This is a genomic window from Acinetobacter sp. YH12100, assembly GCF_013419135.1.
Lineage (GTDB): Bacteria > Pseudomonadota > Gammaproteobacteria > Pseudomonadales > Moraxellaceae > Acinetobacter > Acinetobacter pseudolwoffii.
Genome location: NZ_VPAQ01000001.1, coordinates 284,846 through 342,516 on the forward strand (window position 1 = coordinate 284,846; position 57,671 = coordinate 342,516).

Here is a 57,671-nt window from a genome sequence, read left to right on the forward strand (position 1 = left end):
GCAATGGCAACTACGCCCGATCCCGCCCCAAAATCCAAAACTACTTTGTCTTTGACATGATGCGGCTCTGCCAATAGCCACTGCGCCATCGCCAAGCCTGAGGCCCAGCAAAAGATCCAGTACGGTGTATCGTTCCAGATGCGACGGATGACTTCATCATCGAGTTTGTCAGTTGGGAATACTGGTGGAATGAGCCATAAAGAAATAGGCGTATCGGGAAGCTGCTGCGCCTGTAATTCACAATGTGGAATCACATCATGTAAGGCTTTTAGCAGATGCTGAGGAGCTTTAGGCAATTGAAAGGTACAGCTCATTGGGTTTTATTTTTGAATATTCAGAATTTTAGTTTCAAACACGAAACCCGAATTAATAAAGAAAGTTCCCTCTCCTTTATTAAAGGAGAGGGCTAGGGAGAGGATTATTTATAAAAAATCTCCCTCATCCTAGCCTTCTCCCTGAGGGAGAAGGAACACTGTAGGAATTAACCCAAAGCCTTCTCAGCAGCTTCAACAGTTTGACGAATCAATGTTGTGATTGTCATTGGACCTACGCCGCCCGGAACTGGTGTGTAAGCAGAAGCAATTTCTTCGATGCCAACCAATTGAATATCACCTACACCACCGCCATCACGTGGATGGAAACCAGCATCAACAACCACCGCGCCTGATTTGATCCAGTCTTTTTGAATCAGTTCAGCTTTACCTACTGCACCGACAATAATGTCAGCTTGCTTAACAAAGCTTGCAAGATCTTGAGTACGTGAATGGCAAATGGTTACGGTTGCATTCGCTTCTAGCAGCATCGCAGCCATTGGTTTACCCAAAATTGCAGAACGACCTACAACCACCGCATGTTTACCAGCGATTTCGATGTTGTTTTCTTTCAAAATGGTCATAATCCCAGCAGGCGTCGCTGAACCATAGGCTGCTTCGCCCATTGCCATACGACCGTAGCCCAGACAAGTCACACCATCTACGTCTTTTTCAAGCGAAATTGCATCAAAACAGGCACGTTCATCAATTTGAGCCGGAACCGGATGTTGAAGCAAAATACCGTGCACATCAGGATTTGCATTTAATTTTTCAATTTCAGCCAATAATTCTTCAGTGGTGGTTTCTTTAGGAAGTTCCAATTTGAGTGAATCCATACCAACACGGCGGCAGGCATTGCCTTTCATGCGAACATAAGTTGCAGATGCGCCATCGTCACCTACCAAAATCGTCGCAAGAATTGGAGTACGACCTGATTTTGCTTTCAGCGCTTCTACGCGAGTAAACAAGTCAGCTTCAATTTGCTTCGCCAATGCACGACCGTCTAGAACTAATGCCACGGCACTTCTCCCAAGTGTTGATATGAATCAATTTTGCACATTCTACATGAATAATTTAAATATTTTCCGCCAGATGATGTTTTTATGCGCATACAGATGAATACACTATTGTTTTTTTTTCTGAGCTTGATAATATACGCATCAACAAGACACGGCGGGGTGGCAGAGTGGTCATGCAGCGGACTGCAACTCCGTGGACGCCGGTTCGATTCCGACCTCCGCCTCCATCTTGTTAAAGCCCGAGTGGTGAAATCGGTAGACACAGGGGATTTAAAATCCCCCGCCCACAAAGCGTGCCAGTTCGAGTCTGGCCTCGGGCACCATTCTTCTACTATAGAAAGATGGTGCAAATAAAGAACCCAGTGAAAGCTGGTTTTTTTATGCCTGTAATTTAGTAAATCAAAAAAATAAGTAAATTAAATTTCCATTTAAAGCATGATCATTAATTAAGCAGCTACCCTGCTCCACTTTCTCAATATCATCCAGCAGAACGTAAATAACGTTCTAAATCTTGCTCCAGTTTCTGCTGAAAATGTACAGGCTCAGTAATCTTGATGTGGGGCATCCAGTAACGCACCAAAGGTAAAAGCTGCATTTCATGGCGAATCTGACAACTGATTAACAACTCTCCCGATGCTGACTCTTGCTCAATCTGTTGTTCCGGAAATAAACGACGCTCTTTAAAAAACATGGCGACTTCTGGCTGAATTTTTACCCAGACTTGTTGTTTCTGCTGCCCAAACCAGATCCCTTCTTCATCCTCCAGAATTTTTAATATTTCAGCCTCATGTTCAAAGGGCTTCAGATCAAGCAACAATTCAACTTGCTGAATCTGACTGAGACGGTAGGTGCCTAGTTTTCCCTGATCTATACCCGCCAGATACCAAATGCCATGATGATGGATTAAACGATAAGGCTGGATATTTCTGGATTCTTCACGATAACGTAAATGAATATAATAACGCTTATGAATAGCAGCGGCTAAAGTTTTAAAATGCTCAGCAAACTGTTTGGTGTCTTCAAAATGATAGCCTTTTGCAGAAAACACCAGATTGGCGCGATCATCCAGCAATTCACGTAAAAAGGACATATCTAGTGCGGGATACAGCTCACTGATCCCGGAAAGCTGGGCAAAGGTCTGAATATCCTGCAACTTGAACCGCCCCAAATAAGAGGGATCCAGATAATATCGTTTCTGTTGATCTTGGCGTAAAGGCAGATAAGAGTTTAATCGGTCAAAATCACGTTCAATGGTGCGGCTACTGACCTGAAATTCTGCAGCTAGCTCTGCAGCCCGGAGTTGATATCCGACATTTAATTTGGTCAAAATTCTGGCTAAACGCTCTGCAAGACGCTCATGTGTTGAAGCTGGGCGCTTCATAAATCCCCACTTAATACATTCACATGTACTTATTTATCGCTAGATACTTAATGATTATACTAAATACCAATAAGTGAATCATATTAGGATAAAGTCTAAGATATTCTTTTACCTCAGATCTTGACCCTTTATTCATCCCAAAAATACAAGACCTTATTTGGATTTTCTGGATGCTTTCTTGCTTAAAGGACGATTCTGGAGCGTTAATCTTTCCATATAACGCTCCAGATGCAGCATCGCTCGATACATTTTATGTAACTCTGCCCAACTCATGCTTCCGCGAATAATCATTTTATGAATACGATGCAATGCTTTTAAACTATGTTTTGAACTATATACTATTGGAATAATTTTCATCTTATTTTCCCTCTCACATTCATGTGAATGTTGAACCAATTAGTCGGAATTATCGATAGATGCAATTTACGTGGCATTCTTGACAGGTTGTGTCGAACAGTTAACATTTTTTAATTTTTATTCAAAATTTTATATATTTATTTGTAATAAGATTTTACTCAAAATTAAAAAAGCCAGTAAAATTACTGGCTTTTTTAAATCATTTATCTCGTATTAAATAATTTCAACCACAACTTTACCCACATGTTCTCCCGTATCCATTGCGGCATGGGCATCTTGAATTTGATCAAACTTAAACGTTTTATAGATCATCGGCAAACATTCGCCTTTTGCCCATAATGGTGCAATCTGCTCTTTCAGACCTTGTGCAATTTCCGCTTTTTCAGCGGTGCTTCGTGCTCGCATGGTCGAACCGGTAATGGTCAGACGTTTCATCATGATTTGTCCGAGTTTGACATCTTTAGCCTTGGCACCACCCAAGAAAGCGATATAGACCAGACGTCCATCACGGCGCAACAAATTTAAATTACGCTCTAAATAAGGCGCACCGACCATATCTAAAATGACATCGACGCCGCCATTGTCAGTTGCTTCATTAATCACTTGCTCAAAGTCCTGAGTTTTATAGTTAATAGCTGTGGTTAAATCAGAAATTGCTGCAACTTTTTCATCCGAACCGACAGTCGCAAAAGTTTTGATTCCGAGTGCTTTACATAACATTAAAGCAGTAGTGCCAATGCCGCTGCTCCCGCCATGAATCAGCACGGTTTCGCCTGCTTTGGCCTGCCCCATCTGGAACACATTGGCCCACACGGTAAAAAAGGTTTCAGGAATGGCTGCCGCCTGTGTAAAGCTTACACCTTCCGGAATATTCAAGGTCTGGCTTTCTGGTACGACACAATATTCTGCATAACCACCACCATTGGTTAGACCGCAGACTTGATCACCCACTTTAAATTTGGTGACATCGCCACCTACAGCTTCAACAATACCGGCAACTTCCAGACCAGGAACTGGGGTTACCCCTTTAGGCATTGGATACAAACCTTGACGTTGCAAAATATCTGGACGGTTAATTCCGAAAGCATGGACTTTCACCAGAACTTCATCTGCTTTGGCTTCGGGGATCGCAACCGTTTCATAAGCCAATTTATCGATATCGCCCGGTTCTGTAATAATGACCTGTTGCATGCTTGCTTGTGACATATATTTCCCTGCTTATTGAATATTCAAGATACTTGGCTTTATTTGAACATAGTTAAGCTGAGGAATGAAGCCAAGTCGGACTTATGTATAATCAAGTCACTATTCAAAAAATTGATAGGAGATGGATATGAGCGAGATCATTGAGTATAACGAGAATAATTACAGTAATTTTGAATGGTTCGAAGGTTTTGCAGTCATTCGCTTTTATGCCGAATGGTGTAAGCCTTGTATTCAGAATTTTCCGGTCTTTAATGAACTGGCAGCGCAATATGCTGAAAGCAAGCCCGAAATCAAATTTGGCAAAGTAAATATCGACCAATCTCCAGTATTAACCTTGCGCTATCATGTTTATGGTCTACCTTCTACGCTTATTTTTAAAAATGGCACAATCATTAAAAGGATTGCTGGCGCAAAAAGTCTAACGGAGATAAAGACGATTCTATCTCAATCCCTAACTGATTTTTCTGAATAATTGAAGCATACATATCTGAAGATAAACTGTAGAGAAAATTTCGTTTTTACCCCTCGGTAAAATCCGGACTTGGTAATTAACCACGGCTTTTATACTCTTTGACCATCCGATCACTGACATCTTCCGGATAACACAAAGGTGCATGCCCACCCGCCCGATTATATGCACTACGTTTACCACAGCAACTGCCATTACTGGCCGTATTGTAAGGACATGGACAATTCCCCGGATAACGATCAATCGACTGCTGGATAATTTTTTGCTTAATTGCATCTGTACTGGTCGCCTGTTTAGCGTCCACCCCAAAAGCCAAACACAACCCGATTAAAATAAATATTTTTTTCATAAACACCCCTCAATATTTGTATTATATCGAGAAGAAATTTAAGTGAAAGTTCAACATTCACACGGCTGCACATTATTTACATACTTAAAAGCATCCAAATAAAAAACCCGCTTTACAGCGGGTTTTTTAAATCGACTCAGTCTTATAATCGAACCAATTCTACAATTTTATCAGCAAGCTCTTCGACTGCTTCCATAATTAAAGTGGTGTCCGTACCTTCAGCAGTATCGGTAATCACCACCACACCTGTTTCACGAAGCAATGCAACTTGTGCAGCATCAAGACCCGCTCTGGCAATTGCCACGATGCCTTGCTGAATCAGTAAACTTTCAAGTGCCTGAGCATTTTCCAAAGCTTTTGCCGAGACAGTCAGCGCAGCAGGTTTTTGACCCAAACGCGCAGCACGCACTTCAGCAGTCACAGGCTCATCATGTGCAGACCATTCAACTGATTCTTCCACCATACCTGCACCAATCGTCACGTTATTTAAACGATCAATAAAGATAAATGAACCGGTATAACGGCTGTCTTGATAACGATCAAAGACCACGGGCGCATCAAATTCAACAGTCACATTGGCAATCGCATTCAGCTCAAGATTTTCGACCTGAACTTTCTCCAGTGTGTTGACGTTGGTACGGTAATGAATCGCTGTCACTTTTGCAGGAACAGTCTGTGTACCAATCTTAATGTTGTACAGCTTGCCAATCACCAGCGCTTGATCCGCCATCCACACCACAGTCGCTTGAACTGAACGAGAAATATTTGGAACCGCTTGATCGGCACGAATTAATACGTTACCACGTGAAATATCAATTTCATCGTTGAGCGTTAAAGTCACAGCTTGACCTGCAACAGCACGTTCAAGGTTGCCATCAAAAGTAACGATTTCTTTTACTGTTGATGATTTACCTGATGGTAAAGCCGTTACGGTATCGCCAACGTTGATATCACCAAGTGCGATCGTGCCGCAGAAACCACGGAAATCGAGGTTTGGACGGTTGACATATTGCACTGGGAAACGAAAATCTGCTTTTGCCGAAGTACGGTTAATTTCTACCGACTCAAGCGTACCCATTAACGTTTCACCGGTGTACCACGGCGTATTGGCGGACTTGTTCACCACGTTATCGCCATTCAATGCAGAAATTGGCGTAAAGATGATGTTCGATGGTTTGCGATCGCCCAACTGCGCAACGAATGCTGCATATTCTGCCCGAATTTCATTGAAGCGGGCTTCAGAGAAGTCCACCAGGTCCATCTTGTTGATCGCAACAACAATATTTTTAATACCAAGTAAGCTTGCAATAAAGGTATGACGACGGGTTTGAGTTTGCACACCATAACGCGCATCAATCAAGATAATCGCAAGGTCGCAGGTCGATGCACCTGTTGCCATGTTACGGGTGTACTGCTCATGTCCCGGAGTATCGGCAATGATGAACTTACGCTTTTCAGTCGAGAAATAACGATAGGCGACATCAATGGTAATGCCCTGCTCACGTTCTGCCTGCAGACCATCTACCAGAAGTGCCAAGTCAGGTGCATCGCCTGTGGTACCGACTTTTTTCGAGTCACGGGTGACGGCTTGCAATTGATCTTCATAAATCAATTTTGAATCGTAAAGCAGTCGACCAATTAGAGTCGATTTACCATCATCTACGTTACCGCAAGTCAGGAAACGCAACAGGTCTTTATTTTCATGTTGTTTCAAATAGCCCAAAATATCTTGGCTAATCAGTTCTGATTGATGAGACATTGCCCAAAGCTCCACATATTTTTAGAAATCGGTTTTGAATCCCTCTAAATCTCCCTTTATAAAAGGGAGACTTCCTCCACTTTTAAGCCCCTCTTTCTCAAAGAGGGGTTTGGGGAGATTTTTAGGGGGAGATTAAATTAGAAGTAGCCTTCCTGCTTCTTCTTCTCCATCGAGCCTGCTTCATCATGGTCAATCATACGACCCTGACGCTCAGAGCTGGTTGCCAAGAGCATTTCTTGGATAATTTCCGGCAAGGTATCTGCAGTTGATTCAACTGCACCTGTTAATGGATAACAACCTAAAGTACGGAAACGTACCGATTTCATTTGTGGAACTTCACCTTCTTTTAAAGGCATACGTTCGTCATCAACCATAATAAGTGTACCGCTACGCTCAACCACAGGACGTTCTGCAGCCAGGTAAAGTGGCACAAGTGGAATACTTTCCAAATAGATGTATTGCCAGATATCCAACTCGGTCCAGTTTGATAACGGGAATACACGAATACTTTCACCTTGATTCACTTTACCGTTGTAAAGGTTCCAAAGTTCAGGGCGTTGGTTTTTGGGATCCCAACGATGTTTATCATCACGGAATGAATAGACACGCTCTTTGGCACGAGATTTTTCTTCATCACGGCGCGCACCACCAAAAGCAGCATCAAACTTGTATTTATTTAAGGCTTGTTTTAAACCTTGGGTCTTCATGATGTCAGTATATTTTGAACTACCATGATCGAAAGGATTGATGCCTGCCTCGACTCCTTCTTTGTTTTGATGCACGATCAAATCAAAACCATGTTTTTTTGCCATGTTGTCACGGAAAGCAATCATGTCTTTAAATTTCCAACCCGTGTCTACATGCAGTAGCGGGAATGGAAGTTTGGCTGGATAAAACGCTTTCAGTGCAAGATGCAGCATAACTGCTGAATCTTTACCAATGGAATAAAGCATGACTGGATTTTCAAATTCAGCTGCTACTTCACGGATAATATGAATACTCTCAGCTTCAAGCTGTTTGAGATGAGTAAGTCTTTCCTCATTTAACGACATGGACAACACCAGCTTAGAAAAACGTGTACTTATGACACTTTTGAAAATTTATATTCATTATAGTGATTTACTTATCTTAGCCATTGCTTGTTTTATGATATTGATATATCAAAAGCTCATATAAAAATTCACTAATAACAAATATCAGTTTTTATGAATCAATAATGAACGTCACCACATCTGACTATTTTTGCTGTATTAATTTTTAAAATCACCCATAAAAGTATAGATAAATAATCTAAAGTAGTGGTTTCCAAGATGCTGAAAAATTAATAGAGTAGGCTAAATTCTCCCTTTGATATATTTTGCTTATGGCTTATAGCGCTTTTGATCTCTCCACTCTAAAAACTCGCCTGGAACAAGCAGAGCTTGCAGGTTACATTTATCAGCATCAACAACACATTTTAGTCTTACAAGAACCTTTCAGTGAAGATGGCAAGCCTTTAAATATCTATTTGCAACATGAACTGACTGCCGACCAGATCGGATTACAGTTTGGTCTGCGTTTGAAAGAAGGTCATTGGGAATTCTTATTGGGTGTGACGTATAGCAACCAAAATGCAGCTTATGAAATCGGTGCGGGTAATCTTAAAGGTGATCAAAAAGCCTTTAACTTACTCTATGCATTTTACAATTACCCTAAAGCATTCTATCTGGTGGCATTGCCTTTAACCAGCAATAGCCAGATGCTGGAGCAGACTTTGGAACAGCAACTTTTCAGTCAGCCGGATCTGCATTTTCTGGATACTGCGATCAAGGTGAACCCGATGGGTGAACAGATCACATGGATAAAAAACTATATTCTGCAACAGACTCTGGATATGAAAGTCCGGATTCAGACTGCCTTACTATAAGTCTTTAAGAAAGAAATATAGAGATACTAAGGCACAGTATTTCTATATTTCTCAGAAAAACCAATCCACACAACCTTAAAATCCACACAACATATTGAAAATAATTAATTTTTTAGCAGATCCTAAATAAACTTATAGTTTACTATTAACTTTAATAGTTCAATAATTATTAAATACATAATATATTCAATCCTTGTTTATAAGGTTTTTTGTTATTTTTTTGCATACAAAATTAATAATTACTGCTATCGTTATAGCATCAGAGGCTTCCTTACACTTTTCCTAAAACATAATTATAGAGATAAAAAATGTGGGAACTGTTTACTCATCCGTCAAATATCGTATTTAGTATCAGCCTGAGTCTGATGCTGATGTTTGCTGCACTGGAATGCATATTACTGCTGCTCGGTGGCGGCTCGCAGAATATGTTAGAACAGTTTTTGCCTGAAGACCCCCTGCAACCAGAAATTAATCCAGATCAACATCCCGGCTTTTTCACCAAAGTATTTGACTGGTTATATCTGGGACGTCTGCCTTTATTTATCTGGCTCATCATTTTTCTGACCAGTTATGGCCTGAGTGGCTTATTGATTCAGGGAATATTTGAACGCCTGACCAGCCAGCTCTTCAATGTATGGCTAATTTCCCCAGCCTGTCTGTTTCTGTGTATGCCGATAGTGCGCTGGCTTGCCATGGCTGCCAGCAAGCTTATGCCTCAAGATGAAACTTCTGCCATTTATAGTGACGAGCTTATTGGGCGTACCGCAATCATTATTCTGGGTGATGCCAAAGTCAACTCTCCTGCACAAGCCAAAGTCCGGGATCAGCATGGCCAGACCCATTATGTTTTAGTCGAACCAGAAACCAATCAAATTTTAAATCAAGGTCAGAATGTCGTACTGACCCATAAAACCAAAAATGGCTTTCAAGCCACTGCACTCTAATTTTATTCAGCCAGAACCAAACTGAGACTTTATAACAATGTTAACTTTTGATTTATATAATATTTTAATTATTTCTGGAATTATTTTTGCAGCACTGGTGACCTTCGGTCTCATCATTGCGCGCCTATACCGCCGCTCCAGTAAAGAAATCTCCTTTGTGCGTACCGGTTGGGGTGGTGAAAAAGTGATTTTGGGTGGAGGAGCAATCGTGCTCCCAGTCTTGCATGAAATAATTCAAGTCAATATGAACACCCTGCGTCTTGAAGTGCGCCGTGCAGATGATCAGGCACTGATTACCCGTGACCGTATGCGCGTGGATGTCATGGCCGAATTCTATGTGCGGGTCAAACCTACTGCTGATTCAATTGCAACAGCCGCACAAACGCTCGGGCAAAAGACCATGTCACCGAATGAATTAAAAAATCTGGTCGAAGGCAAATTTGTCGATTCACTGCGTGCAGTAGCAGCAGAAATGGCCATGGAAGAACTGCATGAAAAACGGGTCGACTTTGTACAAAAAGTACAGCAAGTGGTTTCAGAAGATTTGCATAAAAATGGTCTGGAATTGGAAACCGTTTCCCTGACTGGCCTGGATCAAACTGGATTTAAATATTTCAATCCACAAAATGCCTTTGATGCTGAAGGCCTGACCAAGCTCACTGAAACCATTGAAGATCGTCGTCGCAAGCGCAATCATATCGAGCAGGATACTGACCTGGCGATCAAAACTAAAAATCTGGAAGCAGAACAGGCGCGCCTGCAAATCATTCGTGAAGAAGAATATGCCAAGCTGCAACAGGAACGCGAAATTGCCATTCGCCGTGCCGAGCAACTGGCTGAAATTTCTGCTCAGGAAGCCGGTAAAAAACGTGAAGCAGAAGAAGCACAAATTGCTGCTGAACGAGAAGTCGACCTCAAGCGTATTTTAGCGGCCCGTGATGTAGAAAATGAGAATATCCAAAAAGCGCAGCTGATTCAAAAAGCCCAAGTCGAACAAAAGAAAACTATTGAGCTGGCCGAACAGGATCGTGCCATTGCCATTGCAGAAAAATCTCGCGCCGAATCTGAAGCCAAAGCGCAAGCCGATCAGGCACGTGCTCAAGCGGTAAAAGCGGAAGAAGAAGTCATCACTGTACGCCAAATCCAGCAGGCAGAGCGTCAAAAAGCGGTTGAGCTGGTCGCAGCCAAAGAACACGCGGAAAAAGATGCAATTGCGATTACGGTTGCCGCTGAAGCCGGAAAACAAGCCGCAGCAGATGATGCCGAAGCAGTACGTATTGCTGCTGAAGCTGAAGCCGAAAAGGTTCGTCTTAAGGCCAAAGGTGAAGCGGACGCAAAAATTCTACTGGCTCAGGCGATGGAAAAACAATATCAGGTCGATGCAGAAGGTACCCGTGCAGTCAACGAAGCCAATAATGTGCTGTCACCTGAACAGGTCGAAATGCAGATTCGCCTAGCCATGTTGAAATACTTGCCTGAAATTATCCGGGAAAGTGTTAAACCGATGGAAAATATTGATGACATCAAGATTCTTCAGGTCAATGGCCTGCATGGCAGTCATGCCGGTTCCTGTCAGACAGATGCACATCATGAAAATGGCAATGTTGCCCTGTCAGATCAGGTGGTAAATAGCGCCCTGCGTTATCGCAGCCAAGCACCCTTAATTGACAGCCTAATGAATGAACTTGGTATTCAGGGTGGTGATATTAATGGCATGACCCAGAGTCTGAAAGCTAAAACTTAAAAATAGAATGAGATATAAAAAAGCTCCCAACTGGGAGCTTTTTAGTGCATGTTTAATCTATAAATCAAACCAAACCTTTATCTTTCAATACTTGCAACATGGTTGAACCAAGTTCCGCAGGACTGCGGGTATATGCCATACCCGCACGCTCAAAGGCAGCAAATTTTTCTTCAGCAGTTCCTTTACCACCTGAAATAATTGCACCCGCATGCCCCATACGCTTGCCTTTAGGTGCGGTAACACCTGCAATATAACCGACCACAGGCTTGGTGACATGAGCCTGAATATATTCCGCTGCCTCTTCTTCTGCGGTACCACCAATTTCACCAATCATAATAATGGCTTCAGTCTGAGGATCGTCTTGGAACAGTTTCAAGCAGTCAATCTGGTTCATGCCCGGAATCGGATCTCCCCCGATCCCGATACAGGTCGACTGACCCAGTCCAAGCTTGGTGGTCTGCGCTACGGCTTCATAGGTCAAAGTCCCTGAGCGCGAGATAATTCCAATTTTACCCGGCTGATGAATATGACCCGGCATGATCCCGATCTTACATTCACCCGGCGTAATAATGCCCGGACAGTTTGGCCCGATTAAACGCGTGCCATTACCATTGGTTTCCAGATAACGCTTGGCTTTAAGCATGTCGATGGTCGGTACACCTTCAGTGATCACCACAATTAACTCAATGCCCGAATCAACCGCTTCAACAATAGAATCCAGCACAAATGGTGCAGGAACATAAATCACCGAAGCATCTGCGCCAGTTTCTTTCACCGCTTCGCGCATGGTATTGAATACTGGTAATTCCAGATGGGTTTGACCACCCTTACCCGGTGTTACACCACCGACAACTTTGGTGCCGTAAGCCAAAGCCTGCTCAGAATGAAATGTACCGTTTTTTCCTGTAAAGCCCTGTACCAATACTTTGGTGTCTTTATTCACTAATACGCTCATGATTGATACTCCTTAAGCTTTTACAGCAGCAACGATTTTTTCTGCAGCGTCAGCAAGACCATTTGCAGAAATCAATTTCAAACCTGATTCATCCAGTAATTTTGCACCCAGTTCCGCATTGTTGCCTTCGAGGCGAACAACCACAGGAACGGTCACATTTACTTCCTGAACCGCCGCAATAATTGCTTCTGCAATCATGTCACAACGTACAATTCCACCAAAAATATTAATCAACACACCCTGCACAGAATGATCTGCCAGAATAATTTTAAAAGCTTCAATCACGCGCTCTTTGGTCGCACCACCACCGACATCAAGGAAGTTAGCAGGTTGACCACCATAAAGCTTGATAATATCCATGGTTGCCATCGCAAGACCGGCACCATTCACCATACAGCCAATGTTCCCTTCCAATGCCACATAGTTCAGATCGAATTCAGATGCTTTGAGTTCACGTTCATTTTCCTGAGACTTATCACGTAGCGCAGCCACTTCAGGCAAACGGTACAGTGCATTCGAATCAATCCCGATTTTGGCATCCACACACAGAATATCGCCATTTTCACGTACCGACAGCGGATTGATTTCAAAAAGTGCAAAATCATTGTCTACAAATGCCTGATAAGCAGCAGTCATGACTTTAACAAATTGATTAATTTGGCCATCTTTGAGTTTTAGGGCAAAAGCCACTTCGCGAGCCTGAAATGGCATGAGCCCCACTAAAGGATCAACTTCAACTTTAATAATTTTTTCAGGGGTTTCTTCGGCCACTTTCTCAATTTCAACACCGCCTTCAGTCGATGCCATAAAAGTAATGCGGCGGGTTGAACGATCGACCACCGCACCCAAATAAAGTTCGCGCTCAACAGGATAAACATCCTCAGAGACTAAAATGCTATTTACCGGCTGACCATTGGCATCGGTCTGATAAGTTACCAGGTTTGAACCGATGATCTGGTTGGCATATTCAGCAGCCTCGGTAGCCGATTTAACGACTTTTACACCACCGGCCTTCCCACGACCACCCGCATGCACCTGAGCTTTCAGTACTGCGAACTTTCCACCTAACTGCTCGAAAGCATGTACCGTTTCATCGGCATTGGTGGCAAGTATCCCTTCCTGTACCGGCATACCATATTTTTTTAATAGCGCTTTTGCTTGATACTCATGTAAATTCATTCAATAACCTTTTATTACTTCTTTGCCTTGTTATAAACCCACCAGTACCCAGACGTCCGTCAAAGCAGTACCAGCATTTCTTAAAATCGTTATCTTTATTTTTAGATGATTGTTCCCATAAAAACAACCATGAAATGTAAAAAGAGCGACCTAAGCCGCTCTTTTTTTAATTTTATTTACGTTTGCGTTGAATCGCATGAATCGCACGACCATCGACCGCAAGTGCAGCTTCGTGTACCACTTCAGAGAAAGTTGGATGACCAAAAGTCATCAACTGTAGATCTTCAACTGAAGATACAAACTCAAGTGCAATCATACCTTGGTGTACGATGTCAGACGCAGCAGGTCCAATCACGTGCATACCCAATAGACGATCTGTTTTCGCATCAGCAACAAACTTCACAAAACCAGCATTTTCGCCAGCAGCCATTGCACGGCCGTTTGCAGCAAAACCGAATTGACCGGTTTTCACTTCGTGACCTTTGTCTTTGGCTTGCTGTTCTGTTAAACCAACCCACGCCGCTTCCGGATGGGTATAGATGACAGAAATAATCGTGTCGTAGTTGACTTGAGCGGCATGACCGTGAATACGTTCAACGGCCATTACGCCTTCTTCCATGGCTTTATGCGCAAGCATAGGACCACGAACCAAGTCACCAATTGCGTATACGCCGTCCACAGACGTTGCACACCAATCGTTCACTTCAACCAGACCACGCTCAGTCAGTTTAATGCCGCAATCATCCGCCAATAAACCTTCAGCATAAGCACGACGGCCTACACATACGATTAACTTGTCGAAAGTTTGAGTCTTGTCTTCACCGCCCTGAGTGTACTTCACAGTCACTTCAGAACCGTTCACTTCAGTACCAGAAACTTTCGCACCAACGCGAATATCAAGACCTTGCTTAGTCAACAGTTTTTGGTAGTCTTTTGCCAAGGCTTTATCAGCCATTGGTAAGAATGCATCCATTGCTTCAAATACAACAACTTCAGCACCCAGACGACGCCAAACTGAACCTAATTCAAGACCGATAACGCCCGCACCAATTACGCCTAATCGTTTAGGTACTTCTTGGAATTCAAGTGCGCCAGTTGAGTCAACAATAATGTTTTGATCAACAGGTGCAGATGGGATATTGATTGGCACAGAACCAGTCGCAAGAATCACGTATTTTGGTTCTAAAATTTGAGTTTCGCCTTCATGAGAAACGAACTCAACTTTTTTACCGGCAAGTAATTTACCTGTACCTTTTAACCATTCGATGCCGTTGCCTTTCAGCAAGCCATCAATACCCATGGTCAATTGGTCAACGATTTTGTCTTTACGCGCTAAAAGTTTAGCAAGATCAAATTTCACTTCACCCGTGGTAATACCGTGATCATCTAGATGCTGCACTGTATCTTCGTAACGGTGAGAAGAATCAAGCAAAGCTTTAGACGGGATACAACCCACGTTTAAGCAGGTGCCACCTAAAGATGGCTTGCCTTTATGAATACGTTTTTCGATACACGCAACTTTGAAACCAAGTTGAGCTGCACGAATTGCTGCTTCGTAGCCGCCCGGGCCACCACCAATTACGACTAAATCGAATTGAGACATGTTTATCTCCAAATAATCCCCCTTTAATCTCCCTTCAAAAGGGAGACCTAAGCCCTCTTTTTAAAAAGGGATTAGGGAAGATTCTTAATAAATAAATTACAGATCAAGGATAAGACGCGCTGGCTCTTCTAACAATTCTTTGATTGTTACAAGGAAACCGACTGCTTCTTTACCATCGATTAGACGGTGGTCATAAGACAATGCAAGGTACATCATAGGCAAGATTTCTACTTGACCATTCACTGCCATCGGACGTTCCTGGATTTTATGCATACCCAGAATCGCAGTTTGTGGCGTGTTCAAGATCGGAGTAGATAACAATGAACCGAAAGTACCACCATTGGTAATCGTGAATGTACCGCCAGTCATGTCTTCGATGCCTAATTTGCCATCACGCGCTTTCGCAGCGTATGCACGAATACCGTTTTCAACTTCGGCATAGTTCATGCGGTCTGTATCACGAAGTACAGGAACCACCAGACCACGCTCAGATGAAACTGCAACACCAATGTCATAGTAACCGTGATAAACAATGTCATCGCCATCGATTGATGCGTTCACTGCCGGATAGCGTTTTAGCGCTTCAGTTGCTGCTTTAACAAAGAATGACATGAAGCCAAGACGTGCACCATGACGTTTTTCAAACGCATCTTTGTATTGAGCACGCATTTCCATGATTGGTTTCATGTTCACTTCGTTGAACGTGGTCAACATTGCAGTTTCTTGAGTCGCTGCAAGTAAACGTTCAGCAACACGCTTACGAAGACGTGTCATTGGAACACGTTTTTCGATACGTTCGCCCACAGCAACGCTTAATGGCGCAGCAGCAGGAGCAGCTGGTTTCGCTTGGTGGTTTGCCACATCTTCTTTGGTGATGCGACCGCCACGACCTGTACCCGCAACATCAGCTGCTGCAACACCAGATTCAGTCAATGCTTTACGCACTGCTGGCGCTTGGTCTTGTACTTGCTGACGTTCAACGATTGGTGAATTACCTGCTTCAGTATTCGCCGCAGCTTGTTCAACTTTCTCTTCAGACTGAACTGCTTGAGTTTGAGCAGCGCCAGAAACAGCACCTTCTTCAAACTGTGCAATGACTTCAGCTGAAAGTACAGTGTCGCCTTCATTTTTAATGATAGAGGCAATTGTACCGTCTGCAGGAGCAACAACTTCTAAAACAACTTTATCAGTCTCAATATCACAGATCACTTCATCACGTGATACTGCTTCACCTGGTTGTTTGTGCCAAGTTGCGATCGTACCGTCCGCAACTGACTCTGGGAATACCGGTGCTTTAATTTCGGTTGCCATTACTTAGAATCTCCTGGATTATTCAGCGTCGATCGCAAGCGCGTCGTTGATGAGCTGAGCTTGTTGTTTTGCATGCAAATATGGTGAACCACAAGCCGGTGCAGCAGATGCTTCACGGCCAGCGTAGCTAATACGGACTTGTTTACCCGCTTTCATCACATCGTCATATAGACGCGGAGCGATGAACAACCAAGCACCTTGGTTTTTAGGCTCTTCTTGTGCCCAAACCAGTTCTTTCACATTTGGATATTGTGCAAGGACTTCTGTCAGGCGTTTTTCTGGGTATGGATATAATTGTTCAATACGCACAATCGCAGTATTGTTCAATTCTTTTTCACGACGTTTTTCAATCAGGTCGTAATACACCTTACCACCACACAGAACCAGACGGGTTACATCTGACTTGTTGATGTTGTCCACTTCATCAATCACGGTCTGGAAGCTACCGTTTGCAAGTTCTTCTAGCGTAGACGTTGCAAGTTTGTGACGAAGAAGAGACTTCGGTGAAGTCACGATCAATGGCTTACGGATTGGACGAATCGCTTGACGACGTAAAGCATGATAAATCTGTGCAGGTGTGGTCGGTGTGATCACTTGCATGTTGTCTTCAGCACATAGCTGTAAGAAACGCTCTAAACGTGCAGATGAATGTTCCGGACCCTGACCTTCAAAACCGTGTGGAAGAAGCATGGTCAAACCACAGACACGTTCCCATTTGGTTTCACCAGACGAGATGAACTGGTCAATCACAACCTGTGCACAGTTCGCGAAGTCACCGAATTGCGCTTCCCAAATGATCAAGCTCTTAGGAAGAGTCGTCGCATAACCATATTCAAATGCCAATACCGCCATTTCTGACAACAATGAGTCATAGATTGCAGTACGCGGCTGGTTTTCTTTCAGGTTACACAGCGGAAGATAAGTTGAACCATCGACCTGGTTATGCAGTTTTGCATGACGGTGCGAGAAGGTACCACGACCTACGTCTTCACCGGTTAAACGAAGCAAGTAACCATCATCTAGTACAGTTGCATACGCCAGAGTTTCAGCAGCACCCCAGTTCAGTGGCATTTCACCCGTTTGCATTTTCAGACGGTCATCGATCACTTTCGCAACCTGACGCTGCATCACGAAGCCTTCAGGAAGTTCGCGCATTTTCGCGCCAAGTTCTTTTAGACGCTCGATCGGGAAAGTCGTATCCCATTCGTCTGTGTAGTCATGACCCAAGTAAGGCGTCCAGTCCACAAACATTTTCTTGTTCGGTTCAAGTACCAGCGCATTGGCAACGTGATTACCCGCTTCCAGATCTGCACGGTAATTTTCAACCATTTGATCTGCATTTGCACGATCAAGAACACCCTGTTGTACCAGTTGATCCGCATAAAGCGTACGCGTGGTCGCTTTCTTGCTAATCACTTGATACATCATTGGTTGAGTTGCAGCTGGCTCATCCGCTTCGTTATGACCACGACGACGGTAGCAGAACATGTCAATCACAACGTCTTTACGGAAAGTATGACGGAAGTCATGTGCCAATTGTGAAATGAACACCACAGCTTCAGGATCATCCCCATTGACATGGAAGATCGGCGCCTGAATCATTTTCGCGATATCAGTACAGTATTCTGTAGAACGCGCATCACGTGGATCAGAAGTGGTGAAACCCACCTGGTTATTAATCACAATGTGCACTGTACCACCCACGGTATAACCGCGAGTTTGTGACATCTGGAAAGTTTCCTGGTTGACGCCCTGACCTGCAAATGCAGCATCACCATGTACGATTAATGGCAATACGTCATCGCCGCCAATGTCTTTACGACGTACTTGACGTGCACGTACCGAACCCTCAACCACAGGGCCAACGATTTCCAAATGTGACGGGTTAAACGCCAATGCCAAGTGAACTTCGCCACCTTGGGTCATCACGTTTGAAGAGAAGCCTTGATGGTACTTAACGTCACCAGAACCTTTCTTGTGAATCGATTTACCTTCAAACTCACCAAACAGGTCAGCCGGGTTTTTACCCATGATGTTAACCAGAAGGTTTAAACGGCCACGGTGAGGCATACCGATTACAACTTCTTTACAGCCAACAGAACCTGCACGCTGAATAATTTCGTTAACCATCGGGATGAATGATTCACCCCCTTCAACGCCAAAACGTTTTGCACCAACAAACTTATTACCTAGATATTTTTCCAGGCCTTCAGCTGCGGTTAAACGTTCAAGGACATGTTTCTTTTGTTCAGCATTAAAACCATATTGACCGCGTGCACTTTCCAGACGTTGTTGAATCCAACGTTTCTCTTTGGTGTCCACGATGTGCATGTATTCAGCACCGATTGAACCACAGTAAGTGGCTTCCATTGCCTGAACCATCTCAGCCAAAGTCGCTTCTTCTTTACCGATCGCCAGGTTGCCAGTATTGAATACCGTATCTAGGTCCGACTGAGTTAAACCATGCGCAGCAAGATCTAGATCAGGCACAACTTCACGTTTCGCCAAACCTAATGGATCCAGTTTTGCTTTCTGGTGACCACGATTACGGTATGCAGCAATCAGCTGTAACACGCCAATTTGGCGACGTTCATGCTCTGAGCTGACAGTTGATTGAACAACAGGCTGAATACGGCTTGAATTACGACCTAAAAGTAGGAATTGCTCACGTACATTACTGTGTGGTTGATCACCTTTTGGGAATTTACCGAAGTATTCTTGCCAGTCAGCACCTACTGAATCCGGAGCCGTCAAATACTGCTCATAAAGTTCTTCAATATACGCTGCACTATCAGCGCTAAGTTCAGTGTCAAGACGCAGAGCGTCAGCAACTTCTTGCATTTGTGGACCCATTTCCTATTGCAAAAACATTTTCAGGATGCTTTTTAAGCAAAACCCAGGATTATTAGCGTCAGATTGGTAATATGACACTAGTCCCCCATAAGGCATAAGCCATGAGGCGTTATCACCACACCAAGAAAATCTTGATATGTTTAATGAACAATAACACCCCTCAGCGGTATCATTACTCATTGAATACCCGATCGAAACCGGGCAATTTTTTGCAAATCGACTTAGAAAAAAACAAGTAGGAACAAAGATTTTTTCTAAAGCGACTCAAGCCTACCTTTATATACCAGTCCCTGGTTATGCAATGTTTAAAAAATGTACCTGAAATGGCATTTTCTAAAGATAGTCATAGGCTAAATGCTAACATGTTCTCAAGTTTTCAATTGATTTTTTTGACACATACCTTTCATAAATTGGCTAAATACAGTTCAGATATTTTACTCTAACCTATGGTGCTTTATCTCAAAAATAGATTCAATGTAGACTTAAGTCCTAAGCATTTCCGATAAATAAAAAGAGAGCAAACCTTTCAATCCACTCCCTCCTTAAATTTCCGTTATATAATAACATCGTTCTTGTTATTTTTCAGGTCAGTTTTACAGCTAAAAATCATAAATACCCCAAATAATTACATGTTCTTCTTCTATGGCACTTAACATCACCCGTCATTTCCTGACTACCTGACTCAACTTTATACATTTTAAGTATAGTATCTTTATTTTTATCTGATGATTTTTTATTTTGCTTCAATGGTTTGCACAAAAAAAAGCACACCTTGTGGTGTGCTTTTTTCCAAACTGCTATCAGCAGCCTATTAACCTGCCATATCTAAAAGCATATTACGGATGTGACCGATTGCTTTAGTTGGGTTCAAACCTTTAGGACACACAGATACACAGTTCATGATGCCTTTACAACGGAACAATGAGAATGGATCGTCAAGACGAGCCAAACGCTCTTGTGTTCCAGTATCACGCGAGTCAATGATGAAGCGGTAAGCGTTCAACAATGCTGAAGGACCTAGGAACTTGTCCGGATTCCACCAGAATGACGGGCATGAGGTTGAACAACATGCACATAGAATACATTCATACAGACCATCAAGATGCTCACGCTCTTCAGGAGACTGTAAACGTTCCTTTGGAGGCGCAGGCTGGTTGTTGATCAAGAATGGATGGATCTTGTTGTACTGATCGTAGAACTGGTTCATGTCAACCACCAGATCTTTCACTACAGGAAGACCAGGTAATGGACGAACAGTAATTTCATTGGGTAAATCGTTCAGGTTCCAAAGACACGCCAAACCATTTTTACCATTGATGTTTACACCATCAGAACCACAAATACCTTCACGACATGAACGACGGAACGTTAAAGATTCGTCTTGTACTTTTAATGCTAGAAGTGCATCAAGCAACATACGGTGCTTGTCAGTCAATTCCAGTTTAAAAGTCTGCATGTACGGTGCTTTATCCTTGTCAGGATCATAGCGGTAGATATGAAATGTACGAGTACCTCTACTCATCTGAATTCTCCTGATTAGAATGTACGTGGTTTAGGTGGAATCGCGTCAACCGACAATGGACGGTAACGAACTGGCTTGTACTCAAGACGGTTGTCCACAGAGAACCATAATGTGTGCTTCATCCACTCATCATCACGACGACCATATGGATAATCCGCATGATCCGGTGACAATTCGAAATCTACCACAGTATGCGCACCACGACATTCTTTACGCGCAGCAGCTGAAATTAAGGTCGCTTTTGCAACTTCATACAAGTTTTCAACTTCTAATGCTTCAACACGTGCAGTGTTAAATACTTTAGATTTGTCTTTCAAATGAATATTACGAACACGTGGCTCAATTGCAAGAATCTGTTTTACACCTTCTTCAAGTAGTGCTGATGTACGGAATACACCTGCATGATCTTGAACAATGTCACGAATCGCATCTGCAACTTCCTGAGCATTCTCACCTGTTGTGGATTCGTCAAGTTTACGAATACGCGCAACCGTTTGCTCAAGTACAGTTGTTGGTAGTGGCTCGTACTCATCACCGTGATGTTTAGTCACATAATCGATGATGTGTTTACCCGCAGCCTTACCAAATACCACCAAGTCAAGCAGTGAGTTGGTACCTAAACGGTTGGCACCATGTACAGATACACATGAACATTCACCAATTGCATAGAAACCTTTCACTGGCTTAGTGAAATCACGTTCGGCTGCATTGGTCGAATAAACATCGGTATCTTTGTTGTAATGTGCCGCCAGCGCTTCAGTTTCGCGTGACTCAGGCACAACAACCTGACCATGAATATTGGTTGGAATACCACCCATTTGGTAATGGATTGTTGGTACTACTGGAATTGGTTCTTTGGTGATATCCACGTTCGCGAATTTCTTGCCAATTTCGAATACCGATGGCAGACGCTTCATGATTGTATCCGCACCTAAATGCGTCATATCAAGCAGGATATAGTCACCTTTAGGACCACAACCACGACCCTCTTTGATTTCCTGGTCCATAGAACGTGATACGAAGTCACGTGGCGCCAAGTCTTTCAAAGTTGGAGCATAACGCTCCATGAACGGTTCGCCATCTTTGTTACGAAGGATTGCACCTTCACCACGACAGCCTTCAGTCAACAATACACCTGCACCCGCAACACCCGTAGGGTGGAACTGCCAGAATTCCATATCTTGCAATGGAATACCTGCACGCGCCGCCATGCCAAGACCGTCACCAGTATTGATATAGGCATTGGTAGATGCACGGTAAACACGACCCGCACCACCGGTAGCAAACAATGTGGCTTTACCTTGGAATACAGCAATTTTACCAGTTTCCTGGTCAATTGCAGTGACACCAAGTACGTCGCCTGCTTCGTTACGGATCAAATCAAGTGCGATCCATTCTACGAAGAATTGTGTACCCATTTTCACGTTGCTTTGATAAAGCGTGTGAAGAAGTGCGTGACCTGTACGGTCGGCAGCAGCACATGCACGTGGCACCGCTTTTTCACCGTAGTTCGCAGAGTGGCCACCGAATGGACGCTGGTAAATTGTACCATCAGCGTTACGGTCAAATGGCATACCCAAGTGTTCTAATTCGTATACCACTTGAGGTGCTTCACGCGTCATAAATTCGATTGCGTCTTGGTCACCTAACCAGTCCGAACCTTTTACTGTGTCGTAGAAATGGTAGTGCCAGTTATCTTCTTGCATATTACCAAGAGATGCACCAATACCACCCTGCGCTGCCACAGTGTGAGAACGGGTTGGGAAAACTTTGGTCAGTACCGCAACTTTCAAACCAGCTTGAGCAAGTTGGTAAGACGCACGCATACCTGAACCACCACCACCCACGATGACTGCATCGAAGGTTTCGTGTGGAATATTTGTGTAATCTTCTTTAGGGTTTATAGCGCCCATGATTGTTTCCTATCAATTCGCCCAAAAAATCTGGATCGCCCAGATTGCATATGCCAACACAGCAATAATCACTGCTGAAGTCAGTACAATACGCAAACCATTCGCCGAAGGACCCATTTGACGAGTCGTCACATAGTCTGTAAAAACTTGCCACATACCAATCCAAGCGTGTGCAACAAGAGATAAGACTGACAATAAAGATAGAATCTTCATTGGAGTTGTCATCATGAAGCCATACCATTGTTCATAGCTGAATCCACTGTTACACAGGATCCAACCCAAAATAACAACGGTATAAACAGCCAAAATAACAGCACTAACACGTTGGAGAAACCAATCGCGAGAACCTGAACCTGTTAAACCAGTAGCGCTTTTCATTAGAGTACGATCCATACAAATGCTGCAACGATACCGATTGCAGACAAGATTAATGCGATAGTAGATGCGACACGGCCACTTTCTAATTCTTCAGCAACGCCAATGTCAGCAAGTAAATGCTTAACACCCGCAATAAAGTGAAAAATCAAGCCGGCGACAAATACCCATACAATGAAGCGAACAATGAAACCATTCATGATTTCTTGAACTTGCGCAAAACCTTCAGGTGAAGACAGTGATTTGTCTAAAATCCAGAGAAGGACCGGTACGAGTAAGAATACGATAACACCTGAAAGACGGTGTAGAATTGATGCAATAGCCACGGGTGATTTTAAGTTTACTTCTAAAACTTGACCCATGGACAAATTGACAGGTCTGTTGCTTTTCACAGCGGGCATCCTGTAAGTAAAAACTCCATCCGGAGTTTGTTGGAATTAATTCGAAGGAAAGCTGGCATTCTTAGGCAAATACATGCCTAAAATCAAAACGACACTGAATTATAAAACGTCAACTATTAAAACACAAACAGATGGATTTGGCTTTTTCAAGAAAAACCCTTTAAATAAGAATCATTAACAACAAAATATGAGGTTCTTTAGTGACTAAGAATCCACTAACCTTCATCTATATAATTGTTTTTAAATAATTAACTTGATCAATTTACTCTGTTATTCTTTTTAAAGCCAATTACCGCTATTTAGACTAAAGATGCACAGTTGCAGCACAAATCTTATTTAAAATCTCGATTTAATTTAAATGGAAATCAAGCTCATACAGGTAGTGCAGCAGTTATTAAGATGGGTCTGCTTTCAGGTATAATTATAACCTGAGCTTAAAGAGTCACTTAGACTGCACTCGATGATGGATTTTTTGATCGCTTTAGAGGATTTGGATTCGAAAAATCACTCATTTATTTTTAGACTGGGGATCTTTGCTGCAAAGTTGGCCATTTATTAAGCTATTTTTTAATCAATTGAATCAAGTCAAAAATTTAATTAATTGCTTTTATTTATAATTCTGCATGTGCAAAGGAAATGAGTAAAAACTATGTAAGTTATGAGATTTATATAGTTTTAACAACTCCCAATAAGATCAGCGATACTTTTTCGCAGCATTTCTTAGTCTGAAAAAACGCTTACAAATAATTCAGGCCCTCTATTTTTTTCTGCACCTCTGTTTAAATTTGACTTATTATAGAGGTTTGATGCTGTGATTTTACTGAACTTTTTATACCAAGATGGTGTGACTAAGCCGCTGTGCAAGCGTCATTTTTTCATCCATAAGTATAATTGACAAAATTTCAGTACTCACTAATCTTATAGCAAATTTTTGATCCATCCGTTTTGTGCATTAAAAGATTGATAGACAACTCGGATATACATTCACCAGGACAGGAGATCTATTGAATGTCTGAAGCAACTGGCAAGAAAGCCGTTTTACAGCTTGATGGCAAAGAAATTGAACTACCAATTTACAGCGGCACATTGGGCCCAGATGTAATCGACGTTAAAGATGTGTTGGCTGCAGGTCACTTTACTTTTGATCCTGGTTTTATGGCAACAGCGGCGTGCGAGTCTAAAATCACCTTCATCGACGGTAACAAAGGTGTACTTTTACACCGTGGCTACCCAATTGATCAATTGGCGACTAAAGCTGATTACCTAGAAACTTGCTATTTACTTCTTAATGGCGAACTTCCGACTGCTGAGCAAAAAGAAGAATTCGACGCTAAAGTACGTAACCACACAATGGTTCACGACCAAGTTAGCCGCTTCTATAACGGTTTCCGTCGTGATGCGCATCCTATGGCGATTATGGTGGGTGTTGTTGGTGCGTTATCTGCGTTCTACCACAACAATCTGGACATCGAAAATGTTGATCACCGTGAAATCACAGCGATCCGTTTAATTGCGAAGATCCCTACTTTAGCGGCTTGGAGCTACAAGTACACAATCGGTCAACCGTTTGTTTACCCACGTAACGACTTGAACTACGCTGAAAACTTCCTTCACATGATGTTCGCGACTCCTGCTGATCGTGATTACAAAGTTGATCCGATTCTTGCAAAAGCAATGGATCGTATCTTCACGCTTCATGCTGACCATGAACAAAATGCCTCTACGTCTACAGTACGTTTAGCTGGTTCTACTGGTGCTAACCCGTATGCATGTATTGCTGCTGGTATCTCGGCACTTTGGGGCCCTGCTCATGGCGGCGCGAACGAAGCTGTTCTTAAGATGCTTGATGAAATCGGCTCTGTAGAAAACGTTGCTGGCTTCATGGAAAAAGTGAAGACTAAAGAAGTTAAACTGATGGGCTTCGGTCACCGAGTTTACAAAAACTTCGATCCACGCGCGAAAGTCATGAAAGAAACTTGTGACGAAGTTCTTGGTGCGCTTGGCATCAACGATCCACAACTTGCTTTGGCTATGGAACTTGAACGTATTGCGCTTTCTGACGAATACTTCATCAAACGTAACCTATACCCGAACGTAGACTTCTACTCAGGTATCATCCTTAAAGCGATTGGTATCCCGACAGAAATGTTTACTGTGATCTTCGCGCTTGCACGTACTGTTGGCTGGATCAGCCACTGGTTAGAAATGCACAGCGGTCCTTACAAGATCGGTCGTCCTCGTCAGCTTTATACTGGTGAAGTTCAACGCGATATCGCTCGTTAATTCGAACGGCGTTGCAAGACAGAAAAACCACCCTTTGGGGTGGTTTTTTTAGTGCTGACAAAATCCTACATATAGCCTCTTTAATCCATTTTAAAATGCATGAACCTCAACCATATTCATAGATTGAAAACTTGAACAGGATCTGTGCTTGATGTTGTTGTATGCCCTACCGTTTATTTTAAGATTCATCCGTTTTGAACAGTTTAAGTGCCGTAACTTAACGGCCGGTGAAATCAGAATCTGTCAGCAGGTATTTGGCAATCTGATTGACTATTCGGCAGTCAGAATCATGAATCACCCTTATTTACCCTGGCAATCCAGCCATGTGATTATGGCGCCCAGTGGTTATATCCATGCACGAAATTTAAATTATCGGGAAGACTATTCATGTGAAAGCTTGGCCTATCAAGCACTGTTTATTCATGAGATGACCCATATTTATCAATACCAACAGCAGATTAATGTGGTTTTAAAAGGCGCATTTCTACAAAGTGCTTATTTTTTAAGCTTAGGGAAATATAATCCTTACAAATATCAATTTAATCCCAACAAATCATTTTCACAGTATAATATTGAACAACAAGGTGATATTGCCCGAGATATTTTTCTTAAAAAAATACCCAATATTATTTTAGATAGCCAAACAATTGTTTGATATATAATCATTTTTATTCAAAATATCATCTTGATTTGGCATTTTGAAAATTAAGGCCATGAATAAATGATTTAAACCCTGAGATTTATTCATGTGCAGAAAACCTACATATTCTTTATTTTTGGATAATAACTTTTCATTTCAACATTCATTCTCGCAAAACAGCTCTAGCTTCTGGATTAAATTTCGATAAAATAACCCAAGTATGATATTTTAGCTCGCAGATCAAGATTTAACGATCATGTGATAAAGACGTTTTTTCTTTTGCCATTTGGCATTTTTTTAAGTATCAAAATGCACTCAGCTGGATAATTAGAATTATAAAAATCAGTGATTTAGTGTATTAACCTATAGGAATAGGATTTAATTGGAATGAAAAGTTTTAAAATTGCGATTGCTCAGCTCTCTCCACATGTGGGCAATTTGGATGCAAATACTCAAAAAATGATTGATCAGGCCAATCAGGCTAAAAAAGATAAGGCTGATCTGATTATCTTCCCTGAGCTTGCAATCTTGGGCTACCCTGCAGAAGATCTATTAATTCGTCCAAGTCTGGCCAAACGCACCAAAGCTGCTTTTGAAAAACTGACTGAAGTCAAAGATATTGTGATGGTCTTCGGTTTTGTAAATCAAACTGAAGATGGCCAGCGTTATAACTCAGCAGCCGTCATGAAAGATGGTGAGGTGCTGGGTATTTATAACAAACAGGTGTTGCCAAACTATGGTGTATTTGATGAAAAGCGTTATTTCAGTGAAGGTCATCAACATCTGGTATTTGAATATCTCGGACACAAATTTGGTGTGCTGATTTGTGAAGACGCATGGTCTTTAGCTACTGTACAGCAGCTGGCAAAACTCAATATCGAAACTGCTCTGGTACTGAATGCCTCTCCATATGAAGTGGGTAAACCACAACACCGTATCGAGACCATGGCAGCTCTGGTAAAACAATTGAATATCAATCTGGTCTATTGTAACCAGGTCGGTGGTCAGGATGATCTGATCTTTGACGGTACCAGCTTTGCGTTAAATAAATCTGGCGAAGTCGCGCTACAGGCCCCAAGTTTCCAGGAAAGCCTTTCTATCGCAGAATATGATGCTGAACAGCTTCAATTTAGCAAAGGTACAATTACACCTGCGCTGGACACCATGGCTGAGATCTATCAGAGCCTGGTGATGGCAACCCGTGATTATGTACAGCGTTCTGGCTTCCCCGGCGTGATTCTGGGCCTATCGGGTGGGATCGATTCTGCCCTGACCCTTGCGATTGCTGCAGATGCCATTGGTGCAGACAAAGTTCAGGCGGTCATGATGCCTTATACCTATACCGCACAAATCAGCGTAGAAGATGCGGCTGAACAAGCAAAAAATATGGGGGTAACCTTTGGTATTGCCGAAATCAATCCGGTAGTAAACGGCTTTATGCAGGTACTCTTCCCGTTCTTTGGAAGCGCCCCGGCAGATGCGACTGAGGAAAACCTGCAAGCACGTTCGCGTGGCACCTTATTAATGGCGCTTTCCAACAAGTTCGGCAATCTGGTGCTTGCGACCGGAAATAAATCTGAACTGGCTGTGGGTTATTGCACGCTGTATGGTGACATGGTCGGTGGCTATGCCGTCTTGAAAGATGTGTACAAAACCATTGTGTTTGAACTGGCGAAATATCGTAACAGTATTTCAGAAACACCCGTGATTCCAGAACGTGTCATTACTCGCCCACCATCAGCAGAATTGCGTCCAGATCAGGTCGATCAAGACTCTTTACCTTCGTATGACATTCTGGATGCCATCCTGTATTCATACATCGAAGAAGACATGAGTCAAGACGATATTATTGACAAAGGTTTTGATGCCGAGGTGGTGAAAAAAGTCATCCGTCTGGTCGACATGAATGAATACAAGCGCCGCCAAGGTGCAATTGGACCACGAATCAGTTCACGTTCTTATGGGCGCGAACGTCGTTATCCAATCGTCAATGGCTGGAAAGCAGGTAACTAAGCCCTTTTCTTAGTTATTTAAATCGAATCGCCCGAGTGAATACTGGGGCGATTTTTTTATATCGACGCTAAAAGTAGAAAATTAATCAACAATCACAGAAAAATAATTTTGGAAATATCTGAAAATTTACTGGATGCTTCAAATAATTTTTATCATGCGCCATACTTTTTAAAAGACAAAAAAAGAGACCAAGCTGAGAGCTTGGTCTTTTAAAATGGTGGCTATGACGAGACTTGAACTTGTGACCCCCGCATTATGAGTGCGGTGCTCTAACCAACTGAGCTACATAGCCGTAAACTGTGTGCGCATTATCGTAATTTCAGGTGCTATCGTCAAGCATTTTAAAACACAAATGTTCAGTCTTTATGCAAATGAAGAATAAACTCTTAAACTTTAAACAATATTAGATTTTTTATTTGGTATTTCACATATTCTTATGAAGAACTTTAATGCTTGGAGCTTTCACCGATGTACAAAATTAACATACTGATTCTTTTGCTCAGCACTTTAGCAATCACCGCCTGCCAAGTGATTTCTCCTATTTTTGTCAACTATAATGGAGTACGTCGCGATGTGGCACAGTGGATTAATCATCAACAATTCATGAGCATGCAACAGAAACGCACCTTGGCGCAATTAAGTCGGGCTCAACAGCAAATCAAGCGTTATCCGGAATATGATCAGACTCAACGACTGGCCATTGCCAAAGAAAATCAGATTGCATTCTATTGTGCACGTTTGCATGTGAACGAACATAAAATCCAGCAACTGCAACAACAAATTTTCGCACCTGAGACGCATTCGATTTTAAATCAATATGAACAACTGGCACCACAAATCAAATTGGACCCGGCATCCATTCAATGTGATTGACAATCAGCTTGAATATTCCTGTAAATTCATATAATTCAATTATTTAAAATCAATAAACCATGAAACTTAAAACTCAGAAACCTGCGCTTAACTGTTTAATCTATTAGACATTATACCTATGTATTTACTTGGTTTTATTTTTATACAATACAGGCTATGATCAAAGTATAAACAACTATTCGTACTCGGTTTAACGTGTCATCATTTTTATAACACTTAATTCCCAACAGGAGAATTCTAATGCCTTTTGAACATATTTTAGTCCCTATTGACGGTTCGGAAACATCTTATGCTGCCGTTGATAAAGCAGTCGAAGTTGCCAAAGCATTTAACAGTAAAGTGACAGTGGTACAGGTACTGACACTCGACCCTTATATTGCTGCGGAATATATCTCTGCAGCGCAAACCAACGACCTGATTGAACGTGCCCGCACCTCGATCTTAAAAACTCTGGATGAAGCCAGAGCAAAATTCTCTGGTGCAGGTGTTGAAGTAGATACCCAGCTACTTGAAGGCCAGGTGATTTATAGCGAGATTGTCAAAGCAGCGAAAGATTTAAATTCTGACCTGATCATAATTGGTTCACATGGCCGTACTGGCTTCAAGAAACTGTTCCTGGGCAGCGTAGCTCAAAGCATTCTAGGTCAGGCCGATATTCCAGTGATGGTTATTCGCAAGTAATCCGTGCATCAAACTTAAAATCCCCACTTTCTAAAAGCGGGGATTTTTTATATCTAGACCCAACCATCCCACTGATAGCGTTTTAAATCCACACGATCACCGTCAAGTACAATCCCTTCCTGTATCAGCTTTTGTTGCTGAATATTCTGGCCAGATGAATCAAGCTTGTTCAGACTGATTTTAGCTTGTGCATTGATCACCCGATACCAGGGAATGTCGGTATTTTCTTCCAGATGACTTAAAACCCGACCCACTAAACGTGCATGTTGAGGTAAACCGGCCAGTCTGGCAATCTGCCCATAGGTTGCAACTTTTGCATAAGGGATCTGACTGACCACAGTCAAAATCATCTCTGCCATTTCCTGACTGGCTGAACTTGTCTTGCTGCATTTCATCTGTTCAATAGTACCTGTAAATAAAAGATCACGCCCTGATCCCCCTATTAACAGCTATAAGAAAATGAGCAAGCCTGATTCAAACAATCTCATTTCACTATTAAACATAATCCAGTAGCGCTTTATCTTCTGGATTTTATCTTTAGAAATTATCTGGATTTTCCAGCCGTTTTACCTCTTGAACTTTGTCTGGATGATGTACGGTAGCAACACCATCGATATCTTTCTGATCAATCAGAATCTCTGGCTGAAAAATAGTGATGGTTTCATTTCCTTTGACATCTTCTCCGACAATATATTGAAAACCCTTACGGTTCAGCTTGTGGCACATACGCTGGTACCAGCCTTTAAAGCCCTGTGTGTCTTCCTCGGGATTATAGTAAAAAGCATTCATCACTGCAGGTAAGCCCAGACCACACACCAGACCCGACAAGAGCACCACAATAAAGGTATAGCCCACCAAGATACTGCTATAAGCCTCTAGCTGAGGAATATTGGCCACCGCCAGAATAAGCGCCAGGGAAATCCCGCCACGCACACCGCCCCAGGACAAAATCGTTAAACTGCCGTTATAGCTTTTTCGGCGTATTTTGGGGAACATGGCAAATGCCAAGTGATTGGCAGCAAAGCGCGCTAAATGTAAAATAATAAATGCCACAATCCCGCCCAAGACCAGACTGGTACTCAGGTCAAGAATAAACAACTCCAAGCCAATCAGAGTAAACAGGAAGGAGTTAATAATCCCTTCAACCGTATGCCAGAAATGGTTCACGTCACCAATATCGGCATCGGCCAGAATTTCTTTCCATTTATTACCGACAATTAAGCCACCAATGACACAGGCAATCGGTGCTGAAGCATGGGCCAATAAAGCAATAAGATAAGAGCCACATGCCAATAAAGCAGTGGTCAGAATCAGTGACTCCATTTCATGCTTGCCACGCAAAATTCTTAATATTGCAAAGCCAAATCCCAGACCAATCAGTACGGCCACCACAATCTCATACAATAAAGTTTGCATGACAGCCAGTACCGTAAAGTTTTCGCCTTGCAGAACATTGAGCAAGGTCATAAATAAGGCGATACACATGGCATCATTAAATAACGATTCGCCTTCCAGCTTGACAATCAGATGATGCGGTGCGCGAACTGAACTCAATACACCTTTAATGCCGATCGGATCAGTCGCCCCCAAAGCCGCACCAAGTAATAACAACACCAGTAAATCCACATGATTACCAATCAGGAACTGATAGCCATATAAAACTGCACCAAAGAACACCGCGCAAAAGACCAACGCTAAACTTGCCAAAATACCAATCGGTCGCCAATGATTACGTAAATCTGAAACCTTAAACTTCAGTGCAGATGAGGTCAGAATAAAGCAGATCACCCCATTGATCAGAAAGTCATAAAAATCGATATTACGAACAGCCTGCTCGATATTGTCAATATTAATACTAAAGAATGGATTACCTTGTAATAAACTGGCGCCCCATTGCAAAATAAAAACAAAGATGGCCGAAACAATCGGAACACCGATCGCTTGCGGAAAACCTAAAACACGCTTATTAAACATAGTGGTGGCAATGGAAAGTGCAAAGACCACCGTGAGTAGCTGAAGAAAAAAGAAATTTCCCATTCGGTTTCCTAAAGTCGGGCGAGATGGAGCAATATGCGCCGAGCGGCATGGTCAAAATAGAGATTTGAATAGCAGAGCATTAGTAAAAAGGCATTCTAGCAAAACAAGTTTAATCCTCTTTTTATCGAATTGAGTTAAGTTTCTTTTCAGTATTTCCGAATGATGATTTAACATACAGATCAGCACTCGGCTTTTGCTTTCCCATCTTTCTATTTTGAATTTTTCTCCCATGCACCAAACTGTCAAAACCATTTTTCGTCTTTGTTTTGCGAGCGTGATTTTTCTGATCACCTTATCCTTATGTTTTACCTGCTTCGCTAAAATTCAGGAGATTCTGCAGGCAGAACAGCATTATCAGCAGGCAACCCGTATTCCCTTGAAAAGTACAACTGGCGAACAGTATGTTTTGGTATCTAATAACCAGCGACCGGACAATGCCATTTTCATTCTGATTGCAGGAAATGGTTATGTAGCCAAAATCAATTGTGAGCATTACAGCGCTTTATGTAGTGATGAGGACAATCAGTCACATACCCGTCAAATCCAGAGCGTCCACCTAATTAAAGCGGGAAATCTGTTTTATATTGAAAAAATTCAATTTAGAGATAGCCGGACTGGCAAAGTCACGGCTCTCGAATATACCAACCATGATATGCAGCAGTTCTATCAAAATGACATCAACAATCTCAAATATACGGTCTTTGCCATTGCCCTGTTTGCTTTGGCCGCATTATTTGTCAGTATCAAGATATTAAGAAATTTCCGGCGCTTTCTGCATAAATAAAAAAGGATTGCCTGCTCCACAGCTGTCCCACAATTGAATTAAGTAGATTTTGGAGACGCGAGTGTGACAAGGAGGTCACACCTTAGCCATCACGACAAGCATGTTGTGTATGGCGAACAAAAGACTTTTGCCTGCTTTTGACCTGTCAAAAGCAGGATTTCATGACGTCATAGATTCAAACTATAACCAAAGTTAAAATGATGAGAAGCAGTGGCACCTGCTCCTTTTTTATCTGGAAACAAGCTAAATATTTTGGTTAAAGGTATCGCAATTCGAAACCTGACCCGATTTCAAGCCGGTATTAAACCACTGTACGCGCTGCGCACTGCTGCCATGGGTAAAGCTGTCCGGTACCACCTGCCCGCGAGCACGTTTCTGTAAATAGTCATCACCAATTTTATGTGCGGCATCCATAGCTTCCTGCACATCTCCCTGTTCCAGAAACTGGGTGCGCTGATGATTATGGTAGGCCCAGACTCCAGCCAGACAGTCTGCCTGCAATTCTTGGCGCACTGAAAGCTGGTTACTCTGTACCTCGCTTGCCTGCTGACGTGCCTGCTGTACTTGAGAGGAAATCCCCAAAATCGTCTGGATATGATGACCTACTTCATGGGCCACCACATAAGCCTGCGCAAAATCTCCGGCCTGATCATTACGGGAGAGTTCGGTGGCATTCTGTTCCCCACTAATCCCCATCTGAGTACGCATATCTTTAAAGAATGCGGTATCGATATAAACTTTCTGGTCTGCCGGACAGTAGAAAGGCCCCATCGCCGCCTGAGCCGTACCACAACCCGAATTCACAATGCCATTGAACAAAACCAGTTTTGGGGGAACATACTGCTGATTTAACTGCTGCTGAAACACCTGAGTCCAGGTATCTTCAGTATCTGCTAGTACGGTGCCGACAAAATCAATCGACTCCTGCTGTTCCGGCGTAGGATTTTCCAGACCCCGTGTTTCCGCCGCACCCGATACGCCTTGGGTGACCTGTTTGGTGGTTTGATAAGCTTGCTGTGGATCGACGCCGAAGAATTTCCAGGCCACAAAAGCCACAATCAACCCAATAATACTGATTCCGCCAGCTTTGGCACCACCACCGCGACGGTCTTCTACATTACTACTGACACGACGACCTTTCCAACGCATAGTTTTTTCCTTTTCTTCATCTGCTCAATTTGCAGATATTTTTGCATCTTAAGCTTTTGATGATTTGGGCCAGATTTTTTTAATCAGGCTGATGACCAGCATCACCAGCAGACCCGCTAAAATTCCCACGGCGAAATTAATCAAGGTCGGTGTCAGGGCACCTACAATATTTCCGATACTGGGAATATCCTGTACATAGCTAACACTATCTTCAGTAAAGTGGTGAATAACAGGAATAGCATGATTAATAATTCCCCCACCGACCAGGAACATCGCAGCAGTTCCAACAACTGATAAAATTTTCATCAGAATCGGGGCAAATGCCAACAAGCCGCGTCCTATTTGTTGTTTAAAATCGGACTGCTGCTCGGTCAGATGCAGACCGATATCATCCAGTTTGACAATCAGGGCAACAAAACCATAGACCCCGATGGTCATCACGATCGCGATCAGGCTTAAAACGGTAACTTTGGTCAGCATAGAGGCTGCTGCCACCGTCCCCAAGGTAATCACGATAATTTCAGCCGAAAGGATAAAGTCGGTGCGAATCGCGCCTTTGACTTTTTCATTTTCAAACTGGTGCAAATCTGTTTCAGTCTGGATCAGTTGCTCACGGGCCTGTTCAGCATCCTTGGCCTTCGGTGTATGCAAGGTGTGTACGATTTTTTCCACGCCTTCATAACACAGAAACAAACCACCCAGCACCAATAAGGGGTTAATCAGCCAGCCGGCAATAAAGCTGATTAACAAGGCCAGCGGCACTAAAATCAGCTTATTGACAAAAGAACCTTTGGCCACTTTCCAGACTACTGGTAATTCACGATCTGCCCGTACGCCTGACACTTGCTGTGCATTTAAAGCCAGATCATCACCGAGGACGCCTGCTGTTTTTTTGGCTGCCATTTTGCTCATCACAGCCACATCATCCAAGACCGTCGCAATATCATCTAATAATAGTAATAAACTGCTCGCCATACTTATTATCCTTATCATATTTCAGTTTATTTTAATCAAAATTCTTAAAAATATTGTATTCACTTGTTTAATTAATAAGATTTTTTTAATACAGCTTTTTTTCTGGCTGACAATCAAAAACAGAATACCGTACAATATTGCCATTCGTTAAAATACAGCTGTAGTACTGACTACCCTTTGGAATAAATAATGAGTAATCAAGATAATCGTCCAGTGATCTTGACGGGCGACCGTCCTACCGGACAACTTCACCTCGGCCACTTTGTCGGTTCATTACGCTCTCGTGTAGGCCTGCAAGATTCTCACCATCAACACTTGTTACTTGCTGATGCTCAAGCACTCACCGATAATGCCGATAATTTTGAAAAAGTACGTCGTAACATTATTGAAGTGGCAACGGATTATCTGGCTGTCGGTATTGATCCAACTAAAACTACAATTTGTGTTCAGTCATGTTTACCTGCCTTAAACGAACTGACGATGCTTTACCTCAATTTCGTGACGGTGTCACGTTTAGAGCGTAACCCGACCATTAAATCTGAAATCCAGATGCGTGGTTTTGAGCGCGATATTCCAGCAGGTTTCTTGTGTTACCCGGTGGCTCAGGCTGCCGACATTACAGCATTCAAGGCCACTGTTGTTCCTGTGGGTGAAGATCAGATTCCAATGATCGAACAGACCAATGAAATCGTGCGTCGTCTGAACCGTCAAATCGGTCATGACCTGTTACCAGAATGTAAAGCGCTACTGTCTAATGTCGGCCGCCTTCCTGGTTTTGATGGCAAGGCGAAAATGTCAAAATCTTTGGGCAATACCATTGTGCTGGATGCGACAGATAAAGATATTAAAAAAGCCGTCAACGCCATGTATACCGATCCGAATCATCTTCGTGTGGAAGACCCAGGTCAGGTTGAAGGCAATGTAGTATTCACTTATCTGGACGCCTTTGATCCAAATAAAGAAGAACTGGAAGAACTCAAAGCTCATTATCGTCGCGGTGGCTTGGGCGATGGTACGGTGAAAAAACGTCTGGAAGGCATTCTCAAAGAACTGATCGGTCCAATCCGTGAGCGCCGTATTGAACTGGCTAAAGACCCTGACTATATTATGGATATTTTAAAGACCGGAACAGATAAATGTCGTGATATTACCCAGGCGACTTTAGATGAAGTGAAAACCGGTTTAGGTGTATTCCGTTTCTAACATAAACTGATCACCTAAAGCTCTTCATATGAAGGGCTTTTTTATTGCGAGGTGTTTATGCACGATAAAGCAGCAAACTCGCCCATAGAATCTCCATAGTTTTAACCTTAATTAACATCTATTAACATGAATACTGCTGAGTCAAGCCTTATCGGGTCGTAATATAGCTACATACAGTAAGGAATCAGATTTAACTCTCTCCACAGTTAATCTTGATGTAGTTTGAAAAAAACATTCCTTTTTCTACGCAATGATCACCCCAATCATTGCGTTTTTTTTGTCTTTAATTTTTTAGTATAGCGATTTAAAGCATAAAAAAACCCGCCTAAGCGGGTTTTCTAAAATTCAGCACTTATGCATTTTTATGACGCATATGCGGGAACAAGATCACATCACGGATACTTGCTGCATTAGCAAAGATCATCACCAGACGGTCAATACCAATACCTTCACCGGCTGTTGGCGGTAGGCCATATTCCAGTGCTTCTACAAAGTCTGCATCATAATGCATCGCTTCATCATCACCCGCATCTTTTTCCGCAACCTGTGCCTGGAAACGTTCCGCCTGGTCGATTGGATCATTTAATTCCGAGAAGCCATTTGCCAGTTCACGACCACCAATAAAGAATTCAAAACGGTCGGTGATGTGCGGATTATCATCATTACGACGTGCCAATGGAGAAGTTTCCGCTGGATATTCCGTAATGAATGTTGGTTGACGCAGTTTGGTTTCAACTGTTTCTTCAAACACAATCGTTTGCAGTTTACCCAGACCAAAACCTGGCTTCACTTGCTCTTTCAATTCTTCTTGAAGGAATTTTGCCAGGAACTCACGGTCATTGACATTTTCCGGAGTAAATTGCGGGTTATTTTCCAGAATTGCATCAAACATTGAAATTTTCTTGAATGGCCCTTTGAAGCTATACACTTCATCACCATAAGGTACATCGGTCGAACCCAAGATATCCAGCGCCAGTTTTTCCAGCATCTGCTCGGTCAATTCCATCAGATCTTTATAATCTGCATAGGCTTGATAGAATTCAATCATGGTGAATTCTGGGTTGTGACGCGTAGATACCCCTTCGTTACGGAAGTTACGGTTAATTTCGAACACACGTTCAAAACCACCCACCACCAAACGTTTTAAATAAAGCTCTGGCGCAATACGCAAGAACAATGGCATATCTAGTGCATTATGATGCGTTTCAAACGGACGCGCAGAAGCACCGCCTGGGATCACATGCATCATTGGCGTTTCAACTTCCATATAACGTTTTTCAGTCAGGAAGGCACGAATACCTGCAACCACTTTGGCACGAATTTCAAACGTTTTACGGGTTTCTTCGTTCACGATCAGATCAAGATAACGTTTACGATACTTTACTTCAGTATCATTCAGACCGTGGAACTTGTCTGGCAGCGGACGCAATGATTTGGTTAATAATTCAAAATGTTCGATGTGTACATACAGATCGCCTTTGCCTGAACGACCGATATAACCTTCGATTGCAATAATGTCGCCAAGGTCTAAACCTTTGATGGTCGCAAGTACATCTGCAGCGAGTTCTTTACGGGCGACATAAAGCTGGATACGACCTGTCATGTCCTGGATCACAATAAATGAACCACGGTTTAACATCACACGACCGGCAACTTTGACGTAGACCTTTTCGCCTGCTTCAATTTCTTCTTTAGATTTATCAGCGAACTGGTCTTGTAAATCTTGGGCATAATGCTCACGCTTAAAGGTATTTGGCCATGGGCTTTTACCAGTTTCTTGTGCCTGAGCTTCGATTTGCTTTAACTTGGCATGACGCTGTGCAATTAAATCGTTTTCGGAAATGATTTGTTCAGAAGTCGATTGAGCGTTAGTTTGCGTCATCTCTGCCTCGAATAAGATTAGTTAAAAAATAGAAGTTGCCTAGAATAGCAGAAATCCTACCCGAATCGTAGCTTAAACACTCTCAGGAAGCGGCTTTTCTTTGGAAAAATCCACTATCTTGGCATTTTCCCAACCTTATCCCGTCAATCTAATCCACTCTACCAATACAATTCAGCTCGATTTGGGACCGATTATGCGATTACTTAGATGAAAGTCCTAGTGTGTGACGAGGTAGAGCCAATCACTGCACAAAAAAATGCTGGCTTAGACCAATAGCTAACTGCCTTGAATGTCCACACGTTCTACAATGATGCTCAGATTGAAGATGATGTGCCAATCAATAAATACCAATATGGCATGCCCCATAAAAATGAGTAAGATTATGTCTAAGATTTTGTTTTTACATGGCTTAGATTCCTCCAGAGAATCCACCAAGTTTCATGCAATTGATGTCGTGCATAAATATTGTATTGATGTCGATTATCGTAATCTGAGCTATAATTCGGTCACCAGTTTTTATCATGAGATGATTGAAACCATCAAACCGGATATTCTGGTGGGTCATAATCTTGGCGGCTATTGGGCACTGAAAATGTCGCAGGCTTATCACCTTCCCTGTGTGGTGGCGAATCCCATTTTGCAACCCAATTTCAGAGATGATTATCCGGAAATTTGTCATGGCGATTTACAGCATGACATTCCGCAGTTTGCCTATCTCGAACTGGGCGATGAAATTCTGGATATGCATGCAGTTCAGGCACAGCTTGAAGACTATATGCAAATTCAGGCAGTTGATGGCGGCCATCATCGACTAGAACATCCTGAACAGATTAATACGCTGATTCAGGAAATTGAACATCATTTTATCAGACAATAAAAAGCCCCGATATTGAGGTAATGCTGATCAGTTAAGGAGTTTAGAAATAGACTCTTTAACTTTTTAGTCATTCACGGCGGAGTCTTAACTTTATAAATCAAATACTTGAAAATAATTTGTTACTTTGGTTTCGCCCAAATGAGAAGCGAAGCTTCGCAAGGAAGGCATCTTGCGGAGCAACACTCCTCACCGCAAAACTCGTCAGCCACCATCGACTAGTAAATTTGTCGCAGAAACAATCATTTTTAAATCTAGTCCTGCCTCAAACAGTTGCGGATGACTTTTCTACTTGTCAAATATGATCATGAATTTAAAAAAGAAAATGCCAGTCAATTTCTTAACTGACCGGCATTACCGATATTGAGGAGCTTTTTTTAAATCTACAATTTAGGCAACCGCAGCTTCAGGCTGAGATTTATCATCCAGTACTGACCAGATATCCAGACCTAATTCAGCATGCAAATCAGGAAGATCAAGAAAGATACTTGCACCTAGTACTTCATGCTGACATTTGAGTGCCAATTCATTTACCGCTTTTAAAGTTCCGCCTGTTGCCAGAACATCATCAACAATGATGACTTTCTGAGACTGAACTTCCGCAGACATTTCTAAACGATCCAGACCATATTCCAGGCTATAACCGACACCCACGACTGGAGGCGGCAATTTTCCTGCTTTACGCACCAATAACAAGCCTTTGCCGGTACGTTGTGCCAACAGGCTCGCCAACACAAAACCACGTGCTTCCACTGCGATAAAGCTTTCTACTTCTGCCAGTTTGTCAGCAGGAATGCTGGCAATCAGGGCATCAGTCAATGGACCAATATTGCTCATGAAAAGTGGGGTCAAATCATAAAAGCAAATTCCTGGTTTTGGAAAATCTTGGACCGTACGAATGTGAGACCACAAAGAAGTAGACAAATTGCTCATGGGAGATCTTAAAAAAAGAAAAGGAATATGCGAATTTTAAACCTATTTCCAGCCAATGAACAAGCCGAGCTGTATAATAAAAACTCAATATTTAAGCACAAGTTATTGATTTTATTAAATTCATTTATTATAAAAATATTTAATCTAGACTTTACTGATTCTAAATTATATAAAAACCTCAGTTTTTACTGCACGACTTTGGTCTATAACGCCTCATTTAAGCTAAATTTTGCCACAGCAGCCGCTTCATCACTCCACAGCATTTGCCAGCAAAGCCGATTTGACTCATTTTCAGAGAAATACTGAATCCCAAAGTCATTCTGCTGCTAATTTCGCTGATTAAGCTTTTATTCACTTTACTTTCTGAATAGAACTGCGTAAAAATTTAGCCAAATATGTTCACTGTTAAAAAGTCATATTCTTTTAGAGTCTTGCCATTTTATGGATTTTAAGCTGACGGTTACACTTGCTCAGTTTTGGAGAGTTACATGAAAAAGTATCAATGCATCGTTTGTGGATGGATTTATGACGAGGCGGAAGGTTGGCCTCAAGACGGCATCGTGGCGGGAACCAAATGGGAAGATATCCCGGATGACTGGACCTGTCCAGATTGTGGCGTGTCTAAAGTCGATTTCGAAATGATCGAAGTCTGAGCACGCCCAGTTAAAGACCATGTCAATATGGTCTTTTTTTATGTCCTTTTTATCCTCATATAAAACAGCATGGAGCCCTACAGCATGGAAACGACTATGCATCCTATCGTTATTATTGGTTCAGGTATGGCAGGTTATGCTGTAGCACGTGAATTTCGCAAACTTAATCCAGAGCATGAACTGCGGATGATTTGCGCGGATGATGCGATAAATTATGCCAAACCTACCCTTTCCAATGCTTTGGTTGGCAAGAAAGCGCCTGAACAGATTGCATTGGGCGATGCTGCAAAAATGTCGGCACAACTGAATATGCGGATTGAACAGCAGACTTGGGTCAAAGCCATTCATCCGGAAGACCATCAGCTGGTACTTGAGAAAGATGGTCAGGAAAGCACCCAGAATTATTCCAAACTGGTCTTGGCGGTCGGTGCCAACCCGGTACGTTTAGCCATTTCCGGTGATGCCAGTGATGACATTCATGTGGTAAATAATTTAAGTGACTATAAGACGTTCCGCAGCAATCTGGCGGCACGTGAAGATAAACGCGTGGTGATTTTAGGCGCAGGCCTGATTGGCTGCGAATTTGCCAATGACCTGCAAAATACCGAGCATCAGGTCACAGTGATCGATCTGGCACCTCAACCGCTGGGCCGTTTATTACCTGAACATGTTGCAACGGCCTTCCAGAAAAACCTTGAAGAAACCGGCATTCATTTCGTCTTGGGCACCACGGTCGAGAAGGTCTCTCGTGCTGAAAATGGTGACTATTTGGTCATGCTGGCCAATGGTCAGTCTCTCGTTGCTGATGTGGTTTTGTCTGCGGTAGGTCTACAGCCGAATATCTCTTTGGCCAAACAGGCAGATGTTCATACCAGTCGTGGAATTTTAACCACGGCGCAACTGGAAACCAATCATGCCGATATTTATGCTGTAGGTGACTGTGCTGAAGTGAATGGTACCTTATTGCCTTATGTCATGCCCATCATGCAACAGGCGCGCGCGCTGGCAAAAACCCTGAATGGCGAACATACGGCTGTACATTATCCGGCTATGCCAGTGGCAGTGAAAACGCCTGCTGCACCTTTAACTGTCCTGCCTGCACCAGTCGATGTTGAGGTCACCTGGGAAACTGAAGAGCTGGAAGATGGCATGCTGGCCAAAGCCATCGACGGTAGCGGCACTTTACGTGGCTTTGTACTCTTGGGTGCAACTGCGGGCAAACAACGTCTGTCTTTGACCAAGCAGGTTCCTGACTTGATTCCTGCTGTGGTTTAGAGGTTTAATACTCAGGATATTTTTTAAACAAAATATCCTTTAATTAGGACAGCAATTATGCACAGCGCATTACAGTTTAATCTTTCTCCATATAGTTCTTTCATGCGTGAAACCAGAGTTGATCTGGGTAATGGTGTGGAATTACATGTCGAGGTGGGCGGAAATCCGGAACATCCTACGCTGCTCCTGATTATGGGACTGGGTGCGCAGGTACTGTACTGGCCTGACTTTTTTTGTAAATCATTGATTGATCAAGGTTTCCATCTGGTACGTTTTGATAATCGCGATATTGGCCTGTCTTCAAAAATCCATAACAAGGGCCCACGCTTGAACACCCTGAAAATGATGAGCCGTTTTGTGCTCGGTCTGGGCAATCAGGGGGCACCTTATGACCTGTATGATATGGCTGAAGATGTCAGTCTGCTGATTGAAAAAATGGGGCTGGATCAGGTTGATGTATTGGGTGCATCCATGGGTGGCATGATTGCCCAGATTCTGGCGGCACGCTATCCGGACAAAGTCAAAAAACTGGGTTTACTGTTTACCAGCAACAATCAGCCGCTGTTGCCACCGCCCTTTCCCAAGCAACTCTTTAGTTTGATTGACAAACCGGCTTCAACAGATGAAGATGGTATTGTAGATCATAGTCTAAAACTGTTTAACATCATCGGTTCGCCAGGTTATGTCAATCATCTGGAAGCGGTGCAGACCGCACGTAAATTATATAAACGAAGTTACTATCCTGCCGGTGTACTTCAACAGTTTTTAGCAATATTATGTACAGGTTCATTGCTGCAACTGAACAAGCAAATCAAGCAAGAGACCCTGGTGGTTCATGGTGCTCGTGATCGATTGCTGCCTCCTAGTCATGGCAAGGCCGTTGCAAAAGCGATTCCAGGGGCTAAATTTGAATTAATTGATGGAATGGGGCATGATATCCCACCGCATTTTATTCCATATCTTAGCGAATTATTTGCTGATCATTTTAAATCATAAACATTAGGACACTATGGCTGCACTACCCTCCTTAAGACAGCTGTCATACCTCGTAACACTGTCAGAGACGCTACATTTTACAGAAGCTGCTCGCCGCTCATTTGTCACCCAGTCAACTTTGTCTGGCGGCATTATGGAGCTGGAGCGTTTACTCGGTGGCGTACTTGTTGAACGCGACCGCCAGAATGTTCGTTTAACGCCTCTTGGTGAACAAGTGGTTGCACGCGCACGTGTTCTACTGGCTGATGCTCAGGACTTGATGCGCTTAAGTCGTGAGATGAGTGAACCCTTAACCGGTGATTTACATCTTGGCGTGATTCCTACGATTGCTCCCTTCCTGCTGTCACAGCTGCTAGAAGAAGTGCATAAACAATTACCAAAAATCCAGTTGCATCTGCATGAAGCACAAAGCGAGAAAATTGTAGAAAAACTGGAACATGGCAACCTGGATATGGTGGCCTTGGCGCTGCCTTTCGATACACGTGGCCTGAAAGTGGCCGAGATTGCCAAAGAGAATCTGTATCTGGTTTATCAAAAATCAGATCAACACGCTGCACAAGCGAATTCTCTGGAAGATCTGGATCTGTCTCGCCTGATGTTACTTGAGGAAGGTCATTGCTTACGTGATCATGCCCTGAGTGCCTGCCCGATTGGCGAGCGTAAAAATGATCATCGTTTAAAAGCTAGCTCTTTGCCGACTTTAATCGAAATGGTCTCTGCAAATCTTGGTTTTACTTTATTGCCAGAAATTGCGATTTATACCAATATGATCAAAGCCAACCCTGAGATTCTGGTCAAGCCAATCAACTCTGCGCCAAGTCGCACCCTGGCATTGGTGACGCGTAAAAGTACGCCGCTACAAAGCGAGTTTGATGTGTTATTACAGATTTTCCAAAAAATCACTCAGCACAATGCTGCTTGAGCTAAAATTTTAGATGATTAAAAGGAGCACACCCGTTGCTCCTTTTTTTATATCTCAAAGTGGATATAACCAACCATCATAGACCTGCTAAAGTCTCAAGCTGACTGTTAATGTCATCGGTTTTAATCTGTAATAAATGCTATTTAAGACGAAGATGAGGTGATTATCGTTAAATCCCTATTTTTTGGGATATTCATTTTATTTTGCTTCATCCACAGTATAGCCTTCTCTTAGAATCAACAGGATTGAGCTTATTGGCTGCCCTCTTGCCTGCACCGGTTTTAGTCATCGCTTCATCTACTGACCTGAACCTGTCCAAAACTCAGACTGTACTGCAACAACTGGGCTATCAACCAGATATGCTGCTGTATGCAGACAATTTCCAATCTGCACAAGAGATGATTGCCGAACATCTACCTAACTTGATTCTTTATCACCTGACAGAAGCCTCACAGATTCATTTCATCGGCCAGATGAAACGGCATACCCCAAGTACACCTGTAGTTGCCGTACTCAAGAGTGAATCCACAGCACTCATTTATTCAGCAATCTTATCTGGTGCAAATAGCTATATCCAACCTCAGGCTTCATTCATCCAGTTTGCTGAAAGCCTGAAAATTGTCTTGCGCGGCGGTGCCTATATCCATGCTGAACTGGCAGAACATATCCTGTACCAGCTCACTGGGAAACCCTGTCTCAAGGTAACCGAATTGCAGCTCTTACGCTTACTCAGCCAGCAAAAACCCCCAGTAGACATACAGCACCAGCTCCAGCTGACTGATTATCAAATGTATGCCCAGGTCAAACAGATCTATCGCAAAATGCTGATATCCTCTGATTAAAACCCTTGAATGCTATTTTCTGGATAAAAAAGAGGCTGAATTTTCAGCCTCTTGAGAGCATTTATTTAAACAAGTCCAATAAAATGCGTTGAGCATTATGTGGCTTTTCACCTTCTTGCAGCTGTGCCCGCAGCCAGGTTCCATCCCCTTGTAATAACCAGGATTGCTGATTATCTTTCAGATAGTTAAGTAGCCCCTGTTGATAGATGCGTTTTTTCAACGCTTCATCTTCTACTGGGAAGCAGGCTTCGACCCGGTTAAACAGGTTACGATCCATCCAGTCTGCGCTTGAACAGTAAACCCGTGCATTACCGTTATTGCTGAAATAATACACGCGGGTATGTTCTAGGAAACGCCCGACAATCGAACGTACCCGAATATTTTCAGACAAACCTGGCAATCCCGGACGCAAACTACAAATCGAGCGGATAATCAGGTCAATTTGTACCCCCGCCTGAGAAGCTTCATAGAGTTTATTGATCAACTGCATCTCGGTCAGCGCATTAACTTTGACAATAATCTGCGCCGGCTTGCCTGCCTTGGCATTCACGATTTCATTATCAATATAATTAATGAGTTGGGTATGTAAGGTAAATGGCGCATGTAACAGCTTTTTCAGCTTGGCCATTTTTCCCATACCGGTCAGCTCCTGAAAGATACGGTGCACATCTTCACACAGGTCTTTATCCGTGGTGAGCAAACCATAATCGGTATAGATTCGCGCATTGCCGGCATGATAGTTGCCGGTTCCCAGATGCACATAGCGCACCAGTTTATTATTTTCCCGGCGTACCACCAGAATCATTTTGGCATGGGTTTTATAGCCAACGATGCCATAGACCACTACCGCACCGGCTTCTTGCAGGACATTGGCCACTTCGATATTGGATTCTTCATCGAAACGTGCACGCAATTCAATCACGGCCGTGACTTCCTTGCCATTGCGGGCAGCTTCCGCCAGCACCTGCACGATTTCAGAATCCGGGCCACTGCGGTACAAGGTCTGTTTGATCGCCAGCACTTGTGGATCACGTGCAGCTTCACGCAACAATGAAATGACCGGTGCAAAAGACTCAAACGGATGATGCAGCAAGATATCCTGTTTTTGCATGGCACTAAAAATATTTTCAGATTTTTTTAGTACTTTGGGAATGATCGGGGTATGTGAATCATAGCGTAAATGCGGGCGCTTGAAATTAGACAATAAGCGCGCCAGATTAACTGGGCCTGCGACTTTATAAAGCTGCTCTTCTTCCAGATCAAATTCATTCAGCAGATATTCATAAATATGCTGCGGACAGTTTTCTGTCACTTCCAGACGTACAGCACGGCCAAAACGGCGTGAACTGAGTTCGCCTTTAAGCGCCTTAGCCAAATCTTCAACATCTTCATTCAGGGCCAGATCGGCATTACGCGTGACACGGAACTGATAGCAACCGGTCGCTGTCATGCCCGGGAACAGATCCGAAACATGTTCATGAATAATCGCGGACAGCATCACATGATGCTCTTTGCCATCGGTTAATTCATCTGGCAGACGTACCACGCGTGGTAACGAACGTGGCGCTGGCACCACAGCCAGATCAATCTGACGGCCAAAGGCATCTTTACCTTCGAGAGTCACAATAAAGTTCAGTGATTTATTCACCAGACGTGGAAACGGATGTGCAGGGTCTAGGCTAATTGGCGTCAGGACGGGCGCAACCTGTTCCTGAAAATATTTTTTCACCCAGGCCGATTGTGCCGGAGTCAGTTCACCACGGCGCAAGAAACAGATATCTTCCTCACGCAGTTTTGGCAAAATTTCTTCATTTAAAATACGGTACTGGCGTTCAATCGCAGTATGTGCAGTTTTGGAAATCTGTTCCAGCACCTGCTTTGGGGTCAGGCCATCCGGACTGCGACTTTCATTGTCCAAATCTAACTGTTCCATCATTCCTGCGACCCGAATCTCAAAAAATTCGTCCAGATTACGCGAGAAAATTAACAGGAAATTCATGCGTTCAAGCAAGGGATGTAAAGGATCGACAGCCTGTTCCAGGACGCGTAAATGGAAGTCTAAAATAGACAGTTCACGATTTATATAACGATCATTATATGTATATTCGGGCTGTGCTGAAGTAGTGCTGGCTGCCGTATTCATATCAAACCTATGCGGATTTAAAATTGTGCTTATCAGTTCAAGTATGCTTCAAATTGATGACAATTTCATAAAAAAAAGCCCAAAAACTGGGCTTTTTCTTTAAATAATTATTTAAGGCAATTCTGCATAACGCATATAACGCTGAATCATGCGCTTGCGTGCATTTAAGGCAGAGGAGTTGCGATGATCCTGAAAATATTTTGGATTGGTCAGAATGGCCGCCAGAAAGATCGCTTGATCCTGAGTCAGGCTTTGCGCAGTTTTGCCAAAATAATGTTTGGCTGCGGCTTCTACGCCATAGATATTGTCACCAAATTCAATCGAGTTTAAATAGACTTCCAGAATCCGCTGTTTCGACCACATGCGTTCCATCATCCAGGTGGCCACCGCTTCCTGGCCTTTACGTACAAATGAACGCTTATTAACCAGAAATAGGTTTTTCGCCAATTGCTGGGAAATGGTAGACCCCCCAGCCACCACCCGGCCCTGATCCCGGTTTTTATTCAGCGCAGTTTGAATGCCGTCCCAGTCAAAACCATGGTGATGAATGAATTTTCCATCTTCTGCAGTGACAATGGCACGTTTCAGATTCAGGCTGATCTCATCATAGGGACGCCATTGATGTTGAATGGCTTTGGAAGGTTCCGTCCAGTAATCAATCCGCATCATCATGGTGGTATTGACCGGATTGGTTCGCCACCAGGCCAGACTGGCAAAGATCCACAATTGAATCAGTAAAATCACACTGACGATGACTAATATCGTGCGGATCAGAAAGGCTTTCATGTCAGTGCGTTACTCCTGAAAATTTGATTTTTCGTGTTAAGCTTATTCGAAATATACAATCACAGCAAAAAAAATAGCATGTCTAAATACGCTCCCCCTGTCGTACACCGCAAACTTGAAATGCAGCTCTGGTGGATCACGGCCATTTTAATCGCGATTAATGTCGGATTATTTGGCTGGCAGGCCATCAATGGTATGGATATCAGCCAGCCGAGTACCCGAGATGCGATTCTCTGGGGTGCCGATTATGCACCTTTAACCTATTTAGCGGAACCCATGCGTTTGTTTAGCAGCATGTTTTTCCATTTTGGCCTGATTCACCTGATGTTGAATATGTGGGCCTTGTATATTTTTGGTAGTGTTGCCGAACAACTGTTTGGCCGGATGTATTTTATTGGCTTATACCTGTGTGCCGGCTTAATGGGCAGTTTGCTCAGTGGCTATATGAACATTCAGGACAGCTATGATCTGATTGCAGGGGGTGTGGCCAACCCAAGTTTATTGCCGGCGGTCAGTGCCGGTGCATCCGGTGCGGTGATGGGACTCGGCGCTTCACTGACGGTATTGGCCCTGTTGCCGATGCTGCCCCAGCAACGTTTTATTCTAGATAAAAAGACCTTGGTGATGGTGATGGGTCTGAACCTGGCCATGGGCTTTATGATCAGCGGAATCAACAATGCCGCACATATTGGTGGCATGTTGATGGGCGCTTTTTTAACCTTGCTGTGGTATGCCGGACAAAAAATGCAGCGTAGCCGCCTGATCAACCTGATCGCTTTAGTGATTGGTTTTGGCCTCTGTGTGCTGCTTTATCAACATAACTTGGCCTTGATCGAAGCAATTCGCCCACTGTGGCAAGAGATTCTCGACCTGATGCGACAACAATTGCAGCTTTAAATCATTGCCGCTTTAAATACCAGCGAATTTAAAAAGCCATGGAGATGAATCTTACTGATTCATCTCGCGCAAGCTTTGTAAGGGCGGAATGTCCGACAGATAGCTCAGACGATAACGGCCAATCAGCGCACATAACACAGTCATGAAAATCGGCAGGATAATCCAGATTTCCCAGTGTGGCTGAATCATTAAATCCATACGATAACTGGCGATTGCGCTAATCACTTCGGCAAACAGACAGGAAACCACTCCGGCAAACAGTCCGATAAAACCAATTTCCAGACTCATCATGGTTTTCAGTTTTTGTTTGGAGCTGCCAAATGACCGTAGCAAGGCCACTTCACGTTTGCGTTCATCCATGAGCAGGTTCAGACAAGCCATCAGTACCAGAAAACCGGAGATACTAACCAGCACGGCCAGAATCGTCACGATCTGCACCAGTACATTCACAATACGCTTGATCTCTTCCAGAATCAGGCTGACATCAATAAATACCGTATTGGAAAATTGCTGGATCACAGACACCAGTTTGTCCTTATCTTGTTCCGGCACATAGAAACTGCCCAGATAACTTCCGGCATTGGCATCCATGCTATTCGGGGCAAAAATAAAGAAGAAATTCGGACTAAAACTTTCCCACTCGACCGTTCTTAAATTGATGACCTTCGCTTCCAGCACACCTTCAGGCAGACTGAAACTGAGCTTGTCGCCAATCTTGATACCTAATTCTTCAGCAGTATTGGCTTCGACCGATACCGTGCCGACCTGTTGCAAAACTGCGTCACCACGAATAATCACATTATCCTGTGGATAGCTGTCGGACTGGGTCAGGTTCAGCTCGCGTTTTAAAGTATTATTGCTTTTGACTAATTCTGGAGCAAAAGGCTGATCATTTTTAGCCACCAGACGCCCACGAACGTTCGGATAAAGTGGTGTACTTTTCCAGCCATTCTGCTCAATTTGAGCTTTTAGGTCTGGCATGTCAAACGGCGGCAAACCATACACAAACTGATTTGGTGTACCTTGCGGCAACTGTTGCTGCCAACGCTCTAATAGGTCTGTGCGCAATACGGCTAATACTGTAATCAGACTGAGACCCAAGGCCAAAGCGGTAATCTGTAAGGCTGTTTGAGATGGTGTTCGTACATAGGCTGACAGATTCAATTTCTGATTGCGCAGCAGTTTTAAGATCAACCATACCGTCAGATACAACACTGCACATAACACAATAATCGCGCCAATTACCCAGGCAGTCAGGAGCAGATTTTCGGTTAGAATCACGCTAAAAATAATCAGGCTCAGCGTTCCGGTCAGCAGCATCCACAGCATGGATTGCACTGATTTTTCCTGCTGGCGAATTACTCGAATTGGTGGCGTGTTCAACAGTTGCAATAGGCTCGGCATGACAAAGCCCAACAGCACCACCGCACTGGTCAGCATCGCGACTGGTAATGGCCCGAGCAGCATCGCCATAGCAGAGAATTCAATTTCTAAGTTGGGAATCAGTTGCAGCATTAACTGTAATAACCCATAACCCAGACCAATGCCGATCACTGTACCAATCGACATGGCAATCAGCAGTACTGTGCCGAGCAAGGCCAGATAAGCCGATAAAATCTGCTGTTTGGTCGCACCGATACAACGCATCAAGGCAATATGATCTTGATTCTGCTGGACATAACGCTGCGCAGTGAGAGCAATCGCGATACCACATAATAGAATGGTCAGAATATTGGCCAGTTGCAGGAAGGTATCCAGGTTGGCAATCGGCTTCATTAAGCGGGTATTGCCCTCACTGGCATTGCGTAACCGGAGACTGCTTTGCTCTTCAAATTCCTGTCCCTGCACTTCTGCTGGCGTTTCAGCCGAGCCGTTTTCGGATTTGAGCTGCTGCTTAAATAAAGCTTCATATTCTTGCGTACTGTCTGGAGAACCCGCCATGAGCAAGCGATATTCAATCCGGCTACCCACCTGAATCGCATTGGTTCGCGCCACATCCGCCTGGGAGATAATCACCGTTGGCGAAAAGCCAGAAAATCCGAGCTCCTGATTAGAATCCTGTTCAATCTTGGCTGTGACTTTAAACGCCGCATCGGCAATATTCAGCTGATCGCCCAGTTTGACTTTGAGCAGGTCCATAGCCCGTGGACTGAGCCAGATTTCACCCGATTGAATCTTCGTTTTTGCAGGTTGCAGCTGCAGCTCGCCACGCAAGGGAAAAGCCTGATCAATGGCTTTGACATTGACCATGACAAACTGTTCATCGGTATAGGCCATGGTGCTAAAGAAAGTGACTTCTGACTGCTGTAAATCCAGCTGTTTGGCCTGATCACGCCATTCTTTTGGTAGAGGCTCATTGTCCGAAAGTACCAGATCACCGGCCAGCATTTCTGCGGCCTGCAAGGCCACTGCATTTTGAATCTGTTCATTGCTAAACTTGAGTGCTGTTGTTGCACTGATCGCCAGCGTTAAGGCAATAATTAACAGATAAATTCCGGTACTTTTAAAACTTTGTGTGAGTAGAGGACGAAATAAAGGGTTCATCTCATCCTCCACTCGGATGTTCAATCAGCTGGCCATTCAGCAGTTCAAAATGTCGCTGGCATTGCTGTGCCAGTTTGCGGTCATGCGTCACCAGCACCAAGGTCGTACCCAGTTCCCGATTCAACTGAAACAAAAGCTGTTCAATTTCCTTGGCAGTTTCACCGTCGAGATTGCCTGTGGGTTCATCGGCAAAAATAATTTTCGGTTCACTGACCAATGCCCGGGCAATCGCGACACGCTGCTGCTCCCCGCCAGACAGGACTTTCGGGGTTTGTTGTGCCTGCCGATCCAGACCAACTTTATGCAGTAGCGCCAAGGCTTTTTGTTCAGCTTCTGCATATTTGAAACTGGGCTGTAAACGCAGTGGCAACATGACATTTTCAAGGGCAGTCAGATGTGGCAAGAGCTGAAAAGACTGAAACACAAACCCGATATTTTTCAGGCGCACCAACGCACGTTGTTCTTCATTCAAGGTAGAAACCGACTCGCCACTGACGATGAGCTGGCCTGAACTGGCCTGATCCAGCGTTGCCAGAATGCCTAGCAATGTGGATTTTCCCGAGCCGGAACGACCGGTAATTGCCACCTGCTCGCCTGCCATAATCTCCAGATCAAGATCCTCAAAAATAGTCAGCTGTTTTTGTGAAAGTTGTATCTTTTGTGTCAATTTCTGGGCAGAAATAATCGCCTGTGGCATGATGTTCGAATCGTTGCTACTTTGAATCATACGTGTCCTATATGAAAGATCTTAATCAGAAAACTCGGGTATTGTCTTACTTGTTTTTGCTCAGTCTGTGCCTGTTACCGCTCGGAGTATCAGCAAAGACGATTATGATTTTAGGTGATAGTTTAAGTGCTGGTTACGGTATTCAGCCACAACAAGGCTGGGTACATTTATTACAAAAGCGTTTAGAGCAACAGTATCCGAAACAGCATAAAGTGGTCAATGCAAGTGTCAGTGGAGAAACCACCAGTGGAGCGCTGGCCAGAATGCCGAAACTGTTGCAGACGCATCGTCCAGACCTTGTGGTGATTGAGTTGGGGGGTAATGACGGCTTACGCGGACAGCCGCCGCAAATGATTCAAAAAAATTTAGCCAGCCTGATTCAGCAAAGCCAGAAAGCCAAGGCCAAAGTCGTGGTATTTGGTATGAAGATGCCGCCTAATTATGGACAGGCCTATAGCAAGGCCTTTGAAAATAATTATAAGGTAGTGAGCCAGCAATATAAGGTGAAATTGTTACCGTTCTTTATGCAGGGTGTGGCCGGCAATAAAACCCTGATGCAAAAGGATCTGATTCATCCAAATGCCAAGGCACAAACCATCCTGCTAAATAATGCCTATCCATACATTAAAGGCGCTTTATAAAGCGCCTTTAAGTTATTTTAGATTGTATTTAAATAAATTTTGCCTAAAAATCAAAGAACAATACTTCACCTGTTTCCAGTGAATATTCAGCACCGACCACTTTGAGTTGTCCTTGCCCAATCAGGTTTTCTAATACTGCTGAACCATGACGTAGTTGGTTAACCGATGCAAATACGTTAGAACGCACGGCATGCTTGGACAATTTTGCCAAGTCATTTTTCAGTTCAGTTTGCATTAAGGTTTCAACAGAAGGACGTACTCGATTTACAATCGACATCAGGTTTGCCGACGGCGGGCAATCTGGGCACATTAAGGTATCAATGGTGGCCTGGATCGCGCCACAATGACTATGACCTAAGACTACAACAATAGCGCAGTCATAGCGTTCCGCCGCAAATTCAACACTCCCGACCTGTGATGGTGCGACAATATTGCCTGCAACACGAATCACAAAAAGATCACCGAGACCCTGATCAAAAACCATTTCAGCCGGGACACGCGAATCTGAACAGCCCAGTACAATTGCAAATGGGTTCTGATCCTCTGCCATTTCTGCGCGCTGTTGGTGGCTCAGTTGTTTTGGATGCGAGGTATCACCGCTGACAAAACGTTGGTTCCCTTGTTTAAGACGTTCTAAAGCTTCTTGAGCTGTGAGCATTCTTTTCTATCACCGATGTTTTAGTTGCAATATTTTACTGCCAGTTTTTTTGAATGTCACTTGCAAAAAATCTTAGCTGCTTAAATTTTTAACATTTATCTAATTTCATTTCAGCAGGGATTTTGTGTGCAGCACATCACATTTTAAAATCATTCAATGCTGTTCAGCAAAAAACTAATGGGTGACAAGCGCCAGGATTGATTTAAAATAGAATGAAGAATAATGTTTTTATTTGACTGAAATAGCAAATTTACAACATGGAAGTATTTGAGCAATTTGCTCGCTGTGTATTTTTTGGGGAATGTGCCAATGAAGAAAATAATAAAGTTGCGCTCGAAAATAATCTGCTCGACCTTAGTCGCGTTTACGATGGCATTGCCGAGCTTTGCACATAGTCAATATATGTTTAGCCAGCCGAATGAAAAGCCTGCCAAAATATTACAACAACATCTGCTGCAGGAACGAACACAGGCTGGACTTCAATCCAAGACACTTAAAATCGGTGATGTGACCTGGAGCTACAGTGAAGGTGGTGCAAAGAACAAGCCTTCAATTCTGCTGATTCATGGTCTGGCAGGAACGCGAGATAACTGGAATCGGGTCGCACAGTTTCTGACTCCACATTATCATGTGATTATTCCTGACTTGCCGAGCAACGGCGATACCAAGGTTCCGGAGAATTTCGATGTTTCTGTGCCCAATGTGACTTTTCAGATGCGTTTATTCATTGAAACCTTAAATGTAGACGAGAATTTACATATTGCCGGACATTCCCTGGGGGGATCGATTGCCACGGTCTATGCCTCACAATATCCATTCGATACGCAAAGCCTATTTTTAATCAATAGTGCCGGCCTGTATAAAATGGGCAATACGCCCTATACCAAAGACCCGCAAGCCCTAAAAGACCTAATCGTCAGCAAGCCCGGTGATCTGCAAGATGTCTCCAGACAGCTGATGCAGAACCCGCCGGTGATTCCTTATCAGCTCCAGTATGCACAGGAAAAACTGCTGATTTCACGTTCTGAGCAGACCAGTAAATCGATTGATCAGGTCGTGATGCTGAACCGGATTTATACACCAGAAACCTTTGCCCGCCTGACCCGCACAGTTGAAGCACCGACCTTGATTTTATGGGGCAGACAGGACCGGATCATCAATGTCGAAGTGGTTAAAGAACTGCATGCCCTGTTGAAACGTGCCGAAACGCCGGTGATTCTGAACAATGTCGGGCATATGCCGATTCTGGAAGCAGAAAAACAGGTGGCACAACATTATTTGCCTTTTCTGGCCAAGACCCAGACCCTAAAAAACCCGCTTGCTGATAAACTCATTCCTTTAAATTAAGTTTCAGAGCCGTTATGCAGAAACACCCGATGATTGAGCAGTTGATCGATGCTCAACTTGATTTTCTCGATCAGGCATTTTCTCAATCTGAAACGATTCAAACTGAGTTTCATGCGTTTTATCTGTGGTTGCGTAAACAGAACCTGAAAGATCTATGGAGCTGTGATCTGATTCATCAGCTTTTACAAAAACAGATTCTGGATACTGCTGCCAGCAGCTTTCTGATTGAGCAGATTGCTGAGCATATCCGTTTTGCACTGGTACATCCGGCCAACGATACGACCAAAATTGCCGATGTGATTCCAGTCCTGACCGTGGATAAAATCGCACAATATGTTGCCAGTAAAAGTGGCCATCGTCAGCGTCTGATTAAGACCGTCGTGAATAATCCGGCATTTTCGGCCATGATCACGCAACTGATCCAGCATTCCATTCAGGATTATCTGGATAATTCTGTCATCGCTAAAAACGTGCCCGGGGTTTCCCGTTTTATGAAAATGGGCAAGTCGGTACTGGAAAATGTCACCGATACGGATCTGGACAGTACTATTGCGCGTTATCTGCAAAAGAATATTTTAAAACTGAGCCAGATGAGTGAACATGTGCTGAACCAGCACTTTGATGATGAAAAACTCTATCATTTTCAGGCCAATCTCTGGCATAAAATTAAAGATATGCCGGTATCGGTATTGAAAAATTATATTGAGCTTCAGGATTTAAATCAGACAGTCGGTTTAGGACATGAGATCTGGGATCATTTGCGTCAGACGGATTATCTAAAACAGCAAGTTCATGATGGAGTTCATACCTGGTATGTACGCAATCAGGAACATACTTTTGACAGCTTGCTGCGTGATCTGAATATTGATGAAGCCTTAATCCAGCATGAGTTACAGCAATTGTTGAACCCGATCATTCAACAGATGGTTTCACAAGGTCATTTACGTGAACGTACACGCAGATATCTGGAACAGTTTTATTATTCAGAAGATACTTTGAAGATTCTTAAAGTATAAAGTTTAAAAGCCGCTCGAGAGCGGCTTTTAAATTGTTTAGAAATTATAAGTCAGTCCGACAAAGACTTCCTGACGATCCAGATAATAATCATTTGAAGCATTTACTAATTTTTTATCAAATAAATTATTGAGACCACCTCGAACAGTCACTTGATCGTTCACTTCATAATTCGCAGATAAGTTAAATACCGTATGTGGTTTTTGCATCACTACCGTATCTTCAATACTTGCCGTATATTGTTCACCGGTATATTGCGCTGCAAGTTCCAATGAAAGTGGATCAGTGGGAGTCCAGTTGAGTGCACTATAAACGGATAACTCGGGAATCGTTGAAAGATTTCTGCCAGTCACTAAGTTTTTTGATTCAAAATAATAGGTTGCATTGGTCTTCCAGCTTAAATTCTCTAAAAGTGGTAATGCCACACTTGCTTCCAAGCCCCGTACACGCGCTTTTTCAGCATTTTGATATTGTGTCCACCACACCCCATTAATTTCTCCTAAAGCACGATATTCAATTTTATTTTTAAAATCTGTGTGGAAATAAGTTAAACCGAGATCAAAATCATTTTGAGCAAAATTAAATCCAAGTTCATAGTTGGTACTTTCTTCAGGCTGCAGGTCTGCATTACCCGCCATATAACATCCGCCCGATACATAGCCTAAAGGTTTCAAGGATGTACATCCATTCCCCCCTGAACGCGTCGCTGCACCTGCAGTATTCTCTTTGAGTGAAGGAGCTCTAAAGCCCTGAGCAACACCACCTTTAATGGTCAATGCATCATTTGGTTGCACCACCAAATAAGCACGTGGACTATTATGTGTGCCAAATTTATCGTGATGATCAAAACGATTACCAAGGGTCAAATTGACTTGATCATTAAAAACAATTTTATCTTCAACGAACAATGCCCAAGTATCTCCTTCTAGCTCTGAACCATATTCTTTGCCGTCATAACTTGGAATAGCCAGCCCAATATTACGGGTATTAACCAGTTCTTCTGATTTCCATTGACCTCCCACTGTCGCAACATGCTCCACACCTAATTTAAACGGAATATTGAGATTAGCTTCTACAATGCTTTCCTTGGATTTTTGTGTGGTCGGCCCAGTCTCTGTCACCTGACTTTGATCATAATCATTGTAGTAAGCCGTAATTTTTGAATCACCAAAACCCCATTGAGCATCATGTGATAGAGACACTGAACGATGTTCTAACTCAGATGGACCCCATGCTAATAAAGCCTGTTCTTTACCATCCACCACCTGAGGCGTGGTCGAGGCATTATTCTCTTGCAAGCCATAACCCAGCTCTAAAGATAAGCTATGAATATCGTTCGGCGTATAATCAAACTTTAAGTTCGCATTCTGATCACGACTACCCGATTGTCCGGTTGCTTTACTTCCTGCCATTCCGGGAAGATTACGGTCAGAGGTTTGATAGCCTTGATCCGCTTCCTGTTCAGTGATCCCGACTGTGGCACGCATACCTAGTGTATCGGTTAAAGGGCCATATCCCACGAGTCCTGATTGAATGGTTAGGCCCAAATCAGAAGATGTAGTCGGCACAGTATGATTTAAGGTAAAAGACCCTCCCCATTCTGAAGGGATTTTTTTGGTAATGATATTGATCACGCCACCCATCGCATCAGAACCATATAAAGAAGACATTGGCCCACGTACGACCTCAATGCGTTCAATCATTTCTGGTCTAACCCAGTTTAGATCTTGATGACCCAAGTTTGCACGATAGTTGGTATCTCTGGATGAACCTACACGTTTTCCATCAATTAAGATAAGTGTGTAATTTTCAGGCATGCCACGTAATTGAATTTTTGAGCCAGCCCCATTTGAACTAAGTCCCCCTGTTACACCAGGTACACGTTTTAAAATATCTGCCAGACTTGAAACGGGTTGTTTTTGAATTTCTTCGGCAGTAATGACACTAATTGAAGCTGGGGCAGATTTAACATCCACCGCCTGCCCACTCGCAGTCACCACAATCGTTTGTAACTTGGTCGCATCAGCCTGTACGATTCCCTCTTTTTCTTCAGTAACTTGGTCTTGCGCTTGGACTGAAACAGTCATTGCTGTAAATACTGCGAAAGCTAAAGTTGTTTTTAAGAAGGGCTTATTCATACCTTGCGCGTCCTAAGAGTTATGAAGAGATCATGTTTATTCGGTTGCGAAGTGTAACAGGGATTTCCACAAATGCAATTAATATTGATAATTATTATCATTAGCATTTATTGTTATTTTCATCATGATTTCTGATAGGAGCTTAAAAAGGCATAAAAAAAGCCGCTTAAGGCGGCTTTTTTATTCACGATAAATTAGAATTTG

51 protein-coding genes and 3 tRNA genes (2 of these 54 running past the window's edge) are annotated in these 57,671 nt (G+C 43.1%); 23 read left to right on the forward strand and 31 right to left on the reverse strand.

The genetic code is table 11. The features are described 5' to 3' along the window. Positions 1–314: the 5' end (the start) of a methyltransferase gene (locus FTU40_RS01520; protein ID WP_180039501.1), read on the reverse strand. 355 nt of this gene lie to the left of the window's left edge; the window shows 314 of its 669 coding nt (coding positions 1–314); it begins with the start codon at positions 312–314; the stop codon falls past the left edge of the window. A 167-nt stretch (positions 315–481) separates the two neighbouring features. Then, on the reverse strand, positions 482–1,330 hold the full coding sequence (gene folD, locus FTU40_RS01525) for a bifunctional methylenetetrahydrofolate dehydrogenase/methenyltetrahydrofolate cyclohydrolase FolD (protein ID WP_180039503.1): 849 nt from the start codon (positions 1,328–1,330) through the stop codon (positions 482–484). 153 nt (positions 1,331–1,483) lie between these two features. Between folD and FTU40_RS01530 the strand changes: the two genes are divergently transcribed. Together FTU40_RS01530 and FTU40_RS01535 are read left to right on the forward strand one after the other, a co-directional pair. Beyond that, positions 1,484–1,557: transfer RNA gene (locus FTU40_RS01530), tRNA-Cys, on the forward strand. 10 nt (positions 1,558–1,567) lie between these two features. Next, positions 1,568–1,653: transfer RNA gene (locus FTU40_RS01535), tRNA-Leu, on the forward strand. Positions 1,654–1,808: 155 nt separating this feature from the next. On the opposite strand, the gene FTU40_RS01540 is transcribed toward FTU40_RS01535, so the two are convergent. The 3 genes from FTU40_RS01540 to FTU40_RS01550 form a co-directional block, all read right to left on the reverse strand. After that, the gene (locus FTU40_RS01540; RefSeq protein ID WP_180039505.1) at positions 1,809–2,711 is read right to left on the reverse strand and encodes a YafY family protein; all 903 of its coding nucleotides are present in this window, start codon (positions 2,709–2,711) and stop codon (positions 1,809–1,811) included. A 153-nt stretch (positions 2,712–2,864) separates the two neighbouring features. Then, a complete protein-coding gene (locus tag FTU40_RS01545) occupies positions 2,865–3,068 on the reverse strand; it encodes a hypothetical protein (RefSeq protein WP_159516433.1) in 204 nt (67 codons plus the stop codon). Positions 3,069–3,281: 213 nt separating this feature from the next. Beyond that, on the reverse strand, positions 3,282–4,274 hold the full coding sequence (locus FTU40_RS01550; RefSeq protein WP_159516432.1) for an NAD(P)H-quinone oxidoreductase: 993 nt from the start codon (positions 4,272–4,274) through the stop codon (positions 3,282–3,284). Between the two features lie 127 nt (positions 4,275–4,401). Here FTU40_RS01550 and FTU40_RS01555 point away from each other — a divergent pair, with 127 nt between their 5' ends. Then, a complete protein-coding gene (locus tag FTU40_RS01555) occupies positions 4,402–4,746 on the forward strand; it encodes a co-chaperone YbbN (RefSeq protein ID WP_005171940.1) in 345 nt (114 codons plus the stop codon). A gap of 76 nt (positions 4,747–4,822) precedes the next feature. On the opposite strand, the gene FTU40_RS01560 is transcribed toward FTU40_RS01555, so the two are convergent. The 3 genes from FTU40_RS01560 to cysD form a co-directional block, all read right to left on the reverse strand. Beyond that, positions 4,823–5,092: a hypothetical protein gene (locus tag FTU40_RS01560; protein ID WP_100534410.1), complete on the reverse strand. Its 270-nt coding sequence runs from the start codon at positions 5,090–5,092 to the stop codon at positions 4,823–4,825. Between the two features lie 142 nt (positions 5,093–5,234). Continuing rightward, positions 5,235–6,851, reverse strand: a complete 1,617-nt coding sequence (gene cysN, locus FTU40_RS01565; RefSeq protein WP_180039508.1) for a sulfate adenylyltransferase subunit CysN — start codon at positions 6,849–6,851, stop codon at positions 5,235–5,237. 137 nt (positions 6,852–6,988) lie between these two features. Further along, positions 6,989–7,903, reverse strand: a complete 915-nt coding sequence (cysD, locus tag FTU40_RS01570) for a sulfate adenylyltransferase subunit CysD (protein ID WP_005096294.1) — start codon at positions 7,901–7,903, stop codon at positions 6,989–6,991. A 311-nt stretch (positions 7,904–8,214) separates the two neighbouring features. Between cysD and FTU40_RS01575 the strand changes: the two genes are divergently transcribed. From FTU40_RS01575 to FTU40_RS01585, 3 genes are all read left to right on the forward strand, one after another. After that, positions 8,215–8,757 carry a hypothetical protein gene (locus FTU40_RS01575; RefSeq protein ID WP_100328811.1) on the forward strand — a complete coding sequence of 181 codons (543 nt, stop codon included), beginning with the start codon at positions 8,215–8,217 and terminating at the stop codon, positions 8,755–8,757. 308 nt (positions 8,758–9,065) lie between these two features. Beyond that, the gene (locus tag FTU40_RS01580) at positions 9,066–9,701 is read left to right on the forward strand and encodes a YqiJ family protein (RefSeq protein ID WP_005096292.1); all 636 of its coding nucleotides are present in this window, start codon (positions 9,066–9,068) and stop codon (positions 9,699–9,701) included. Between the two features lie 37 nt (positions 9,702–9,738). Then, positions 9,739–11,445 (forward strand): flotillin family protein, encoded by a 1,707-nt coding sequence (locus FTU40_RS01585; protein ID WP_005096291.1) that lies wholly within the window; start codon positions 9,739–9,741, stop codon positions 11,443–11,445. A gap of 64 nt (positions 11,446–11,509) precedes the next feature. On the opposite strand, the gene sucD is transcribed toward FTU40_RS01585, so the two are convergent. The 9 genes from sucD to sdhC all read right to left on the reverse strand — a co-directional run bounded on the left by sucD (position 11,510) and on the right by sdhC (position 23,557). Further along, positions 11,510–12,400 carry a succinate--CoA ligase subunit alpha gene (gene sucD / locus FTU40_RS01590; protein WP_005096290.1) on the reverse strand — a complete coding sequence of 297 codons (891 nt, stop codon included), beginning with the start codon at positions 12,398–12,400 and terminating at the stop codon, positions 11,510–11,512. 12 nt (positions 12,401–12,412) lie between these two features. After that, a complete protein-coding gene (gene sucC / locus FTU40_RS01595) occupies positions 12,413–13,579 on the reverse strand; it encodes an ADP-forming succinate--CoA ligase subunit beta (RefSeq protein ID WP_005096289.1) in 1,167 nt (388 codons plus the stop codon). 172 nt (positions 13,580–13,751) lie between these two features. Further along, a complete protein-coding gene (gene lpdA, locus FTU40_RS01600) occupies positions 13,752–15,182 on the reverse strand; it encodes a dihydrolipoyl dehydrogenase (protein WP_005096288.1) in 1,431 nt (476 codons plus the stop codon). A gap of 96 nt (positions 15,183–15,278) precedes the next feature. Next, on the reverse strand, positions 15,279–16,493 hold the full coding sequence (gene odhB, locus FTU40_RS01605) for a 2-oxoglutarate dehydrogenase complex dihydrolipoyllysine-residue succinyltransferase (protein WP_005171964.1): 1,215 nt from the start codon (positions 16,491–16,493) through the stop codon (positions 15,279–15,281). 18 nt (positions 16,494–16,511) lie between these two features. Next, positions 16,512–19,334 carry a 2-oxoglutarate dehydrogenase E1 component gene (locus FTU40_RS01610; protein WP_005096285.1) on the reverse strand — a complete coding sequence of 941 codons (2,823 nt, stop codon included), beginning with the start codon at positions 19,332–19,334 and terminating at the stop codon, positions 16,512–16,514. A gap of 823 nt (positions 19,335–20,157) precedes the next feature. Then, entirely contained in the window at positions 20,158–20,868 is a 711-nt protein-coding gene (locus FTU40_RS01615) for a succinate dehydrogenase iron-sulfur subunit (protein ID WP_005171970.1), read from the reverse strand. A gap of 14 nt (positions 20,869–20,882) precedes the next feature. Continuing rightward, entirely contained in the window at positions 20,883–22,781 is a 1,899-nt protein-coding gene (gene sdhA, locus FTU40_RS01620) for a succinate dehydrogenase flavoprotein subunit (RefSeq protein WP_005171973.1), read from the reverse strand. A gap of 12 nt (positions 22,782–22,793) precedes the next feature. Next, positions 22,794–23,159 carry a succinate dehydrogenase, hydrophobic membrane anchor protein gene (gene sdhD / locus FTU40_RS01625; RefSeq protein WP_005096282.1) on the reverse strand — a complete coding sequence of 122 codons (366 nt, stop codon included), beginning with the start codon at positions 23,157–23,159 and terminating at the stop codon, positions 22,794–22,796. Then, positions 23,159–23,557, reverse strand: coding sequence for a succinate dehydrogenase, cytochrome b556 subunit (gene sdhC, locus FTU40_RS01630; protein ID WP_074383085.1), 399 nt, complete (start codon positions 23,555–23,557; stop codon positions 23,159–23,161). The genes sdhD and sdhC overlap by 1 nt, the downstream gene beginning before the upstream one ends. A gap of 1,008 nt (positions 23,558–24,565) precedes the next feature. Between sdhC and gltA the strand changes: the two genes are divergently transcribed. The 3 genes from gltA (at position 24,566) to FTU40_RS01645 (ending at position 28,493) form a co-directional block, all read left to right on the forward strand. Then, positions 24,566–25,840: a citrate synthase gene (gene gltA / locus FTU40_RS01635; RefSeq protein ID WP_005096279.1), complete on the forward strand. Its 1,275-nt coding sequence runs from the start codon at positions 24,566–24,568 to the stop codon at positions 25,838–25,840. A 151-nt stretch (positions 25,841–25,991) separates the two neighbouring features. Beyond that, positions 25,992–26,495 carry a hypothetical protein gene (locus tag FTU40_RS01640; RefSeq protein WP_074383086.1) on the forward strand — a complete coding sequence of 168 codons (504 nt, stop codon included), beginning with the start codon at positions 25,992–25,994 and terminating at the stop codon, positions 26,493–26,495. Positions 26,496–26,867: 372 nt separating this feature from the next. Further along, on the forward strand, positions 26,868–28,493 hold the full coding sequence (locus FTU40_RS01645) for an NAD+ synthase (RefSeq protein WP_180001520.1): 1,626 nt from the start codon (positions 26,868–26,870) through the stop codon (positions 28,491–28,493). Between the two features lie 215 nt (positions 28,494–28,708). Here FTU40_RS01645 and FTU40_RS01650 read toward each other — a convergent pair. Continuing rightward, positions 28,709–28,785, reverse strand: a tRNA-Met gene (locus tag FTU40_RS01650). 176 nt (positions 28,786–28,961) lie between these two features. On the opposite strand from FTU40_RS01650, the gene FTU40_RS01655 reads away from it, so the two are divergent. Both FTU40_RS01655 and FTU40_RS01660 read left to right on the forward strand, forming a co-directional pair. Further along, entirely contained in the window at positions 28,962–29,366 is a 405-nt protein-coding gene (locus tag FTU40_RS01655) for a hypothetical protein (protein ID WP_005096274.1), read from the forward strand. A gap of 240 nt (positions 29,367–29,606) precedes the next feature. Beyond that, positions 29,607–30,047, forward strand: coding sequence for a universal stress protein (locus FTU40_RS01660; RefSeq protein ID WP_180039510.1), 441 nt, complete (start codon positions 29,607–29,609; stop codon positions 30,045–30,047). A gap of 53 nt (positions 30,048–30,100) precedes the next feature. On the opposite strand, the gene FTU40_RS01665 is transcribed toward FTU40_RS01660, so the two are convergent. Both FTU40_RS01665 and FTU40_RS01670 read right to left on the reverse strand, forming a co-directional pair. Beyond that, positions 30,101–30,397 carry an MGMT family protein gene (locus FTU40_RS01665; protein ID WP_005096272.1) on the reverse strand — a complete coding sequence of 99 codons (297 nt, stop codon included), beginning with the start codon at positions 30,395–30,397 and terminating at the stop codon, positions 30,101–30,103. Positions 30,398–30,584: 187 nt separating this feature from the next. Further along, positions 30,585–32,084, reverse strand: a complete 1,500-nt coding sequence (locus FTU40_RS01670; protein WP_005171990.1) for a sodium:proton antiporter — start codon at positions 32,082–32,084, stop codon at positions 30,585–30,587. Positions 32,085–32,313: 229 nt separating this feature from the next. Here FTU40_RS01670 and FTU40_RS01675 point away from each other — a divergent pair, with 229 nt between their 5' ends. Continuing rightward, positions 32,314–32,868, forward strand: coding sequence for a hypothetical protein (locus FTU40_RS01675; RefSeq protein ID WP_005171992.1), 555 nt, complete (start codon positions 32,314–32,316; stop codon positions 32,866–32,868). Between the two features lie 243 nt (positions 32,869–33,111). Here the strand turns inward: FTU40_RS01675 and FTU40_RS01680 are convergent, their stop codons facing one another. Then, positions 33,112–34,017 carry a neutral zinc metallopeptidase gene (locus FTU40_RS01680; protein WP_180039512.1) on the reverse strand — a complete coding sequence of 302 codons (906 nt, stop codon included), beginning with the start codon at positions 34,015–34,017 and terminating at the stop codon, positions 33,112–33,114. 48 nt (positions 34,018–34,065) lie between these two features. Next, entirely contained in the window at positions 34,066–34,992 is a 927-nt protein-coding gene (locus FTU40_RS01685) for a DUF808 domain-containing protein (RefSeq protein ID WP_180039514.1), read from the reverse strand. A gap of 189 nt (positions 34,993–35,181) precedes the next feature. Between FTU40_RS01685 and trpS the strand changes: the two genes are divergently transcribed. Continuing rightward, the gene (trpS, locus tag FTU40_RS01690) at positions 35,182–36,195 is read left to right on the forward strand and encodes a tryptophan--tRNA ligase (RefSeq protein WP_074383091.1); all 1,014 of its coding nucleotides are present in this window, start codon (positions 35,182–35,184) and stop codon (positions 36,193–36,195) included. Positions 36,196–36,547: 352 nt separating this feature from the next. Here trpS and lysS read toward each other — a convergent pair whose 3' ends face one another. Next, entirely contained in the window at positions 36,548–38,077 is a 1,530-nt protein-coding gene (lysS, locus tag FTU40_RS01695; protein ID WP_005172002.1) for a lysine--tRNA ligase, read from the reverse strand. Positions 38,078–38,459: 382 nt separating this feature from the next. Between lysS and FTU40_RS01700 the strand changes: the two genes are divergently transcribed. After that, positions 38,460–38,954: a YqiA/YcfP family alpha/beta fold hydrolase gene (locus FTU40_RS01700; protein ID WP_180039516.1), complete on the forward strand. Its 495-nt coding sequence runs from the start codon at positions 38,460–38,462 to the stop codon at positions 38,952–38,954. Between the two features lie 387 nt (positions 38,955–39,341). Here the strand turns inward: FTU40_RS01700 and FTU40_RS01705 are convergent, their stop codons facing one another. Continuing rightward, entirely contained in the window at positions 39,342–39,884 is a 543-nt protein-coding gene (locus FTU40_RS01705; protein WP_005096259.1) for an adenine phosphoribosyltransferase, read from the reverse strand. A gap of 488 nt (positions 39,885–40,372) precedes the next feature. Here FTU40_RS01705 and rubA point away from each other — a divergent pair, with 488 nt between their 5' ends. From rubA to FTU40_RS01730, 5 genes are all read left to right on the forward strand, one after another. Then, positions 40,373–40,537 (forward strand): rubredoxin RubA, encoded by a 165-nt coding sequence (gene rubA, locus FTU40_RS01710; RefSeq protein ID WP_005096258.1) that lies wholly within the window; start codon positions 40,373–40,375, stop codon positions 40,535–40,537. Positions 40,538–40,633: 96 nt separating this feature from the next. Further along, the gene (gene rubB / locus FTU40_RS01715; protein ID WP_100328821.1) at positions 40,634–41,812 is read left to right on the forward strand and encodes a rubredoxin reductase RubB; all 1,179 of its coding nucleotides are present in this window, start codon (positions 40,634–40,636) and stop codon (positions 41,810–41,812) included. A 57-nt stretch (positions 41,813–41,869) separates the two neighbouring features. Continuing rightward, entirely contained in the window at positions 41,870–42,808 is a 939-nt protein-coding gene (gene estB, locus FTU40_RS01720) for an esterase EstB (protein WP_100357259.1), read from the forward strand. Positions 42,809–42,821: 13 nt separating this feature from the next. After that, positions 42,822–43,730 (forward strand): LysR family transcriptional regulator OxyR, encoded by a 909-nt coding sequence (oxyR, locus tag FTU40_RS01725; RefSeq protein WP_005172010.1) that lies wholly within the window; start codon positions 42,822–42,824, stop codon positions 43,728–43,730. A 254-nt stretch (positions 43,731–43,984) separates the two neighbouring features. Next, the gene (locus tag FTU40_RS01730; protein ID WP_100355283.1) at positions 43,985–44,572 is read left to right on the forward strand and encodes a response regulator transcription factor; all 588 of its coding nucleotides are present in this window, start codon (positions 43,985–43,987) and stop codon (positions 44,570–44,572) included. A 61-nt stretch (positions 44,573–44,633) separates the two neighbouring features. On the opposite strand, the gene ppk1 is transcribed toward FTU40_RS01730, so the two are convergent. Next, a complete protein-coding gene (gene ppk1, locus FTU40_RS01735) occupies positions 44,634–46,715 on the reverse strand; it encodes a polyphosphate kinase 1 (protein ID WP_005172015.1) in 2,082 nt (693 codons plus the stop codon). A gap of 111 nt (positions 46,716–46,826) precedes the next feature. Beyond that, positions 46,827–47,501: a monofunctional biosynthetic peptidoglycan transglycosylase gene (gene mtgA / locus FTU40_RS01740; protein WP_005096252.1), complete on the reverse strand. Its 675-nt coding sequence runs from the start codon at positions 47,499–47,501 to the stop codon at positions 46,827–46,829. Between the two features lie 78 nt (positions 47,502–47,579). Here mtgA and FTU40_RS01745 point away from each other — a divergent pair, with 78 nt between their 5' ends. Beyond that, positions 47,580–48,398 carry a rhomboid family intramembrane serine protease gene (locus FTU40_RS01745; protein ID WP_005096251.1) on the forward strand — a complete coding sequence of 273 codons (819 nt, stop codon included), beginning with the start codon at positions 47,580–47,582 and terminating at the stop codon, positions 48,396–48,398. 51 nt (positions 48,399–48,449) lie between these two features. On the opposite strand, the gene FTU40_RS01750 is transcribed toward FTU40_RS01745, so the two are convergent. Both FTU40_RS01750 and FTU40_RS01755 read right to left on the reverse strand, forming a co-directional pair. After that, positions 48,450–50,942, reverse strand: a complete 2,493-nt coding sequence (locus tag FTU40_RS01750; protein WP_180039518.1) for an ABC transporter permease — start codon at positions 50,940–50,942, stop codon at positions 48,450–48,452. A gap of 1 nt (position 50,943) precedes the next feature. Beyond that, on the reverse strand, positions 50,944–51,669 hold the full coding sequence (locus FTU40_RS01755; protein WP_005096248.1) for an ABC transporter ATP-binding protein: 726 nt from the start codon (positions 51,667–51,669) through the stop codon (positions 50,944–50,946). Positions 51,670–51,680: 11 nt separating this feature from the next. Here FTU40_RS01755 and FTU40_RS01760 point away from each other — a divergent pair, with 11 nt between their 5' ends. Next, positions 51,681–52,310: an arylesterase gene (locus tag FTU40_RS01760; protein WP_005172025.1), complete on the forward strand. Its 630-nt coding sequence runs from the start codon at positions 51,681–51,683 to the stop codon at positions 52,308–52,310. 43 nt (positions 52,311–52,353) lie between these two features. Here FTU40_RS01760 and FTU40_RS01765 read toward each other — a convergent pair whose 3' ends face one another. Further along, entirely contained in the window at positions 52,354–52,968 is a 615-nt protein-coding gene (locus FTU40_RS01765) for a carbonic anhydrase (protein ID WP_005096244.1), read from the reverse strand. A 309-nt stretch (positions 52,969–53,277) separates the two neighbouring features. Between FTU40_RS01765 and FTU40_RS01770 the strand changes: the two genes are divergently transcribed. Together FTU40_RS01770 and FTU40_RS01775 are read left to right on the forward strand one after the other, a co-directional pair. Further along, entirely contained in the window at positions 53,278–54,315 is a 1,038-nt protein-coding gene (locus tag FTU40_RS01770) for an alpha/beta fold hydrolase (RefSeq protein ID WP_074383096.1), read from the forward strand. Between the two features lie 14 nt (positions 54,316–54,329). Continuing rightward, on the forward strand, positions 54,330–55,331 hold the full coding sequence (locus FTU40_RS01775; RefSeq protein ID WP_100355289.1) for a hypothetical protein: 1,002 nt from the start codon (positions 54,330–54,332) through the stop codon (positions 55,329–55,331). Positions 55,332–55,367: 36 nt separating this feature from the next. Here FTU40_RS01775 and FTU40_RS01780 read toward each other — a convergent pair whose 3' ends face one another. Both FTU40_RS01780 and FTU40_RS01785 read right to left on the reverse strand, forming a co-directional pair. Then, complete coding sequence (locus tag FTU40_RS01780; RefSeq protein ID WP_180039520.1) at positions 55,368–57,467, reverse strand: TonB-dependent receptor domain-containing protein; 2,100 nt, start codon at positions 57,465–57,467, stop codon at positions 55,368–55,370. Between the two features lie 194 nt (positions 57,468–57,661). After that, positions 57,662–57,671: the final stretch of a TonB-dependent receptor domain-containing protein gene (locus FTU40_RS01785; RefSeq protein ID WP_180039522.1), read on the reverse strand. 2,060 nt of this gene lie beyond the right edge of the window; only the last 10 of its 2,070 coding nucleotides appear in the window; the start codon falls outside the window, past its right edge; it ends in the stop codon at positions 57,662–57,664.

Bases quoted from the DNA above. Each gene is read 5' to 3' on its own strand.
- FTU40_RS01585 (WP_005096291.1), top strand. From the start codon at position 9,739: ATGTTAACTTTTGATTTATATAATATTTTAATTATTTCTGGAATTATT.
- FTU40_RS01555 (WP_005171940.1), top strand. From the start codon at position 4,402: ATGAGCGAGATCATTGAGTATAACGAGAATAATTACAGTAATTTTGAA.
- cysN (WP_180039508.1), bottom strand. From the start codon at position 6,851: ATGTCTCATCAATCAGAACTGATTAGCCAAGATATTTTGGGCTATTTG.
- odhB (WP_005171964.1), bottom strand. From the start codon at position 16,493: ATGGCAACCGAAATTAAAGCACCGGTATTCCCAGAGTCAGTTGCGGAC.
- sdhA (WP_005171973.1), bottom strand. From the start codon at position 22,781: ATGGGCGCTATAAACCCTAAAGAAGATTACACAAATATTCCACACGAA.
- FTU40_RS01700 (WP_180039516.1), top strand. From the start codon at position 38,460: ATGTCTAAGATTTTGTTTTTACATGGCTTAGATTCCTCCAGAGAATCC.
- FTU40_RS01755 (WP_005096248.1), bottom strand. From the start codon at position 51,669: ATGATTCAAAGTAGCAACGATTCGAACATCATGCCACAGGCGATTATT.
- sdhC (WP_074383085.1), bottom strand. From the start codon at position 23,557: ATGCCCGCTGTGAAAAGCAACAGACCTGTCAATTTGTCCATGGGTCAA.
- rubA (WP_005096258.1), top strand. From the start codon at position 40,373: ATGAAAAAGTATCAATGCATCGTTTGTGGATGGATTTATGACGAGGCG.
- ppk1 (WP_005172015.1), bottom strand. From the start codon at position 46,715: ATGAATACGGCAGCCAGCACTACTTCAGCACAGCCCGAATATACATAT.
- FTU40_RS01745 (WP_005096251.1), top strand. From the start codon at position 47,580: ATGTCTAAATACGCTCCCCCTGTCGTACACCGCAAACTTGAAATGCAG.
- FTU40_RS01610 (WP_005096285.1), bottom strand. From the start codon at position 19,334: ATGCAAGAAGTTGCTGACGCTCTGCGTCTTGACACTGAACTTAGCGCT.
- FTU40_RS01680 (WP_180039512.1), bottom strand. From the start codon at position 34,017: ATGCGTTGGAAAGGTCGTCGTGTCAGTAGTAATGTAGAAGACCGTCGC.
- sucD (WP_005096290.1), bottom strand. From the start codon at position 12,400: ATGAGCGTATTAGTGAATAAAGACACCAAAGTATTGGTACAGGGCTTT.
- cysD (WP_005096294.1), bottom strand. From the start codon at position 7,903: ATGTCGTTAAATGAGGAAAGACTTACTCATCTCAAACAGCTTGAAGCT.
- sucC (WP_005096289.1), bottom strand. From the start codon at position 13,579: ATGAATTTACATGAGTATCAAGCAAAAGCGCTATTAAAAAAATATGGT.
- FTU40_RS01665 (WP_005096272.1), bottom strand. From the start codon at position 30,397: ATGATTTTGACTGTGGTCAGTCAGATCCCTTATGCAAAAGTTGCAACC.
- FTU40_RS01540 (WP_180039505.1), bottom strand. From the start codon at position 2,711: ATGAAGCGCCCAGCTTCAACACATGAGCGTCTTGCAGAGCGTTTAGCC.
- FTU40_RS01645 (WP_180001520.1), top strand. From the start codon at position 26,868: ATGAAAAGTTTTAAAATTGCGATTGCTCAGCTCTCTCCACATGTGGGC.
- FTU40_RS01685 (WP_180039514.1), bottom strand. From the start codon at position 34,992: ATGGCGAGCAGTTTATTACTATTATTAGATGATATTGCGACGGTCTTG.
- trpS (WP_074383091.1), top strand. From the start codon at position 35,182: ATGAGTAATCAAGATAATCGTCCAGTGATCTTGACGGGCGACCGTCCT.
- FTU40_RS01615 (WP_005171970.1), bottom strand. From the start codon at position 20,868: ATGAGTAGAGGTACTCGTACATTTCATATCTACCGCTATGATCCTGAC.
- FTU40_RS01560 (WP_100534410.1), bottom strand. From the start codon at position 5,092: ATGAAAAAAATATTTATTTTAATCGGGTTGTGTTTGGCTTTTGGGGTG.
- lysS (WP_005172002.1), bottom strand. From the start codon at position 38,077: ATGACGCAAACTAACGCTCAATCGACTTCTGAACAAATCATTTCCGAA.
- FTU40_RS01655 (WP_005096274.1), top strand. From the start codon at position 28,962: ATGTACAAAATTAACATACTGATTCTTTTGCTCAGCACTTTAGCAATC.
- FTU40_RS01545 (WP_159516433.1), bottom strand. From the start codon at position 3,068: ATGAAAATTATTCCAATAGTATATAGTTCAAAACATAGTTTAAAAGCA.
- sdhD (WP_005096282.1), bottom strand. From the start codon at position 23,159: ATGAAAAGCGCTACTGGTTTAACAGGTTCAGGTTCTCGCGATTGGTTT.
- FTU40_RS01670 (WP_005171990.1), bottom strand. From the start codon at position 32,084: ATGGGAAATTTCTTTTTTCTTCAGCTACTCACGGTGGTCTTTGCACTT.
- FTU40_RS01750 (WP_180039518.1), bottom strand. From the start codon at position 50,942: ATGAACCCTTTATTTCGTCCTCTACTCACACAAAGTTTTAAAAGTACC.
- FTU40_RS01580 (WP_005096292.1), top strand. From the start codon at position 9,066: ATGTGGGAACTGTTTACTCATCCGTCAAATATCGTATTTAGTATCAGC.
- FTU40_RS01770 (WP_074383096.1), top strand. From the start codon at position 53,278: ATGAAGAAAATAATAAAGTTGCGCTCGAAAATAATCTGCTCGACCTTA.
- gltA (WP_005096279.1), top strand. From the start codon at position 24,566: ATGTCTGAAGCAACTGGCAAGAAAGCCGTTTTACAGCTTGATGGCAAA.
- FTU40_RS01575 (WP_100328811.1), top strand. From the start codon at position 8,215: ATGGCTTATAGCGCTTTTGATCTCTCCACTCTAAAAACTCGCCTGGAA.
- estB (WP_100357259.1), top strand. From the start codon at position 41,870: ATGCACAGCGCATTACAGTTTAATCTTTCTCCATATAGTTCTTTCATG.
- FTU40_RS01640 (WP_074383086.1), top strand. From the start codon at position 25,992: ATGTTGTTGTATGCCCTACCGTTTATTTTAAGATTCATCCGTTTTGAA.
- mtgA (WP_005096252.1), bottom strand. From the start codon at position 47,501: ATGAAAGCCTTTCTGATCCGCACGATATTAGTCATCGTCAGTGTGATT.
- rubB (WP_100328821.1), top strand. From the start codon at position 40,634: ATGCATCCTATCGTTATTATTGGTTCAGGTATGGCAGGTTATGCTGTA.
- FTU40_RS01550 (WP_159516432.1), bottom strand. From the start codon at position 4,274: ATGTCACAAGCAAGCATGCAACAGGTCATTATTACAGAACCGGGCGAT.
- FTU40_RS01775 (WP_100355289.1), top strand. From the start codon at position 54,330: ATGCAGAAACACCCGATGATTGAGCAGTTGATCGATGCTCAACTTGAT.
- FTU40_RS01765 (WP_005096244.1), bottom strand. From the start codon at position 52,968: ATGCTCACAGCTCAAGAAGCTTTAGAACGTCTTAAACAAGGGAACCAA.
- FTU40_RS01780 (WP_180039520.1), bottom strand. From the start codon at position 57,467: ATGAATAAGCCCTTCTTAAAAACAACTTTAGCTTTCGCAGTATTTACA.
- FTU40_RS01675 (WP_005171992.1), top strand. From the start codon at position 32,314: ATGCACCAAACTGTCAAAACCATTTTTCGTCTTTGTTTTGCGAGCGTG.
- FTU40_RS01705 (WP_005096259.1), bottom strand. From the start codon at position 39,884: ATGAGCAATTTGTCTACTTCTTTGTGGTCTCACATTCGTACGGTCCAA.
- lpdA (WP_005096288.1), bottom strand. From the start codon at position 15,182: ATGTCTCAATTCGATTTAGTCGTAATTGGTGGTGGCCCGGGCGGCTAC.
- FTU40_RS01660 (WP_180039510.1), top strand. From the start codon at position 29,607: ATGCCTTTTGAACATATTTTAGTCCCTATTGACGGTTCGGAAACATCT.
- oxyR (WP_005172010.1), top strand. From the start codon at position 42,822: ATGGCTGCACTACCCTCCTTAAGACAGCTGTCATACCTCGTAACACTG.
- FTU40_RS01760 (WP_005172025.1), top strand. From the start codon at position 51,681: ATGAAAGATCTTAATCAGAAAACTCGGGTATTGTCTTACTTGTTTTTG.